This is a genomic window from Aphanothece stagnina RSMan2012 (assembly GCF_046764815.1).
Lineage (GTDB): Bacteria > Cyanobacteriota > Cyanobacteriia > PCC-6307 > Cyanobiaceae > NIES-981.
The window spans coordinates 1-57,671 of record NZ_JBKOUC010000017.1; the positions used below are offsets into that span (position 1 = coordinate 1).

General features: G+C 63.9%; 48 protein-coding genes. 15 read left to right on the forward strand and 33 right to left on the reverse strand.

Going from position 1 to position 57,671, the window contains the following annotated elements; all coding sequences use genetic code 11:
- Window positions 1-104: 104 nt before the first annotated feature.
- The 8 genes from ACLNEE_RS11840 (at window position 105) to ACLNEE_RS11875 (ending at window position 5,798) form a co-directional block, all read left to right on the forward strand.
- On the forward strand, window positions 105-1,268 hold the full coding sequence (locus ACLNEE_RS11840) for a Fic family protein (RefSeq protein ID WP_411424480.1): 1,164 nt from the start codon (window positions 105-107) through the stop codon (window positions 1,266-1,268).
- A 131-nt stretch (window positions 1,269-1,399) separates the two neighbouring features.
- Window positions 1,400-2,308, forward strand: coding sequence for a major capsid protein (locus ACLNEE_RS11845; protein WP_411424481.1), 909 nt, complete (start codon window positions 1,400-1,402; stop codon window positions 2,306-2,308).
- A 33-nt stretch (window positions 2,309-2,341) separates the two neighbouring features.
- On the forward strand, window positions 2,342-2,776 hold the full coding sequence (locus tag ACLNEE_RS11850) for a hypothetical protein (protein ID WP_412007162.1): 435 nt from the start codon (window positions 2,342-2,344) through the stop codon (window positions 2,774-2,776).
- Window positions 2,777-2,786: 10 nt separating this feature from the next.
- Window positions 2,787-3,497 (forward strand): hypothetical protein, encoded by a 711-nt coding sequence (locus tag ACLNEE_RS11855; RefSeq protein ID WP_411423953.1) that lies wholly within the window; start codon window positions 2,787-2,789, stop codon window positions 3,495-3,497.
- A gap of 80 nt (window positions 3,498-3,577) precedes the next feature.
- Window positions 3,578-3,820, forward strand: a complete 243-nt coding sequence (locus ACLNEE_RS11860) for a hypothetical protein (RefSeq protein WP_411423954.1) — start codon at window positions 3,578-3,580, stop codon at window positions 3,818-3,820.
- Between the two features lie 40 nt (window positions 3,821-3,860).
- Window positions 3,861-4,538 (forward strand): hypothetical protein, encoded by a 678-nt coding sequence (locus ACLNEE_RS11865; protein ID WP_411423955.1) that lies wholly within the window; start codon window positions 3,861-3,863, stop codon window positions 4,536-4,538.
- A gap of 12 nt (window positions 4,539-4,550) precedes the next feature.
- Window positions 4,551-5,600 (forward strand): hypothetical protein, encoded by a 1,050-nt coding sequence (locus tag ACLNEE_RS11870; RefSeq protein ID WP_411423956.1) that lies wholly within the window; start codon window positions 4,551-4,553, stop codon window positions 5,598-5,600.
- Window positions 5,601-5,603: 3 nt separating this feature from the next.
- Window positions 5,604-5,798, forward strand: a complete 195-nt coding sequence (locus tag ACLNEE_RS11875) for a hypothetical protein (RefSeq protein ID WP_411423957.1) — start codon at window positions 5,604-5,606, stop codon at window positions 5,796-5,798.
- A gap of 11 nt (window positions 5,799-5,809) precedes the next feature.
- On the opposite strand, the gene ACLNEE_RS11880 is transcribed toward ACLNEE_RS11875, so the two are convergent.
- Window positions 5,810-6,010, reverse strand: coding sequence for a sigma factor-like helix-turn-helix DNA-binding protein (locus ACLNEE_RS11880; RefSeq protein WP_412007163.1), 201 nt, complete (start codon window positions 6,008-6,010; stop codon window positions 5,810-5,812).
- Window positions 6,011-6,023: 13 nt separating this feature from the next.
- Here ACLNEE_RS11880 and ACLNEE_RS11885 point away from each other — a divergent pair, with 13 nt between their 5' ends.
- A complete protein-coding gene (locus ACLNEE_RS11885) occupies window positions 6,024-6,386 on the forward strand; it encodes a zincin-like metallopeptidase domain-containing protein (RefSeq protein ID WP_411423966.1) in 363 nt (120 codons plus the stop codon).
- A 24-nt stretch (window positions 6,387-6,410) separates the two neighbouring features.
- Here the strand turns inward: ACLNEE_RS11885 and ACLNEE_RS11890 are convergent, their stop codons facing one another.
- From ACLNEE_RS11890 to ACLNEE_RS11905, 4 genes are all read right to left on the reverse strand, one after another.
- Window positions 6,411-8,606, reverse strand: a complete 2,196-nt coding sequence (locus ACLNEE_RS11890) for a 3'-5' exonuclease (protein WP_411423959.1) — start codon at window positions 8,604-8,606, stop codon at window positions 6,411-6,413.
- Window positions 8,607-8,610: 4 nt separating this feature from the next.
- On the reverse strand, window positions 8,611-12,336 hold the full coding sequence (locus ACLNEE_RS11895; RefSeq protein WP_412007164.1) for a sacsin N-terminal ATP-binding-like domain-containing protein: 3,726 nt from the start codon (window positions 12,334-12,336) through the stop codon (window positions 8,611-8,613).
- A 256-nt stretch (window positions 12,337-12,592) separates the two neighbouring features.
- Window positions 12,593-13,303, reverse strand: a complete 711-nt coding sequence (locus ACLNEE_RS11900) for a LuxR C-terminal-related transcriptional regulator (RefSeq protein WP_411423961.1) — start codon at window positions 13,301-13,303, stop codon at window positions 12,593-12,595.
- Between the two features lie 227 nt (window positions 13,304-13,530).
- Window positions 13,531-20,067, reverse strand: coding sequence for a DEAD/DEAH box helicase (locus ACLNEE_RS11905; protein ID WP_411423962.1), 6,537 nt, complete (start codon window positions 20,065-20,067; stop codon window positions 13,531-13,533).
- 188 nt (window positions 20,068-20,255) lie between these two features.
- Here ACLNEE_RS11905 and ACLNEE_RS11910 point away from each other — a divergent pair, with 188 nt between their 5' ends.
- The gene (locus ACLNEE_RS11910; RefSeq protein ID WP_412007165.1) at window positions 20,256-20,636 is read left to right on the forward strand and encodes an antitoxin Xre/MbcA/ParS toxin-binding domain-containing protein; all 381 of its coding nucleotides are present in this window, start codon (window positions 20,256-20,258) and stop codon (window positions 20,634-20,636) included.
- On the forward strand, window positions 20,633-21,379 hold the full coding sequence (locus ACLNEE_RS11915; RefSeq protein WP_411423964.1) for an RES family NAD+ phosphorylase: 747 nt from the start codon (window positions 20,633-20,635) through the stop codon (window positions 21,377-21,379). The genes ACLNEE_RS11910 and ACLNEE_RS11915 overlap by 4 nt, the downstream gene beginning before the upstream one ends.
- A 14-nt stretch (window positions 21,380-21,393) precedes the next feature.
- Here ACLNEE_RS11915 and ACLNEE_RS11920 read toward each other — a convergent pair whose 3' ends face one another.
- From ACLNEE_RS11920 to ACLNEE_RS11930, 3 genes are all read right to left on the reverse strand, one after another.
- Window positions 21,394-23,892 (reverse strand): 3'-5' exonuclease, encoded by a 2,499-nt coding sequence (locus tag ACLNEE_RS11920; RefSeq protein WP_412007166.1) that lies wholly within the window; start codon window positions 23,890-23,892, stop codon window positions 21,394-21,396.
- Window positions 23,893-24,154: 262 nt separating this feature from the next.
- Window positions 24,155-24,562, reverse strand: coding sequence for a type II toxin-antitoxin system VapC family toxin (locus tag ACLNEE_RS11925; RefSeq protein ID WP_411422840.1), 408 nt, complete (start codon window positions 24,560-24,562; stop codon window positions 24,155-24,157).
- Window positions 24,563-24,572: 10 nt separating this feature from the next.
- Complete coding sequence (locus ACLNEE_RS11930; protein WP_255104595.1) at window positions 24,573-24,800, reverse strand: type II toxin-antitoxin system Phd/YefM family antitoxin; 228 nt, start codon at window positions 24,798-24,800, stop codon at window positions 24,573-24,575.
- Between the two features lie 116 nt (window positions 24,801-24,916).
- Between ACLNEE_RS11930 and ACLNEE_RS11935 the strand changes: the two genes are divergently transcribed.
- Both ACLNEE_RS11935 and ACLNEE_RS11940 read left to right on the forward strand, forming a co-directional pair.
- Window positions 24,917-25,099 (forward strand): hypothetical protein, encoded by a 183-nt coding sequence (locus ACLNEE_RS11935; protein WP_411422841.1) that lies wholly within the window; start codon window positions 24,917-24,919, stop codon window positions 25,097-25,099.
- Window positions 25,100-25,182: 83 nt separating this feature from the next.
- Window positions 25,183-25,368, forward strand: coding sequence for a hypothetical protein (locus ACLNEE_RS11940; RefSeq protein ID WP_412007167.1), 186 nt, complete (start codon window positions 25,183-25,185; stop codon window positions 25,366-25,368).
- A gap of 249 nt (window positions 25,369-25,617) precedes the next feature.
- On the opposite strand, the gene ACLNEE_RS11945 is transcribed toward ACLNEE_RS11940, so the two are convergent.
- From ACLNEE_RS11945 to ACLNEE_RS12005, 13 genes are all read right to left on the reverse strand, one after another.
- Entirely contained in the window at window positions 25,618-26,631 is a 1,014-nt protein-coding gene (locus ACLNEE_RS11945; RefSeq protein WP_411422843.1) for a hypothetical protein, read from the reverse strand.
- Window positions 26,632-26,741: 110 nt separating this feature from the next.
- Window positions 26,742-27,308, reverse strand: a complete 567-nt coding sequence (locus ACLNEE_RS11950) for a DUF262 domain-containing protein (RefSeq protein ID WP_411422844.1) — start codon at window positions 27,306-27,308, stop codon at window positions 26,742-26,744.
- Complete coding sequence (locus ACLNEE_RS11955; RefSeq protein WP_411422845.1) at window positions 27,305-32,191, reverse strand: Eco57I restriction-modification methylase domain-containing protein; 4,887 nt, start codon at window positions 32,189-32,191, stop codon at window positions 27,305-27,307. Before ACLNEE_RS11955 ends, ACLNEE_RS11950 begins: the two co-directional genes overlap by 4 nt.
- Before the next feature lie 3 nt (window positions 32,192-32,194).
- Window positions 32,195-35,116 (reverse strand): DEAD/DEAH box helicase, encoded by a 2,922-nt coding sequence (locus ACLNEE_RS11960; RefSeq protein WP_411422846.1) that lies wholly within the window; start codon window positions 35,114-35,116, stop codon window positions 32,195-32,197.
- A complete protein-coding gene (locus tag ACLNEE_RS11965) occupies window positions 35,113-36,048 on the reverse strand; it encodes a PDDEXK family nuclease (RefSeq protein WP_411422847.1) in 936 nt (311 codons plus the stop codon). Before ACLNEE_RS11965 ends, ACLNEE_RS11960 begins: the two co-directional genes overlap by 4 nt.
- Before the next feature lie 46 nt (window positions 36,049-36,094).
- Window positions 36,095-36,835 carry a hypothetical protein gene (locus ACLNEE_RS11970; RefSeq protein WP_411422848.1) on the reverse strand — a complete coding sequence of 247 codons (741 nt, stop codon included), beginning with the start codon at window positions 36,833-36,835 and terminating at the stop codon, window positions 36,095-36,097.
- Window positions 36,832-37,494 (reverse strand): hypothetical protein, encoded by a 663-nt coding sequence (locus tag ACLNEE_RS11975; protein ID WP_412007168.1) that lies wholly within the window; start codon window positions 37,492-37,494, stop codon window positions 36,832-36,834. The genes ACLNEE_RS11970 and ACLNEE_RS11975 overlap by 4 nt, the downstream gene beginning before the upstream one ends.
- Before the next feature lie 334 nt (window positions 37,495-37,828).
- Complete coding sequence (locus ACLNEE_RS11980; RefSeq protein WP_411422850.1) at window positions 37,829-38,428, reverse strand: hypothetical protein; 600 nt, start codon at window positions 38,426-38,428, stop codon at window positions 37,829-37,831.
- Window positions 38,429-38,813: 385 nt separating this feature from the next.
- On the reverse strand, window positions 38,814-39,479 hold the full coding sequence (locus tag ACLNEE_RS11985; RefSeq protein ID WP_412007169.1) for a hypothetical protein: 666 nt from the start codon (window positions 39,477-39,479) through the stop codon (window positions 38,814-38,816).
- 121 nt (window positions 39,480-39,600) lie between these two features.
- The gene (locus tag ACLNEE_RS11990; protein ID WP_411422852.1) at window positions 39,601-40,005 is read right to left on the reverse strand and encodes a PIN domain-containing protein; all 405 of its coding nucleotides are present in this window, start codon (window positions 40,003-40,005) and stop codon (window positions 39,601-39,603) included.
- Window positions 40,002-40,199, reverse strand: coding sequence for a hypothetical protein (locus ACLNEE_RS11995; RefSeq protein WP_412007170.1), 198 nt, complete (start codon window positions 40,197-40,199; stop codon window positions 40,002-40,004). The genes ACLNEE_RS11990 and ACLNEE_RS11995 overlap by 4 nt, the downstream gene beginning before the upstream one ends.
- Before the next feature lie 686 nt (window positions 40,200-40,885).
- A complete protein-coding gene (locus ACLNEE_RS12000) occupies window positions 40,886-41,137 on the reverse strand; it encodes a DUF1651 domain-containing protein (protein WP_411422854.1) in 252 nt (83 codons plus the stop codon).
- A gap of 7 nt (window positions 41,138-41,144) precedes the next feature.
- The gene (locus tag ACLNEE_RS12005) at window positions 41,145-41,345 is read right to left on the reverse strand and encodes a hypothetical protein (RefSeq protein WP_412007171.1); all 201 of its coding nucleotides are present in this window, start codon (window positions 41,343-41,345) and stop codon (window positions 41,145-41,147) included.
- A gap of 179 nt (window positions 41,346-41,524) precedes the next feature.
- Between ACLNEE_RS12005 and ACLNEE_RS12010 the strand changes: the two genes are divergently transcribed.
- Window positions 41,525-41,803: a hypothetical protein gene (locus ACLNEE_RS12010; RefSeq protein WP_412007172.1), complete on the forward strand. Its 279-nt coding sequence runs from the start codon at window positions 41,525-41,527 to the stop codon at window positions 41,801-41,803.
- 163 nt (window positions 41,804-41,966) lie between these two features.
- Here ACLNEE_RS12010 and ACLNEE_RS12015 read toward each other — a convergent pair whose 3' ends face one another.
- The 4 genes from ACLNEE_RS12015 to ACLNEE_RS12030 all read right to left on the reverse strand — a co-directional run bounded on the left by ACLNEE_RS12015 (window position 41,967) and on the right by ACLNEE_RS12030 (window position 44,020).
- Window positions 41,967-42,395: a type II toxin-antitoxin system VapC family toxin gene (locus ACLNEE_RS12015; RefSeq protein WP_411422857.1), complete on the reverse strand. Its 429-nt coding sequence runs from the start codon at window positions 42,393-42,395 to the stop codon at window positions 41,967-41,969.
- Window positions 42,392-42,682, reverse strand: coding sequence for a hypothetical protein (locus ACLNEE_RS12020; protein WP_259739100.1), 291 nt, complete (start codon window positions 42,680-42,682; stop codon window positions 42,392-42,394). Before ACLNEE_RS12020 ends, ACLNEE_RS12015 begins: the two co-directional genes overlap by 4 nt.
- Window positions 42,683-43,199: 517 nt before the next feature.
- Window positions 43,200-43,739: an SLOG cluster 4 domain-containing protein gene (locus tag ACLNEE_RS12025; RefSeq protein WP_411422858.1), complete on the reverse strand. Its 540-nt coding sequence runs from the start codon at window positions 43,737-43,739 to the stop codon at window positions 43,200-43,202.
- Complete coding sequence (locus tag ACLNEE_RS12030; protein WP_412007173.1) at window positions 43,736-44,020, reverse strand: hypothetical protein; 285 nt, start codon at window positions 44,018-44,020, stop codon at window positions 43,736-43,738. The genes ACLNEE_RS12025 and ACLNEE_RS12030 overlap by 4 nt, the downstream gene beginning before the upstream one ends.
- A 674-nt stretch (window positions 44,021-44,694) precedes the next feature.
- Here ACLNEE_RS12030 and ACLNEE_RS12035 point away from each other — a divergent pair.
- Complete coding sequence (locus tag ACLNEE_RS12035; protein ID WP_411422860.1) at window positions 44,695-45,057, forward strand: hypothetical protein; 363 nt, start codon at window positions 44,695-44,697, stop codon at window positions 45,055-45,057.
- A 27-nt stretch (window positions 45,058-45,084) separates the two neighbouring features.
- On the opposite strand, the gene ACLNEE_RS12040 is transcribed toward ACLNEE_RS12035, so the two are convergent.
- From ACLNEE_RS12040 to ACLNEE_RS12075, 8 genes are all read right to left on the reverse strand, one after another.
- Window positions 45,085-45,894: an RAD52 family DNA repair protein gene (locus ACLNEE_RS12040; RefSeq protein ID WP_411422861.1), complete on the reverse strand. Its 810-nt coding sequence runs from the start codon at window positions 45,892-45,894 to the stop codon at window positions 45,085-45,087.
- A 35-nt stretch (window positions 45,895-45,929) separates the two neighbouring features.
- Window positions 45,930-46,142, reverse strand: a complete 213-nt coding sequence (locus tag ACLNEE_RS12045) for a hypothetical protein (RefSeq protein ID WP_411422862.1) — start codon at window positions 46,140-46,142, stop codon at window positions 45,930-45,932.
- 86 nt (window positions 46,143-46,228) lie between these two features.
- Window positions 46,229-46,870, reverse strand: coding sequence for a siphovirus Gp157 family protein (locus tag ACLNEE_RS12050; protein ID WP_411422863.1), 642 nt, complete (start codon window positions 46,868-46,870; stop codon window positions 46,229-46,231).
- A 48-nt stretch (window positions 46,871-46,918) separates the two neighbouring features.
- Window positions 46,919-47,365, reverse strand: a complete 447-nt coding sequence (locus ACLNEE_RS12055) for an SLOG family protein (RefSeq protein WP_412007174.1) — start codon at window positions 47,363-47,365, stop codon at window positions 46,919-46,921.
- A 584-nt stretch (window positions 47,366-47,949) separates the two neighbouring features.
- Entirely contained in the window at window positions 47,950-50,997 is a 3,048-nt protein-coding gene (locus ACLNEE_RS12060) for an AAA family ATPase (RefSeq protein WP_411422866.1), read from the reverse strand.
- A complete protein-coding gene (locus tag ACLNEE_RS12065) occupies window positions 50,994-52,181 on the reverse strand; it encodes an exonuclease SbcCD subunit D (protein WP_411422867.1) in 1,188 nt (395 codons plus the stop codon). The genes ACLNEE_RS12060 and ACLNEE_RS12065 overlap by 4 nt, the downstream gene beginning before the upstream one ends.
- Window positions 52,182-52,196: 15 nt before the next feature.
- A complete protein-coding gene (locus ACLNEE_RS12070; RefSeq protein ID WP_411422868.1) occupies window positions 52,197-53,795 on the reverse strand; it encodes an HIRAN domain-containing protein in 1,599 nt (532 codons plus the stop codon).
- A gap of 88 nt (window positions 53,796-53,883) precedes the next feature.
- On the reverse strand, window positions 53,884-57,465 hold the full coding sequence (locus tag ACLNEE_RS12075) for a TM0106 family RecB-like putative nuclease (RefSeq protein WP_411422869.1): 3,582 nt from the start codon (window positions 57,463-57,465) through the stop codon (window positions 53,884-53,886).
- Window positions 57,466-57,671 lie beyond the last annotated feature (206 nt).

Here is a 57,671-nt window from a genome sequence, read left to right on the forward strand (position 1 = left end):
CTGCCGGGCGATTCGAGCGCATGGCCCCAGCCGCCATTGCAACGGCCATGAAGCGATTACCTGCCGCCAACCGCTTCATCGGATGAAGCGATTAGGCTGCGGCGATGGCTTCATCCTGGATCTGGCAACAGCCGGACTGGCCCCAGTTCCGCTGGAAGGGCTCCGCTCTGGAGCCGCTGCTGGAGCAGGCCCGGGCCGCACGTCAGGAGCTGCTGAGCCGGCTGGAGTCGCTGGAGCCCCCGCTCGATCGGGAGGCGATCTCCGCCTTGCTGGGCAGAGAGAGTCTGGGCACCGCCGCCATCGAAGGCGAGCTGCTGGATCCCGGCCAGGTGCGCTCCTCAATCGCACGCCGTCTGCGCCTTCCCTTGGCCGAGGGGCAGCCGGCCGCCAGCGCCGAAGTGGAGGGCCTGCTGGATGTGTTGCTGGAGGCCACCAGCACCTTGGATGAGCCCCTCACCCTGGCCACGCTGAACCACTGGCACCAGCGCCTGTTCGCTGCTGGCCCCGATGGACTGCGCGCCATTCGGATCGGTGAGCTGCGCGATGAGGCCCCGATGCAGGTGCTCTCGGGTGCCATCGGCCGTGAGCGCCTGCACTTTGAAGCGCCGCCCCGAGACCAGCTCGAGGAGCAGCTGGAGGCCTTCCTGGACTGGGTCGCCTCCCCGCCTGCGCAGCTGGACGGGCTGTTGCGCGCGGGCCTGGCCCACCTCTGGTTTCTTACCCTCCACCCCTACGAAGACGGCAACGGCCGCCTCGCCCGGGCGATCACCGATCGGCTGCTCGCCCAGGACTGCAAGGCCCAGAGCCAACAGGTCTTGTCTGGCCGGGCCCTGGGCATCTCCGCCCAGATCCTGCGGGAGCGGGAGGGTTACTACACGGCAGTGGAGCGCTGCCAGCGGGGGGATCAGGATGTCACGAGCTGGCTGAGCTGGTTCCTGGAGCAGCTCACGGCAGCGGCGGCCACCAATGGCGCCGTGATCGATGCGGTGCAACGCAAGGCCGCCTTCTGGTGGAGCCACCGCCACAGCGGCTTCAACAGCCGCCAGCAGAAACTGCTCAATCGCTTGCTGGACGCCGAGCCGGAGGGGTTCACGGGCGGCATGACCCTGCGCAAGGCCATCAGCCTCACCAAGGTGAGCCGCGCCACGGCCTGGCGCGATCTGGCCGATCTTGTGGAACAGCAGGCGATCGAGCCGATCGGCGAAGGCCGCAGCCGCGCCTATCGCATCCATTGGCCAGGCGGGCCCTCACGAGGAGATTGCGCGTAAGCGGGGATCAGTGAGCTGGGGATTGGTCATCGCTCCAGGCTCAGCAGCCTGAACCTCAACAATCACCCTCCCCACAAGGGACCTGGCAACAGCTGCTGTTGTCACTGGGGCCAGGCCCCTGGAGCGTGCCCTTGGGCCTGACCTTGATCGAGGCGCAGAAATACGCCCGCCGCGCTGAACAGCTGGCGGTGCTCAAGACCTTTGCTGAGGGGGAGCTGCTGCGCCGCCTGCCCTTCCGCAACCTTGTGGGCGGCTCGCTGAGCTTCCCGGCGGAGACCAAGCTGCCCCGCGTCGGCTTCCGCGCGGTGAATGAGGGCTACCGCCAGAGCTACGGCGTCATCAACTCCGATTCGGAGTTTGTGCACCTCTTTGGCGGCGACCTGGATGTGGACCGCTCGATCGTGGACCTGCAGGGCCCGGAGGCCCGTGCGGCCCAGACCGAGATGAAGGTGCGCTCGATGCGCCTGACGCTGGAGGCGGCGATCATCAACGGCGACGACACCTTCGATCCGCGGGCCTTCAACGGGCTGAGCAAGCGCCTGGTGCCCGGCGAGGACCAGACCATCGACAACGGCGGCAGCACCCTCAACCTGCTGGCGCTGGAGGCCCTCACCGACAGCGTGATCGGCTACGGCGGCGACAAGGTGCTGATCGCCAGCAAGGCGGCCCGCCGCCAGATCAGCACTGCCTCCCGTCAGGCCGGCGGCGACCTCTATGAGGTGATCGACGGCCGCCACTACTTCGAGGGGATCGAGATCCTGCTGGTGGAGGAGGACGCCGAGGGCAACGCCGTGCTCGGCTACGACGAACCCGCAGGCACCACCTCGATCTATTGCTGCGTGCTCGGTGATGCGGCGGTGTGCGGCCTGCAGGGGCCGTTTGAGGGCCGCTACGGCATCTCGGTGCGGGACTTCGGGGAGGTGCACGACGCTCCGGTGTTCCGAACCCGGGTGGATTGGTACGTGGGCTTTGCCGTGTGCAACCGCAAGGCAGCGGCCCGCCTGTTCAACGTGGCGCCCATGCCGTTGGTGCTGCCCTGACCCCTTCATCCCATCCCTACCGGAGACCCTTCCATGACCTCTCAAGCCACCCGGCTGCTCGATGCCCAGACGGTGCTCGTCGGCTGGATCAACCATTCCGCCACCGACTGCTACGAACACACCCGCAGCAGCGGTGATGTCGTCAACCTCGGCACCGATCTCGATGCCGCCAGCTCCTTTGTGCTGGTGGCCTCCCACCCTGGGCACAGCGAGGCGGTGACGGTGACCCTGGAGTTGGCGCCACTACTGGCTGATGGCAACGCTGGCAGCTGGATCACCGCCGCAGCCGTCGCCATCCCTGCCGCCGGCGGCAAGGTGGAGGCGATCATCAGCGGCGCTGCCCTGTTGATCAATCCGGCCGACAGCGAGCTGATCACTCCGCCCTGCCTGCGGCTGGCGCGGGCGACGGTCTCTCCCGCCACGCCGGTGGGGATGACCGTGGCGCTCACCGCCAACCAGGGGCTGTGAGGTGAGCGCCATGGACACCCCACTCGACACCCTCACCACCGCAGCCGCCGGAGCTGAGGCGCTGCCGCTGGAGCTGCTGCAGCCCTTCGACAGCAGCAACCCCGCCTCCACGCCTGTTCGCCTCTCGGGCCCGGAGCAGCGGCTCACCGTCAGCCCTGATCCGGGTGTGGGCGATGCATCGCTGTTGCCTCCTAGCCAGCTGCTGATCGCCAAGGACGGCGTGACCCGCTCGATCTGGCCGGTGCACCTGGCCGGCTGGCAGGCCCTGGGCTGGCAGTTGCTCAGCCCCGCCAGCGGCGGCGATAACCCGGCCCCGGTTGATGCCGGGGACACCGCGCCGGAGCCGGAGCTGGTGGATGCGCTCGACCTCGAGCCCGAGCAACCAGAAGTGACGGAGCCCGCGGCAGCACCAGATGAGCCCACGCCCTCCGGAGAGCCGCCTGAGTCAACGAAAGCCACCACCAGCGACGGAGAAGCCCTGCTGGCTTCAGAGCCCACCGACTTCCAGGCCATGACCAAGGCCCAGATCGTCGAGTTCTGCTCCACCGTCTACGGCGTGGAGCTCGATGGCAGCCAGACCAAGGCTGAGCTCGTGGAGCAAGCCACGGCGCTGGAGGCCCAGGCCAGCGGCAGCAGCACGCCCACAAGCGACGGCACGGGTGTTGCCAGCAGCGATCCTGCCGATCTCGCGGCCTTGGAGCTGGGGGATGCCCTGCTCTGATCCCAGCCGCCAGCGCTGCCCCGGCCAGCGCATCCCTGGCTGGGGCCTGGCAACAGCTCAGCAGCACTGCCCTGGCGCCGATGCTCACTCCCGATCCGGCCGTGCTGGCCGAGCTGACGGCCCAGTGCCGCAGCAGCAGCCGGCCGCAGGGGGTGATCTTCCTGGGCCTGGCCCAGCTGCAGGACGGCGGCACCCCTGAACCACCGCCATCCGGGGGTGTCAGTGCCGTGCAGGCCCTGGCGCCGCTCATCAGTGCCACCGCCAGCAATGGGGTGGTGGTGATCGCACTGGACCTGCGCCTGCTCAGCCCACTGCCGCCTTGATCCCTCGTCTCAATCGCATTCCGCTTTTCCAATGATCGCCATGGCCACCACCACCGAGAGCCGCACCGCCGGCCGCTCCCTGCCCCAGCCCACCGACCTGCTGCTGGTGCAGCGCGGCAGCACGCCCTACCGGGCAACGGCTGATGAGGTCAAGGCTTTCATGCTCACGCCGGCCACGGCGGCGGCGATCGGGGCGATCAGGCCGGGCACCAACCTCTCGGTGGATGCCGATGGCACTCTCCATGCCGCCATCCCCGGCGCCCTGCACTACCGGGGTGCAATCGATCCCACAAGCGACGAGGCCCCTGCCGATGCCGCTGTTGGAGACGTGTACTTGGCCAGTGCCTCAGGCCCCGCCATGGCCAGCTGGAGCGGTATCGCCGGCCAGGAGATCGCCCAGGGGGATCTGTTGCTGTTTGACGGCAGCAACTGGAGTGCCAACGCCGCGTTGGGCCCCGATGGCGCAGGCGTGATCCGCATCCAGGTGGCCGCACCGCTGGCCGTCGATGAGAGCGATCCAGCCCAACCGCTGCTGAGCGTCGAGCCCGCAACAACCGCCGCTACCGGCGTGGTGCAGCTGGCCGATCCGTTGGCGCTGGCGGACGGCACCCCCGGGCGGGTGGTGGACGCGGCCCAGCTGCAGGCGGCGATGGCCACCGCCCAGCCGGCCGGGGACTACATGCCGCTGGACCTGAGCACCCTGCCGGCCCTGCCCTGAGCGCCGCAGCTGATGACCCTCCAACCAGGTGACCTGCTCGCGATCACCCGTCCCGTCGGGCCCCAGGCCGGCACCTACCAGCTGCCGGCAGCGGCGATGGCAGACCTCCTGAGCCCGCTGCCGGTGCTGGGGATCAGCGGTGTGCTCTGGTCGACCGTGCGCTCGGCGGCGGACAACAGCTGGCAGGCGATCTGCTGGTCGCCGGAACTGCGCCTGTACGCCTGCGTCGCCAGCAGCGGCAGCGGCAACCGGGTGATGACCTCCAGCGATGGCATCCGTTGGAGCGCCCAACCGGCAGCAGCCGATCAGAACTGGGTGGCGCTCTGCTGGGCCGCTGAGCTGGGACTGTTTGTCGCCGTCAGCGACAGCGGCACCGGCCAGCGGGTGATGACCTCAGCGGATGGCCGCAGCTGGGACCTGCGCCAGACGCCAGCCGACAACAGCTGGACCTCGATCTGCTGGGCACCCGAGTTGGGCTTGTTGGTGGCCGTGGCCAGCACCGGCACGGGCAACCGCGTAATGACCAGCTCCGATGGCCTCACCTGGACGGACGGCCCGGCTGCCGCGGATCAGGAGTGGCGTTCCATCTGCTGGGCGCCTCAACTGGGGCTGCTGGTGGCGGTGAGCAGCACTGGCGGGACCCAACGGGTGATGACTTCTCCCGATGGCCGTAACTGGACACTGCGGACGGCTGCCGCCAACACCAACTGGATGGCGCTCTGCTGGGCGGCTGAGCTGGGTCTGCTGGTGGCGCTGAGCAGCAGCGGCAAAGGGAACCGGGTGATGACCTCCCCGGATGGCATCAACTGGACCAGCCGCAGTTCGGCGGCCGACAACGCCTGGACCTCCCTCTGCTGGGCGCCGGAGCGAGAGCTGCTGGTAGCTGTGGCCAGCAGCGGCACCGGCAACCGAATCATGACCAGCCCAGACGGCCTCAGCTGGACGGTGCGCAGCTCCCCGGCCGATCTGGGCTGGCGCTCGCTTTGCTGGTCGGCCCAGCGGCGACAGTTCGCGGCGGTGAGCAACAGCGGCGCTGGCAACCGGGTGATGGTGAGCCCTTGACCCATGCCTGATCCCACGACTGCCCTGCCGGTGATTGGCTCGCGCTGCTGGCGGGATCTGATCAGCCCAGAGACCGGCGCCACGGTGCTCAGCCCTGCGGCCGGGACTCCCGAGGACGATCCGATGGTGGAGCTGGCCTACGACGAGGGCGGCAGCGGCTGGTGGCCGCTTTCCACGCTGGTGTTCGAGCAGGCCTAAGCCAAGGGGCCTCAGCCCGCCCCCACCAGCTGCTGACGCAGGGCGGCGAGCGCTTTCTTCTGGGCCCGCTGCACCGACATGGCGCTGATCTCCAGCCGCTCGGCTGCAGCGCGGAGTGAGAGGCCCTCGAGGACGGTGAGCCGCCAGCTGATCGAGCAGGGAGTGCCGGTCAGCTTTTGAGGGGATCGGGGCTGCTGTCTGCCTGCCGCCATCGATCGGATCCAGCTGCCCGATCGCGCCAGCTTCCACACGCCTGCTTCGTTCTGTGTCACCTGGGCCCACGAGCAGATCCACTCCATCGACCATGAGTCCCGGATGAAGCCAGATCTGAGCGGTGCCTTCGGGAGGGCGCGCTATGCCCGTGAGGAGCTGATCGCCGAATTACGGGCGGTGCTGCTCGGCGATCGGCTGGAGCTCGGCAGCGAGATGGAGAGCCATGCCGCCTATCTCGGTCACTGGATCGAGATGCTCAATGAGTCGCCCAATGTGCTGTTCCAGATGCTCAGCGAGGAGCGGCAGGCGGCGGATCTGATCTGCCCAGAGGCACCTGGGCAGCCAAAGGTAGACGGCGAGGCACATCCCGCCTGAATGCTGTGTGCTCTCCGCCGTAGCTCAGCCTCTCGGCGTCAGAAATGACGATGGCTTGCCGCTGTAGGTCACGACCACCCTTTTCTTAGCTCGGGTGGCCGCCACATGAAGCAGGGATCGCTCCTGCTGCTCGAACTGCTCACGCGAGACCTGATCCGGCCGCCTGCTCACCTCCACGCGGTAGGGCATCTGTTCGGCGGTGAGCTCGGGGATGAAGACCTGGTCAAATTCCAGCCCTTTGACGCGATGCATCGTGGCCACGCGCAGGGCGGGATCGCTGGGATCATCGGCTTCATTGGCCTCAATCAGCCGAACAGGGAACCCCGCCTTTTCCAGTGCCTGGGCGACCCGGTCGCGGGCCGTCTTGGTCCGCAGGGTGACGCAGGTGGAGGCGAGGTTGCCATCGATCCCGCGAAGCTGGGTGAGGGAGTCTTGTAGGAAGCGCTGTTCGTCAGCCGGGTCCTCGAAACCCCGGAGCACGGGCTTCTCGCCGTGGAGCAGCGAGCGGTAATCGCTGCTGGGATCGTTGCCGCCATCAAGGTCGTCGAAGTTGACCCCCTCCAGGACAGCCGTGGCCCAAGCGCGGGTTTCCTCGGTGGTGCGGTAGTTGATGCGCAGCTTGCGAGAACGACCGCGTACGTCGATGCCACAGCGGCTGAGCACGATCGGCTTGCCGTAGATGCGTTGGTGCGGGTCACCCACGATGAACAGGTCGTTGGCGTGGGGCTCGCCCGCGAGCACGCGGATCAGGGAGAAGGAGGCAACATCAAGGTCCTGGGCCTCGTCCACCACCACTGCCAGGTAGCGCCCCCCCTGATCGGCATTGCGCAGCAGATCTGCCGCTGCGGTTTTGGCCTCTTCCGGTTCCCAGAGACCGCGCTGCCGGAACTCAGCGCGAAGGGCATCGAACACCGGCCAGATCTGAGCCCGCTGCTGCTTGCTCAAGCGGGTGCCGCGGCCGATCCTGCGTGCAGCCAGGTAGTCGTCGCGGGAGCGGCAGCCATTGGCGAGCACCACATCTTTCCACTCCTCCATGTAGAAGCGCTCCTCTAGCCCCATGGCAGGGTCGGCCACATCCATGGCGAGGCTCCAGCAGGCCTCGCGGGCTTCGTCGTTGAAGACCCGCACCTGCAAACCCTGGTTCTTGAGGAAGGTCATCACCCACCCGTCGAGGTGGATGACCTCGATACGCCGGAGCTCTTCTGGACTGCAGATCTTGGCGAGGTTGCTGCGGATGTCGGTGGCGAGGTTGCGGGTGAACGTGGTGAACAGCACCTGACCAGGGGTATCCGAGGCCAGCAACCGATTGGCCAGCCAGCGGGCGCGATGCATGGCCACCACCGTCTTGCCTGTGCCGGCGCCCCCCAGAACCCTCACCGGGCCGTTCCAGTCGCGATTCACCAGTCGTCGTTGGCTTGGATGCAGGAACACCCGCCACTGCTCCAGCGGCGCTGAGAGCATGGCTTCCAGCTCGTCGTCATCGGTGATCACGAGAAACTCCGCCTGGCTCTCGGGTGTGGCCAACGCCGTGGCCACATCCTCGGGATCGATGTGGTCCGGCCGCTGGCGCTCCAGCTCCTCGATCACCGCCTGGATCGGCCTTCCCTCAGCCAACAGGATCAGGCCATCGACGCAATCCTGCGGCACCCATTCGATCAGCCTCGCCAGGGCCTCTTCGCTCTGGACAGCACGCACTGCAGGTAGCAAGGCCTCGGGTACGCCGAGCAGCATGAGCTGGTCATCGTCGCAATGGGTGAACAACGAAGCCAGCTCTGTATTGGCCCGGTTCTCCTGGCTGGCAATGGCAATGGGAGCTGCTGGGATGGCTTCAGTGCCGGCCGCTGCGGTTGCAACCCCAACGGCACTTTCGGCCGCCTCGACATCGACGATCTGCAGGGCACCAGAAACCCGGTTCACATGGCAGGTCTTCCGCCGAGCCCAGTCATAGGCGTCGTCGTGCTTGTCGATCCAGAGCAGCACGTAGGTATCTCCCTGCTCCGGCGCCCGCAGGATGCAGCGGATGTCCTGATCGACGCGGATTGAGCGGATCAGAGGGTCCTTACCGCCTTCGATGCGCTCGTAGTTGAGGCCAGGACTGCGGGGGTTATCGCGAAACTTGGAAATGAATGCCGCCACCTTGCCGCGGGCCTTCTCCGGCAGCTGGTTGAGAGCCTTAAGAAAGCCGGTGGAGAGGGCAACGGTTAGTTTATCTGGGATCATGTAGCTACTTAAGAAGAAGTGGTTTCAGAGCCTCGACAGTGGCTAGACGAAGTCCAGAATGGAGGCCGAAGTCTAAGCCTTCTTCTGATGCCCAACATTGCCAACCATAGGCCTCGAACACGGACAGGTCCTCTTCAGTGTCGACAATAGCCATTTTCTGCGTTGGCCAAGCAAGTTCCGCATAAGCAACAATTGCACCCTTCTCGTCGGTCAATTCAAATCCAACATCAGGATCTATGAATTCACGCGAATCAGATGTATTTCTCAGATTCTCCAGAAGAGCTTTATATGCAGGGGCGATGAGGCTTTCAATCTTATCCAAGGGCGCAGAGGCCTGAGTGTCCTTTATAGCGATAGACCTCCAGCCTCTATCAATTGAATAGCTTGTTGTTTTTCCGACAGGATCGGGGATGCGAAGTATCCCGGCATCATTGGTGCCTGCTCTTTCGACAACATAGAGCCAGAAACGACTTCCAAGACGCTGAGCGCATTCGAACTGCGCTCTGGACATGGCAACAGGTCTATCCGCTAGAGTTGAGCTCATAGACTTGACTTCGCACACCTCATTTGGGGCGTCTAAAGTTCCTCCACGATAGAGATCAAATCCAATATTATTGAGTGGAGTGCGACTCCAGCCAGGCTCCTTAGCCATTATCAGCAAGATGGCCTCTTCTTCAAGTCGTAGTCTTTCTTCTTGGGCAAGTCCGTTGAGATCATTGCCGAAACTGTCCGCACTCAAGGAAATGAACGAGACAAACTCCTTATAGCCTTGGGTGGTTTGATTCCCTGTCCCGTCAGCCTTCTTCTGGGGATCGGCTGGATTCTTAGAGTCCCTGGTGGAGGCCAACTCGCTCTGGGTTTTGCGCCCGTTTGCCGAGGCTGGCCTTAAAGGAGTCGTCTTAGCCTGAGCTGTCTGACTGTGAAGAGGTTGCGTATCAGAACTAGTATTTGCCGTAGATTGTCTAATAGGGCTTGAACTCTGAGCTGTCCCTGCCTGAGCGTTAGGCGAAATAGCATCAGACTTCATGCTATCGTTATTGCCTGGCTCTATTGCAGATGGAAGCCCCTCTTTATCTAATTTTGAATTTTCAGAATGAATAGAATCGCCTGCCTCATTATTCATGCTTGCCATAGAGGTCGGCTCTTGATCGGAAACCTGTTGCGGTGACAACGACTTGTGTTTCACCAGTCCTTCAATGAAACTCTCTAGCTTTTCATAATCTTCCGGAGTATCCCTAAATAATTTAGCTATTATACCGAGCATCTTTGAGTCAAGGTTTAGTTCGTTGGCCAGAATATCGATGCTTTCAGATTTGAATTTAATGCTGCTGTTTAATGCGTTGTTTGGTTTCCACCCAAGAGCTGAAAAGCAGATTTCAGAAGGCGAGACTAGCCCCCCGCTACCATCGGGAATCCATGAGCAGGCATTGAGTTGGCCGATAAATTTAGGCTCAAACTTTACTGAGTACTTGCCGTGATAAGTCCATGAGTATGTGCATTTAAAAAATTCTGGACCTCTTCTATTCGCGATTGTACTCAGTTCCTCCCAAAGTAGGGATGCGCGCTTCACTTGCTCTTGATCTGGCAATGAAGGCAATAAGATAAGAAGCTCTTCTAAGCCTAGAAGTATCTTGTTGTCGTGATCATCTTTTCGATTCGATGTCTCTGGCTGTTCAGACTGCTTTCGTAAGTCCGCCATCTCAGTCCATGACAGGCCGGCATACTCGTGCCTGAGTTCACGAGATGCACCACAGGCCTCTAACATTGTGCGTGAGTCCTCGGCAAGGAGAATCTTTGCTGAACGATTTGTCAACAAAATTCCGTCGATGCCATTAAGAAGTTCATAAAGTCGTTTTGTCCACAAGCAGACTTCAGTCGGTCGTGCCATGCATGCTTTTCCATCAGCCATATCAACGCAAAGTACAAATGGAATATTCTTTAGCTTACCGACTAGCTGTTTGACCCTGATTCCAGAGGTTTCACGATAAGCCTTGCAGATCTGACGAATATCTTCTTCGTAAACCTTATCGGCAGGCAGTTCTCTGTCCTGATTCGAAGTAGGCTTGTAGCGAGGAATGATGTTATGAATAACATTATCTACTAGATCTGGTTCAGCAAGCCCAAGACCCCGTAGGAACCGCAGTGAATCAGGGCTATTACATACCGTCTTCTTGATAGTCGGAAACTCGGTCTTATAGGATGCAGGTAGATATGCCTGCGCTACGTCGTCTAAGAACGCTGAAACATGAGAGCCATTCTCAAGTCTAAGGAGCGTGGCGCCTTTAAGATACCAAGTGTGAAATGCCTCGGTATTCAATAATTCATAGAGCGAACGCATCCACTCGTCTGACTGCTCAGTTAGAAACCCAGGTGTTAATCTGGGAACTATTTCAGATAGACTCAGCGATTCAATACTACATTCGTCAGCAAGAAAAGTCTCTACCTCAGAATCAAGTGAAAGACTGTTGGCATCTGCAAGCCAAAACAGTGGTATCTCACTATTGAAGAGCTGCGTCAACTGCTCACTGCTTATCAGCTCCTTCAAAGCCTCTGAACTCGATATCTTGACCTGCTGTGCTGGCTTATAACCGCTTGGGTGCACTGGAACAAGCTCTTGCTCACAGAATGCTTTGACTGTGGAATGGTAGAGAGGTTCAAACATCCCCCCTGAAAAACGTGTCCTGGAGATTGGCAAGCAGCTCAGTGCATTCAGGTCAAGCAGCCTATAATTCCTTAGCCAGATCAATGCATCTACCAACAGTTCCGATGTGGACTCTATGCAAAGTCGGTTCCATTCTTCACGCCAAGGAACATTATCTCGATTTGATGTAGTCCTATAAGGTCCTTGTACTAAGAAACCAAGGTGCGTGTCAATTACTGTGGGGAAATACACATAGAGATATGAGCGGTCTAGCTCTAAAAGGGTTTCTTGCTCGCCCTCTTTGCCGCCATCAGTCAGCCAAGCTAGTTCAACAAATCCTACTACCTCGCCTGCATTGTAGACTTCTTTAGAGAACACTAGCCATTTTTCATCGAGCTGCAATTTTCGAGATTTTTCTTCTTCGGTTCGGATGTCAGAATCTGCGTGCAATGACACCCGTCTTGCTGTCTTGTCAATTACTTCGACATGCCTTGAATACGCTCCTTTGTTCCCTTCATAATCTGACCATTTAATCTGCTCAAGTTCGCGAAGAAAGAGCAGTATTTCGGGCCCAAGACTTTTCAGTTTTGAGCGCAGCTCGTGAAGCAGAAACTCATCTGAACTACGAAATGGAATTGAAATCACTGTTTCATTTTCTTCCTTATTAATTGCTGCAATACCATGAGGCATAACGTAATCTTGAATCATGAAGTCTTCTGCCCCGGAATGTATTTCTGGTCGTTCTGAATACGTAAATACGGACTTAAAGCCAAGGCCAAATCTGCCAATTGAAGTAAGGTCTTTCGTACTCCTGGCAATTGAGCAAACCGCACGAACATCCTCTTCGTCGAATGGTTTTCCATAGTGACGAAGACTAAGCCGGTCAGTGTCAAGAGTAAAAGTTGCTATTTTACTACCCGACTGATCGTGCCTGCGCTTTAGGGCGTCTTCGGTATTTTGCAAGAGTTCATAGATGAAATGAGACTTTTCATCGTATCTATCTGCGAGCACGTCAGCGCCCCAGTCTCCAATTCGAGTGCCGTACCATTCCTCATGCTGATTTCTAATAAGCTCGTAGTTACTTGTCATCATGGTTTAGCGGATAGGAAAGATAGTTGATGTATAAATCTGATCAAGTATGCATTTCAACTGCCATGCTCTTCTGAAGAGATAGGCTTGCTGCTTGAGAAGATTGTAGCTTCGAGGTTAGGCGCATGATTCGGAATGCTGTGACCGAAGCAACTCTTATACCCCTTTACCATCACTTGGGATCCCACCTCATCACATCCCCTAAATGGGGGATTTCCGCTTTCATGTCCTCATAGACGCTACATCGCCGCACAGGTCAGCCAGAAACCATGGTGCTCCCCTCAAGCGCCGATTCTAGGTTGATCAGCCCTGCAGCAATAGACCTCACTACAGCCTTCCTTCGGTTGTCTACACGAAGTTTCTGGAAAATATGCTTCACAAGAGTTTTGCCGGTTTCTGGGCTCACCACCAGTTGCTTGCTGATTTGCTGGTCACTCAGTCCAAGCATCAGACGGTTGAGGACCTCTCGTTCCCGTGCCGTCAAAGGTTCCACTAATTGTGGAGGAGCCTGCTGTCGCAAGACTGCTGCAACAGGCTGTGGGTAGTAGACCCCTCCTCCTGCGACCACTCGAAGGGCCGGTATGAAGCGCTCTGATTGGAAGCAGATTCCTTCACAACCTCGTGCTAGTGCCTCCCGCACTAAGGTCTCGTTTGAATCATCGGCGACGAGCAGTGTCTTAGTCGCGCGGTCGATTGCCTCCGCCCTCGCCACCAATGACAATCCAGTTCCTTGCTGGAGACTCTGGCTGACCACTATGAGACTGGGCCTGTGCTTCCGAACGAGTTCTAAGGCTTCATCCTCAGTGGTGGCTGCACCTACCAGGCTTTTTTGAATCGGCGGAATACACATGAAGGCCCCTAGCCACTTCAAGTGCTCGAGGCAAGCAACAGTGGTGTGCCCTCTAAGAAGTTCGTCCAGCTCCTCCAGTAAGGCGGGGATCTCCGGTATGAGGTCCGTCAGGTCCAAGACTCACTCAACGAACTGCAGGAAGAATCACTGGATGCGAGGCTGTTGCCACTTCGAATGGCTCCCTGATAGGGTGATCATAGCTACATTTCCGGGCCAGCCACAGTCCTTCTGAAAGTTGGGCCATCGATGAGGGAATGGATGGCTGGAAAGCGAAAGCCGTCAAGCAGCTGAAGCAAGTCACTTAAAGCGTGGAGATCGTTGAATATGTTGGCACAAATAAATACTTAGGCGTAGTTATTCCCTAGCGAGAGTCTAATTTTAATGGCTACTTCTGCTCCTCCCCTGATCTCCAGGCACCTCCATCCAGCTCGTGAAAAGACGGCGAGGTCCTCCTTGTTAGAGAGCACTGTGAGTTTTCTATTGGGCCAGGCAAGCTCCGCTTGGGCCACCACGTCTCCCTTCGGCCCGACCAGCTCGTAACCAAGATCGGGGAAGGGGATCTGTCCCTGTAAAAGAGGGTCACGCAATGCCAGGAGCACCGGACTTGATTCTGGGTCCGCCAGATCGAGAGCCTGATTCCACTGCCGCTGCAGCTCCGGGTTGGAGGGCGTGTCCGCTTCCCCGCTGCTGCCTGCCGCCTCCCCAGTGACCCACACCGCTGGGGGGTCCACGGCTGCGGCTTGGTCCGCTCCGCTCCAGCCGGGGGTGGTGAGCAGCATGTGGGGCAGGAACTGGAACAGATTGCCCAGACGCAACCATTCCTGCCAGGCACTCTGCCGCTGCTGGTCCGAACTGGCGGGTTCCGGGTCGTAGTGGATGGAGCGACAGCTGGCGGCAGGGTGCCGGCAGCCATGGCGGGCCTGGTCCAGCAGATTCACTGCCGTGAGACCTGGCGCGATAGCCAGCACCTGGCCGACCCGCTTCCCAGGCTCGTTGCCCTCCCACTCAGCCACGTGATCGGCCAACGCCAGATGGTTGATGGACGCGTTGATCTCGGGGGCATCGAGTGCTTTGGAGCTGCCCTGAGCCAGGCAGAACAGCTGGCCCAGCCCTTGCCAGAGGCGCTCTGAGGGGTTGGTCAGGTAGGCCATCAGCAGTTGCAGGCTGTTGGCTGCCTGCACGTCGCGGGGCATCAGCAGCGGCGGCTGAGGAAGGGTCTGGAGCACCGCCTCGGGCCACCAGCGATCGGTGAACGTCTCTGGCTTGGTGGCGAAGGTCGGCAACACGCCCACTGCCAAGCCATTGGGTTCGAGCGGGGACTGGGCGCTGGGCAGTTTTTCCACCACATCGTTCCAGCTGAGCGACCAGATCAAGTAACGGCCGCTGCGCTGCAGGGCCATGCGCTGGCGGGCGTCATCGGCGAGGCGGCATCGGTGGAACTCCCAGCCGTCGGTGTAGATGGCGATCGGTTTGCCGCCGGCGGTGGGGGTGAGCAGGAAGTCGGCGCGGGAGAACTCCGCCACGCCTTCGCCCTCACCCAGCGGCACCTGCTGCTCCACCTTCCAGGTGGTGGCCGCTGGCCCGCTGCCGATCTTGAGCAGGTAGCCGATGCGGCCATGGATCACGTCCTGCTTGAGCACCACCGGCACGCCATCAGGGGCACCCTTGCCGGTGCGGAGGGCCTCGAGGAAGCGCAGCTCCAGTTCGCTTTCGGCCCGGCTGTTGATCGTGATCTCCGAAAGGCTGCGGTCGGTGGCCTGGAGGTCGTCCCAGCGACGCAGAATCGCCTGCAGCTGCTCGATGGCGCGGCGTTTGCTTGTGCGCTCGCGATCAAAGCGCTGGCGGTACATGAAGATGCAGCGGTAGCAGCCGTCGCTGCAAGGGCAGGCCTGCAGAGCCTCGAGCGAGCCCTGGAACACCGCGCGCAGATCCTTGCCGCCCTGCTCCATCAATTGGCGCACATAGCCTGTGCCGCCGGGGACGGAATCAAAGAGATAGAGAAAGGTTTTGCGCTGCTGGCTGCCGGGCTGGGGTTCTTCTCCGAGGGCAGAGCTCAGATGGTCCACCTTGCCGCCGAAGCGATGGCGCAGGCCCAGATGGAGCGCACCCACGAAAGAGGGCTGGCCCTCCTCATCCCAGAAGCTGGCACCGGGCAGGAGGAAGCGCAGGGCCTCGGAGCTGAACTCCCGGTACATGAACAGGAGGTTGCGGAGCTGGGCGTTGTCGGGCTTGTCGCGGAAGGTGCAGGCCCAGGTGTGGTTGGATGCCCTGGCGGGGCCGCGTTGCACCTTGCCGCAACTGCGGCAGAGCTCGAAGCCCCTCACCCGCAGGGGTTTGCCGGCGATGGTGTGGGTGGTTCCGATGGGTGTGAGCTCCCCGAAGTTGATCTCGCGGAAGGTGGTGCTGGCCAGGTATTCGGCGCCAAAGGGGAACTCCTCGTCGTCGACAGCCAGTGAGATCTCGCGGCGGGCCAGATCGGGAAGGATCAGCAGTTCGCGGTGAAAGAAGAGTGGATTGCGCTCGTCGGTGTCATCACCGAAGCGGCTGCGGGCGTCTTCCGTGGTGGCCTGCACCTGACGCAGGCGGGCCATCTCCTTGACCTGACCATGGTCGGCGTAGCTGCTGTGGCCGCAACGGGGGCACTCCTTGCGGTTGTAGTCATCGTCGGTTTCGCGGCAGGCGTAGGAGCAGGAGGGGCAGAATCGCCAGCGCTCCGGTTTGTTGAGGTTGGGATCGATTTGATCCACCTTCACCCGCCGGCCCTGGGCATAGAACTGGCCGTCAGGAACGAGTTCACGGATGGCCACGTTGGCAGGCCTCTCGTAGCTGAGGGTCGGAAGCTCCTCGGTGCGGCGGGCACCGCCGCCGCGGGCGGGCAGCCGGCGCCAGAGCACCGACTTGAGCGTCACGCCGGCTTCCGGGAAGGCGTAGTTGGGCAGGAAGCCCTCATCGGTGAGCATGGCCAGTAGGGGGCGGCCATCGAGGTCCTTGCGCAGCTGGTTGTAGGCGATCTGCTCGCGCCGGATCGAGTCTTTGTCGTCCCGCTGCTGCTCCAGCAGAGAGGTCTCCGGGATGGCGGCGAGCTTGTTGAAGCGCTCGCGCAGTTTGGTGGCCTCGTTGCGCAGGCGCTTGCGCTCCGCGATCAGCTCCTCGAGCCGCACGATCAGGCCTCTGGCAAAAGGCGCCGTGAAGGCAGCCGACTCGCCGGCATCGGGGGAGCTGAGGAAGTAGGCCCGCAGCTCCTGACGGCTGGGCTCCTGCAGCTGTTCATCGAAGAGCCCCAGGAAGCGATCGAGCAGGGCCGACTGTTCGGCATGGCACCAGCGCAGCCAGTTGTAGGGGAAGCGATCGGGGATGGTGGCTTCCTTGCCGGCCTGCTCCACGGCATCGAGCACGGGCTTGAGCTTGCGCGGAAGCGCCTTCGCGGTGATGCCGCTCTGCACCCAGCGATCGATCGTGTAGGCCAGCAGCTGGCGTTTGAGGATCGCGGCGGCGTCGAGGTAGCAGCCGGGGGGGCTCACCTGCCCCTGCAGCATCTCGCGGGGATCGGAGAAGAAATAGAGGTCGTGGGCGGTGCCGGTGACGATGGTGCCGACCACGGCATTGCCATCGCGGCGGCCGGCACGACCGATCCGCTGGAGGTAATTGGCGGGCTCCGGTGGCACCGAGGCCAGCAGCACGGTGGAGAGATCACCGATGTTGATGCCCATCTCCAGGGTGGAGGTGGCCGAGAGCAGGTTGGGATCGCTGCGGTACTTACCGCGGATGAACTGGGTTTCCAGCCGCTCGCGATCAGGACGCGCCAGCAGACCGGTGTGCTCGCGGGCCACGATGCGGTGCACCGCACCGCGCTCGTAGAGGCGGCGGTAAAGCGGCAGGCCGGCGCGGGGATCAAGTCCGTAGTGACCTGGGCAGTGGCGCACCAGGCAGGCCATGCCCTCCCACACCGGCAGCTGCTCGGTGAGCGCGCTCTGCCCATCGCCGCAGCAGGCGCAGCGCAGCAGCTGGGGCTGGGCGGCAACCAGCAGCACCTGGGGCGGTATCGCCCAGATGTGTTCCCCCCGCGCGCCGGAGAAGCCCTGCAGCAGGCCAGCCTCCGTGAGAGCCGCCACCACGGCCTGGAGCGCATCCTTCTGCTGCTCGGCCTCGAGTGGGGCGCTGGCCTCCAGCGTGCGCGCCAACCAGTGCTGGCTCCAGGTTGGGCGGCCCTTCTCACGCACCAGCTGCTGGAAGCTTCCCTTGCCCCTGTAGCTGGTGAGAAAGATCGGCCGGGTGGAGGAACGGCCGAACTTGGGGGTGTGCAGGATCTGGTTGAACTTGAAGGTGTTCTCCGCTCCGCTGCTGAGGTACTCCGTCCCTTTGCCATCAGGCCCCACCAGCTCGGGAACGGCGATAGCACCGCGCTGGCGCAGCTGATGCAGCAGCCCAACCACCAGCTGCTGCACCTGACCGATCCGGGCATGGCGGAGGGGCTCCACTTCGTTCTGCAGGCGGCTGAGCAGGGCCGGCAGCAGGGCCTCGATGCGGGCTGGATCCACAGCGGCGGCCGCCGATCCGGCCTGCTCCACCGAGGAGCCGAGGCGTGAGCGATAGCCGAATTCAGCGGCTACCTCCCAGCGCAGGCGTTCGCAGACGGTGCGCACCAGGAAGCCGTCGGCGCCCAGGACCGGGTTGTCCTGATGTGTCAGAGCGTCCCACTCCCGCAGCCATTCCAGATCAGCCGGCAAGAAGGTGGCGGCGAAGTCCACCGGATTCGGCAGTTCCTGCTGCCAGCGGCTGATCAGTTGGTCCTGCAACTGATCGAGCGGTAGAGGCCCGGTTTGCTGCAGGGTGTGGGTGAGGGCGGTGCGGAAGGAGGTGCGGTAGGCGCGGGCGGCGATGAAGCCGGAGCGATGGGCGGCATCCTGCACCGAATCGGAGAAGGCCAGCAGCTTCTTGTCGCCGTTGAAGGCGGAGGCGAACAGCGAGGAACTCCAGGTGCTGGTGAGATTGGCGGCTGATGTACCCAGCAGCAACAGGCCCTGCTGGGCGTTGCAGTAGGGGCAGTCGCGGCTGATGCGGGGATGGTTGTTCTCATCGAGGTAGCCGCAATCGGGCATATCGACCAGCAGCAGCTCACGGCTCTGGCAGTTGGTGCACACGTCCTTGAGGTCTTTGGAGGAGTGGACCGTGAGGCAGTCGGCACAGAGCACCTTGAGGCTGGCCGCTTCCGGGGTGGCTTCGGGCTGAGGGACGCCAGGCTGGAAGGGCTGCTGGGGGAAGAGATAACGAACTTCCGGCTGGCCGGAGAAGTAGGCTTTGTAGAACGCCCGCAGGTTGCCGCCGCGATCGAGGTGATGGCTGCCCTGATTCAGCAGGGTGGAGCTCCAGGCGGTGGCACCGCAATCCCGGCAATGCACCACCGGTAGATGGGCGCCGCTGTCCTTGCCGGCCAGGTCGTCGGAGTGAATCAGCTTTGGCTCGGCCTCCACCGAGGCCACCATGCGCTTGAGCTCCCGCAGCCAGAGCTGCAGGCGCAGGTTGAGCCAGGGCACCACCACGGGCGTGCCGTCGAGTTTGTTGGTGATGCGGCGGGCATGGGCGAGCAGGGCCAGCAGGCTTTCGAGCAGCAGCACCCGGTAGCGCAGTGGATAGCGATCGCCGAGGCCGAGCTGCCGGGAGAAGCGCACCAGCAGCTCCTCGATGGAACAGGTGGTGGCGGCCTGGCGCACCAGGTTGTGCACCGCCGGCAGGGTGCCGAGCCGCAGACCCAGCTCCAGGCGCCAACCCTCATCGGCGACGGCATCGCCTGGCGGAGCCGGCAGGGTTTCCCCCAACCAAAGTTCTGCCTGTTTCTGGATGTAGGCGTCGGCGCTGCTGGCGTGTTCCGGATCCAGGGCCTCAAGCACCTCGAGCCCCGGCAGCGGCAGGGCGAAGAGTCCCTCCTCGCCGAAGGCGGTGTGGGCCGTGAAGAACTCCTCTGGGCTGAGCCGTTCCTCCTCGATCAACGAATCCGATTCGAAGCGGCTGGAGAAGATCTGCCCGGCGTAGTCGCGCATCGCGCCCCGCGATTCGGGGCCGCCGAGGGTGGCGGAGGTACCCACGCACACCAGCTCCTCCCCGGGGCAGTGGAGGCGATCGCGCAGACGGCGGATCAGACAGGCCAGGTCGGTGCCCTGGGCGCCATCGAAGGTGTGGAACTCATCCACCACCAGGTAGCGCAACACGCTGGTGCCATCCGGCTGGCGCCCGTTGTGGAGCCAGAGGGCCTGCACGTGGGGCTGGATCAGCAGGTAGTCGAGCTGCTTGTAGTTGGTGAGCAGGATGTCGGGCGGAGCCTTGTGCAGCGCTTCTTTGTCGGTGATGACGCTGGTGGCGGTCATTGCCGCGGTGGGGTCATCGTCGGAGGCACCGATGTAGAGGCCGGCGCGCAGGCCCGCCAGGGCGGGGATGGTGTGGACCAGATCGGCGATGCGGCGGGCCTGATCGGTGGCCAGGGCGTTCATCGGGTAGATGAGGATCGCCTTGATGCCCCGCTGGCCCTGGGCGTGCTGCAGGCGGCAGTGCTCGAGGAGCGGCAGCAGAAAGCACTCGGTTTTGCCGGAGCCCGTACCGGTGGCCACCAGGGTGTTGCGGGGCGTTCCAGGCAACAGCCGGTCGAAGGCCTTCTCCTGGTGCCGGTAGGGGGGGAACGGAAGCGGGATCTGGGGAAACCAGTCGCGGCCGGAGCCCTGGTGGAACGGCAGCGCCACTGACACGTAGGGGCCCTTGAGCAGCCGCTCGCGATCGGCCAGGAAGCGATCGATCAGCCCTTTGAAGCCCGGGGTGGTGGGGTGGAAGGCAGTGCGGATCCCGTCTTGCGCTACTTGCTCCAGCTCGCTGGCGACAACGGAGGGGAGCAAGTCGGTGAGACGTTTTGCTTGACCAGGCTAGACGCGATCACTGTTCCGCCAAGCGATCTGATCGATACACCCCCTGGAAAGATGCCGGAGAAGCACAGGCCTCCGGCCGCCTTGAACTGACTCAGTCGAGGCAAGTGGTTCCGATTTGCCGCGATTGAGGCATAGTGGGACGACGACGGAGGAGGCAAGTGGCCGTTCAGAGCAGGCCCAGCGAGGCCACCAGCGGCGTCAATGAGAACGTCCTGCTGCGCAAGGCGTTGCAGCGAGCGGGTGAGGAGCTGGGCCTGACGGCCCAGGAAACAGCGCAGGCCATCGGCAAGAGCCGCACGTTCTTCGAACAAGGCCGGGCTCAGGGACGCATCGATCCCCACACCCGGCAGATGATGGCCTTGGTGCTGCGTCTGCATCGCAGCCTTTCTGCCCTGGTGGGCGATGACCCGGCCTTGATGCGGCACTGGCTGGAGACCGCCAACCGTCACACCGGCGGGATCCCCCGGCAGCAGCTGCAACAGCCGGTGCAGCTGGTGGAACTGGTGCAGTATCTCGACGCGATGCGCGGGCGGCCGTGAGCCCGGCGCCAAAGGTTGATCTCACGGCTATCGCCCGGCTGGATGGGGTGGTGATGCGGCTGGTGGAGCAGCAGGGTGCCCAGGCCACGCGGCGCATCGCCGACAGCCTGGAGGAGCAGGCCTGGCTGGAGGACTTTCTGGAGACCAGCAAACCCGATCTGCCGGATGCGGAAGAATGCCCGGTGCGGCATCGGCTGCTTCTCACCCCGTTCCGCTATCCGAAACGCTATGGGTCGCGCTTTTCCAGGCCCTGGGAACGGGGCCTGTTCTATGGCTCACGATCACGCCTGGGTTGCCTCCTGGAGGGGGCCTTCTACGAGCTGGTGTTTCAAGCCGGACCTGAACGGCCCTTTCCGCGCAGCGCGGCGATGCGCAAAACCCTGTTCCACGTGAACGTGCGCACGGAGCGTGGACTGCAGCTGCAACAGCAACACTCCAAAGCCCTGCAGCGCTGCCTGCGTGATCCTGTCGATACGCGTTTTGCCCAGGCCACGGGCCAGCGGATGCGTGAGGCCGGACTTGAAGCCTTTGAGTATCACTCGGCCCGCAGCATTGACGATGTGGTGCAGTTCGGTGCGATCAGCTGCTGCGTGTTTCAGAGCACCCCCTTTGATCAGGAGGATGTGCAGGTGGAAAGCCATACCAGCGACGTGGCCTTGCGATGCCTGGATGACAACAGCGTGTGGCACTTCCAGCGGAGACAGTTTGAGGTGAATGGCGTCTTTCCTGAGCCTTCGGCCTGAATCCCTGGCCGTGGTCAGGCAGGGTGGAGCAGCTTCACCACCCAGTTGTCGGAGTCGTGGCGGGCCAGGAGCTCCAGGCCCGCCGGCAGGGGCAGGTCCAGTTCCCGGTTGACGATGTCGCTCACGAGCTGATGCACGTATTCCAAGGCCACCCGGTTGTCGTGGTCGAGTGGGCGCCAGAAGGTGCGCTTGCGACCGTCGCCGCTGCCGTTGCGGAAGGCCTCCATCGCCGCCATGCCGCCCGGTGAGCGGATCACAGGGGCAAAGCCATCGCGCATCAGCACGAACTGGGCCTGGCGATACTTCATCACCAGCTGGTTGAGGTTGCCCAGACGGGCCGTGATCGCGTTGGCATTGGCCACGTGCATAAAGGCGATGCAGCGCGACGGGCCGGTGCTTTCGATCAGCACGTTGTCCGGCACCCGCTTGTTGCCGAGGCGCAGCGCCCCGATTCTCAGGGAACGGATCTGCTGGTAGCCGGTGCAGATCTGCTTCAGCTTGCCGGCGTCATCGGATTCATCAACGATCTGCGAGCGCTGCCATCGCTCGGTGATCACCTCGAGGGTGGCCGTGCGGTAGCGCAGGAAAAGGGCCTCATAGGCACTGAGTTCGTCGGAGGCGATGGACGGCTCGGTGCCGGCAACCTCCGAAACATCCGCAGGAAGGATCCCCTCGGCGTCGGGAGGGTGACCCGTCTCCATGGCCTGGGGCATGGCCGGGGTGATGGTGGATGCGGAAACGGGCGCCCTGCCTTCCAAGCGATCGAGGCGCTGCAAGATCTGTCCCAGTTGCTGCTCCAGCAGCAGCAGGCGCCGGTTCAGACCCAGGCCATCGGCGGCATGGGAAGCCACTGCAGCCGCTGCCGGCGGCGGGGGCAGCGGCACCCCCCGCACGCGATGTTCGAAAACGGCGCCTGCCCGGTTGATGCAGCTGCGGATGGAGGGCTGGCGGGCGATGGCGGTGATCTCCTCACTGGAGAAGAGTTCCCGGGCGCTGGCTCCGAGCGGCTGAAGACGCAGATCGAGAATCTCCTCGATCTGATCGGGCCTGGGTTGCTCCAGCTGGATCACGTGCTGGGCCACCCGGCCGGTGATGCTGCCGTCAAAGTCGTTCTGGAACTGCTGCCACCGGTCGGGAAACAGGGTGACCAGCACCAGGGCGTGGGGGACATGGGTGAACAACTCCTTGATCACCTCGCCGAAGCGGAGCAGCACGGCTCGGTTGCCCTCCAGCCAAAGACCCTCCAGCTGGTCGAAGACGAGAATCAGGGGCTGATCAAGGCAGCAGAGCAGGCCGATCACACGCAGGGCCTGCAGGGAGAACTCCTCCCGCAGCTGCTCCTCGTTCCAGGGGCTGAGGCCTTCCAGTTCTCGATCCACCGGCTCGTGCTCACCGGTGGCCAGCCAGCGGCGGCAGCTCTCGCGGCGGCGGGGTTCGCTGTAGCGGCAGAAGCGCAGCAGACCCTGGAGGATCTGACGTCCGTAGCCCGCGGCGCCGTGGTGATCGGCCCACCAGCGCAGCAGGACCACTTCGATCCGTTCCCAGCGCTGGCGGCGGGCGTCACTCCCTTCCTGCCCAAGCCGGCCAAGGTCTTCAGCTTCCAGGGCCGCGAGGATCTCGCGGTCGCGCTCGGTGCTGGTGCCAGCCTCGGCGAAGATGCCCCTGATCGATCGGATCAGCAGCAGGTCCAATTGGCTGTGGGGGCCATCGCCCACCAGCTCCACCAGCGATTCAAGGGTGCGGGAATAGATGTGAAAGAGAACGCTGGTGGCCTGGGTGGGCTGGCGAATGAACAGCAGGCGGTTGCTCTGCAATACCTCCTGGGCCAGGCGCATCACCAGGTGGGTTTTGCCGGCGCCAGGTTCACCGATCAACACCGCACCCTGCGACTGGCGGTTGGCGTCAGCGGCCACGCTCTGGAGCACGGCGGCGAGCCGCTGAAACGGGGCTTGATTAACGAGCCGGTCGTCGGAGAAGGACTGGAAAGGGGTATCGACCCGCGAGCTGCTGAAGGGGTTGGCTTGTGCCGCCAGACGGCGGGACAGCTGATCGCGCTGCAGGTGGCGATAGAGGAGGTAGGTGAAGCGGGCGTCGTAGGCGGCCTGGTGGGCGGCGTCCGGGCTGAAGGGCTCGCTGCTCACGCCGAGTTGATCGCAGAGGGCGCCGAGGGCGTAGCTGTCGAGGCCTGGGTGCAGTTCCTGGGCCATGGAGACGGTGCAGTGCCAGTCGAGCACCGGTGGTGTGAGCCCGCAGACCTCGAAACTGGCGCTAAGCACGGCGCTGTCGTGGCTGGCGTTGTGGGCCACCAACCGGCGGCCTCGCAAAGACGACCGAAGCTCCCTGAGCAGATCCGGCAACGGCCGGGTCAGATCGCTGCTGTGGTAGCTATCGCCGTGGCCGGAGGTCTGCGCCTCCAGCAGCAGTTCGCCATGGCCGTCAACCACGGCCACCTCCCGCAGGATGGGAGCGCCTTCGGTGTCGATAACGAGGATGTCAGAACTCTTGTTTGGCATGCAGACGAGTGGTGAAGACTCCCCGGCAACAGCAACCTGGGAAATGGGCGGCTTGCGGAAAGCTGCTGCGCCGAGGATCCTCAGATATCAGCAGCCCCCCTTGCTCCAACTCGTTTCCTACAACAAAGGGGAGCATCAGGCCGCCACCTCGGCGGCGTTCATGGCGTGGCCACCAGATCCGGCCGCTCGTCTGTGCGGCCGACGGCCACACAGCTCCACCTTGATCCGGTTCAGGTGCCCCAGCAGGGCGAAGGTCTGAGGATCAGCCCACGGCCTCAACATGGACTCCGTAGGGCACCAGGGTGCGATCGGAGCTGAGCAAGCGAAGGCCTTCCACCTGGGCCTGCACCACCAGCAGGCGGTCGAACGGGTCGCGGTGGATCCAGGGGAGGTGCTGCACGGCCAGCGCGTGTTCGGCGCGCACAGGCAGCTCGCGGAATCCCTGACCAAGCAAACCCAGGCGCAAGGCGGAAGCCTCCACCTGGAAATCGGCTCGCCCGAGCGACGACTTGATGGCCACCTCCCACAGGCTCACCACGCTGAGCACCACCGGCTGGGCCGGATCTGCCAAAAGGCTGGCCACAGCAGCAGGCAGCCGCTTCGGTTCGATGGCCCACCAGAGCAGCAGCTGGGTGTCGAAGAGCAGGGGCTGGGGTTCGGTCGGGGTCAAGTCTGCCGGATCAGCCAAACAGTGCGTCGATCTCGCTGGCGAAGTCGGCCTTGAGATCGGCACTGGCCACGGCAGCACCCTGGAGGAACCCGCCGCGGCGAACCTCTGAGGGGTCTTGCACTGGCACCAGCCGCACCAGCGGCCGGCCGGCCTTGGCGATCACCACCTCCTCCCCCTCAAGGGCCTGGGCCACGTAGCGAGAGAGGTGGGTCTTGGCGTCGTGGAGGTTCACTTGCATGGCCAGGACCCGCAATGGGATCAGCTTAGTCCATGTGCGGCTAAGTCAAGTCAATCAGGAAAGCAGCCAAGTGAGCTGGAAAGGAAGAAGATGATCGCGGAACTTACCCCGCCGCCGTGGCCAACGCGAACCCAACTGCAGATGGTGGCGGCTACGACCCGGAAGCGATCAAGGCTGGGATCCTGGCGGAAGTTTCCGACCTGAAAGAGACGGCCAAGTCGTTCGGTTTCCAGGCCATCCAGGACGGCACCTGGTTCGCCAAGTTCATGAAAAGCTGCTTGAGCAGCTACTCGCTCTAGCCAAGCGCTTCCGTAGAGAGGATGGCAAGCTCGATCAGGCATTGTTCGCCGTTGACGATGTGGCCACTCGGGCCGGGGCCAAGGTGGGGGAGGCCGTTGGTTGGGCCGGCAAACTGTTCAACAAGGAGAAGCCAGCGGAAGCAGCGGATCCCCAGGCAGTGGAGCTCGAAGCTTCGGTGGAGGACAAGACCAATGCGATGATCCTGGACGGGATGGAGCGGTTGACCCAGCGGTTTGCGGCTGGGGAGCTGAGCCAGGAGGAGTACTAAGGGCAGTTCGCGGTGCTGGTAGAGCAGCTGAAGCACTGAAGTACGAATCGATCACAAAGCTCTCGCTCAAGAGCCATCCGGAGCTCACCGAGCGTTGGGTGCTGGACCGCATTGCTGAGCCCTGGTGGAACGGCAGAGCTATCGACACATAGGGCCCCTTGAGCTGTCCTTAGCTATCGGCGAGAAAGCGATCCATCTGGCCAGCAAAGCACGACGTGGTGTGGCGAAACGCGGTACTGATGGCATCATTTAGATGGCGAGCTCAGCAACAACGCCAGTTGTGGCTTTGGAGATAGCGCTGGCAATCAGCTCTTGCCGCTGAGCCAGAAAAGAGTCGAAGTCGTCCGTCCACAAACCTGATTCAGGCTCGCAGGGGATCAGGTGACTACTGAGCACGGCCTGCATGGGGAAGCCGGGTTCGTCACGCAGTTCGGCCATGTAGGCGGAGGGGGCGCTGCAGCTGATGCGCTGGTTGGTGGCGCTGTCGATCAGGCAGCGGTTGAGCACGCAGTCGCGCTGGCGGCTGTCGTAGCCGCGGTCTTCCAGGAACTTGGCGGGGAAGATGTGGTGGTCATCGATGCCGCTGGTGGTGAGCAGCTGATCGTTGAGCACGGCGCGGCTGTGGAAGTCGAGCGGTCGATCACCGCTGGCAAGGGCCAGGCAGATCGTGGCCCGGTAGAGGGAGCGCTGGCGGGGGGTGACATCGCGCAGCAGCTCGGGGTTGAAGCGGAACTGGCGCACGTTCTCGGGTGCGGGTGCCGCTGGATCGCTGAGCCAGGGGATGAGTTCGCCGACATCCCGACCGCTTTGGGTGTTGGGCGACTTTTCGTAGGCCTGACTGAAGGCCGAGCACCAGAACCAGCGTTTGATCTGTTCGCGCTGGGCTCCCATGGCCACACCCTTGCTGGCACCGGCGCGGGCGAGAGCAGCAGCCATCGGCGAGAGCATGGTGTTGAAGGGAAGCCACTTGGGCTGCAGCACCCAGCAGTCGTCGTGGAGGATCGTGAGCGAGAGGGCCAGGCCATCAATCACGGGCTGCCACCAGGTGGTGACCTGCTCGGCGGTGAGGTTGAGCACATCGCCGCGTTTGCAGCTGGGGGTTTTGCCGCTGGCCAGGGCGATGGCCATCAGCACGTAGTAGGGATCGACATCAAACAGCGCGATCAGCGGATGATCGCTGCGGGCCTGCTCCCAGAGTTCGCGGAGTTTGAGGTCGTGACTCCAGAAGCGGGCGGTGAGCAGCTCAAACACGCTGAGCTTCACGCCGCGGTGCGGTTCAGCGTTTCAAAGATGGTGCAGAGCGCAGCGGGTTCGGTGTCTGCCGAGAGGGTGACAACAGGGAAGACGTATTGATCAATGCGGTTGATCCACTGCTATTCTAATTCATGGAGTTGATCTTCCAGTTGATCGCGCTCTGCCCCCTGGCGCGTGCGGGCCACCTGGGAGGCCCACTTGGAGAAGCCTGTGCTGCCCTTGTGGAGCACCGAGAGCGGAAGTAGCAATTGCTCTGCCTGCCGCTCGAAGGCCGCTCGCCGTGTCACGGCACTTTTGCTGTGGCGCAGGTAGTCGATGGCGTCCTCGAAGTCGGCACCATCAATCAGCATGCGGATATCGAGGTAGTAGCGGTGGTCGCCGACCCCGTAAAAGGCTTGGTAGAGGGAGGTGAGTCGCTGCTGACCATCGAGCACCAGAAAGGTGTGTTCGTTGATGGGAGCAGGAGCACCCTCAAATTCACGACTGGAAAAGGCCCGCTGGCGGTCGCGTACGCGCAGAATGCTGCCGGCGGGGTAGTTGTTGGCGATCGAAACGATCAAGGCCTGGGTGGCACTGGGCTCCCAGACGAAATCGCGCTGGAAGTCGGGCAACACCATGTCGCCGGTGTGGATGCGATCCAGCAGATCGAGCAGGGGCTTGGAGTTGGTGTCTTCGTAGATGGTCATGCTGGCTCGCCCTCCTTTTCAAAGAAGGCCCAGGCGGTTTTGTAGTCCTCCACCCGATCACAGCGATCAAAGGGGGCTTCGTACGTGATCGTGCGCTCGATCGGCCCGCCAGGCAGCGTGTCATCAACGATCGTGCGGCTGACCGTGCCAGATGTCATGTCCTGGATGTCCTCCCATCCGGTGGTCTTGTTGGCGCCACGTCCTGTCCCCTTGCGCGGGAAGCCAACGCCGGTGAGCCCCTTGCTGGCGGTAAACACGATGCGCCCGGTGCGGTCGTACCAGGTGTCGCGTTCGTATTGCTGCATCACCGGGAACTGGACGCGGTAGATAGTGATCAGTTCATCGAGCGTGAGGCCGAGGGCCTGGGCCACCAGCACATCGATCTCCACCAGGGCCTGGCGGCGGGAATAGTCGGTACGTAGGGCGCAATCGCGCTGCCAGGCGGGGGTTAGTTTGCTGAAGAAGCTGTTGGGGAGGCGGGGATCGTCTTTGGCCCAGCGTTGCTGTTGGAAGGAGTCGCCCCAGCACTCGCTCCAGAGATCGGCGTAGTGAGTGGTGAGGCAATTCAGCGCAATTATTCGCGCAACCGCAGATGGGGGCAAATGAGTAAAAGGAAGCTGATCGGCTGTGTCATCCCGAAAATTCGCTTTGCCAGTCGTCTTAACAAAAAAGTCGAGCACAATCGACGAGAAAAGAGAAGCAACCGATGCTGCCGTTTTAGAGTTCCTGAATGCGTGAGAATAGCAACCGTTAATATGGGATAGATCTGGTGGATAGATCGCCGAGATCAGAGTTCTTTCTCCAGATTGACTCAGCATCTTGCGGCTTACGACTCGGTAGAAGTCTGTCGCAGGAGGCTTTGCACTCCACGACACCTTCGGGATTCGCGCGGAATATTGTGCTTTGTCAATTGCAGGCCTGTAGTTTGTCCTAGGGGAATAGTCGTCAGGGGCATGGAGAGCGTCAATGCGGTCGTAATGTCCCTTTTCTGTGCAGACTCTGCGTGGGGTCTTGTATAACGGGTTCGCCACATAAAAGTGCGGTCCTGACAGGATTAATTCGTCGATGCTGGGAGGAAAGCTGGTGTCGCGTCGAATTATCCCGTCGACCTTCACCGAATTCGTCTCGTCCCACATCTGCGTAGCAAATACCTCATTCCTGATGTCTAGAATTCTATTCGGGGCCGACGAGAGCTTTTCGAGCACACTATAGAGTTGTTGAGAATGAAGAGCCGGCAACCGAGCTTGCAAGGAGGGCGTTCCGGGTTCGTCATAAAGCTGGGCGAAAAGAGCGAGGCTTTGCTCGCCGACAGGGATCAGGCGCTGGCGATGTCCACTCATATCCCATTTATTGTCTTCGGTTTTAATGCCGCCGATCGCTCCATTGCCGTCGTGGACAAAGCAGGCATCGACGCTTTTCACGTGAAAGAGATTAGCTAAATGAATAAAGCTAGCCTGTCGGCATGGTCCGTAAATGTTGAGACTGTATTTCACCCGGTGACCAATCGGGAAAAGCATCAGCTGATTCTGAAACTGGAAGTGATTGCGAAGACGCCCGTAGAGCACTTCGCGCAATGCTCCGCCCTTCGGGTCGTCATACACGCCCTCAGGATGCAGAAATCCCTGCACCCCCTGACCTGAAGCCACCCGCCACGCTTGAGGCAAGAAGCACTTAAACAGATTCGTCTGACTCCCCTTCAGCAGTGGATAGATCGCCACCGCGTTCAGAAATGCCTGGCTGCCGTTCTGCCCCTCAAACTCCTCCAAATAGGCCGCCCGCAGCTCTGGATGCTGGTCAAACGCATCCACCCGGCGCTTCGCCAGCTCACTCGCGCTCACCTTGCGGATCAGCACCATCGGGTCGGCGTCGCCGATCACGCCCTTTTCCTCCCACTCCACCTTCAGCCATGGCGGATTGCCCACGATCAGATCGAACCCGCCACCTTTCAGCAGATCGGCGAACTCCAGATCCCAGTGCAGCGGCCGGATGCGGTGAGCTACCGCTTCTACCTGGCGCAGCCGCGCAAACTCAGCCTTGAGCCTCTCGACATCCACGAAGCCGTGGCGATCGGAAAAGTCCACCGCCAGTTGCTTGGGTTGGGTGTCGGCAAACAGGCTCCCCTGGCCGAGTTCGGGAGCCACCCCCTGCTCAAGATCGCCCAGGATCATGCTCAGCTCGAGCAGCCAGGTATCACGGCTGGGTAATGAGCCGGCCTGGCGGATCGGCCAGAACCACAGGGCACACCAGTAATCCATCGCCCACTTCAGGCGCAATCGGGCATTGGTGTTGGCCACATCCCTGCCCAGCACTTCCTGCTCCTGGATGCGGTCTTTGAGCTTCAGCGGCGTCCAATCGCCTTCCGTGATTCCCGTGGGGTCTTCCCACACCGGAAGTGGATCAGTGGTGCGCTGGCGCAGTTGCGTTTGCTGCTCGGCCCAGTCTTTCCAGAGCGCGTCCACCAGTTGGCTCAGCCGGAGCAGGTGGGCGATCTGGGCTTCCGTGAAGGGTTCCCCCACAAACGCCTTGTTCCAGCGCGTGCAGCGCTGGATCGCCTCAGGCTCCAGCTCCTTGATCACCTTGTCGCTGTAGGCCGCCATGCCCGGATCCGGCAGCAGGAAGTGGAAGATGGCGTCTTTCGGCAGCTCCGTATCCCAGGCCAGCTCTTCTGGGGCGTGTTCGTGCCAGAGCTTGCGGGGTTTGGCGCTCCGGGCTGTGCTGGTGGGCAGCTGACTCAGCCTGTAGATCTGGCGCCGGGCGCCGATCAGGGAGTTGCCGCACACCAGCTGCTGGCTGAACCAGGGCACAAACGCCCGGCCCTTCTCTGGCGTGAAGATGCTGTTGAGCCAGAGGCTCACCTCGGCCAGCTCCACCGCCACCGGGTTGAGGTCAACGCCGAACACGTTCTGATCGGCCAGGCGCATCTTCACCTTCTGCAGCTCGGTGGCGAACTGCTCGTGGGGGATGCTCTTGCCGGTTTCCTGTTGGCGTCGCTCCAGGTAGGCCTGGGCCAGCTGGTTCACCACCTCGTTCAGGAACGCTGCCGAGCCCATGGCGGGCTCGCACACCTTCAGCTGCAGGATGTCGGCCGCCGTTTTGCCCGGCAGCAGCTCCTTGAGGGCGTACTTCACCAGGCACTGGGTGAGCGATTCGGGCGTGTAGTAGCTGGCGCTCTTCTCCCGGTCGCGCCCGGCCAGGCGGTAGATGAAGCTGCCCTTGGGGTAGCACCTCGGTTTGCCGGTGCTCGGATCGGGCACGATCTCTTCGGCCTTGTAGGCCTTGAGCTGCTCGGCTGTCACGAAGTGGCCAACCTCCAGCTCGTCGTGCGCCTGGCCGCTGGCCTTGGTGGTGTCGTCGTCCCCCTCGTCGTCATCACCGAACTCGCCTTCGTCCTCGCTGGCGGCGGCTTTGCCCTTTTTCGGGGCGGGCTGAACCTCGTAGAGGTCTTCTTCCGCGAAGAACCCCCGGAAGCTGAGCAGGGCCTCATACACCGCACCTAGCTGGTTGATGCCCAGCTGCGAGTAGCTCACCCGGCCGCGCCGCTTGCCCTTGCCCTCCCTGGTAAGCGACATCAGCTCGATCACCTCCCGCAGCACCACGTTGCGGAAGCGCACCCGGCTCAAGGTGGGCACGCGCACTGGGTCGAACAGATGGGCCTTCAGCGGCGTCAGCCGGAAGCTGTCGTGGAAGGGATCGTCGGCATCCGCCAGCGGCAGTTGGGCCGTTTCGTCGTCGCGTTTGGGGTAGCCCTCCCAGATCATCTGGAACAGCCGATTCAGCGAATCGCTGATGTAGGTGCTCTCCTTGTCTTCCTCACTGCCCAGCTCGGCAGAGTCCATGTCCCGCAGGCTCTCGAGGCTGTAGCCGAGGCGATACACGTCGCTGCCCATCGGCGCATAGCCCAGATCGGGCCGGCTCTCGATGTAGAAGAGGAACAGCAGCCGGTACATGTACCGCAGGCATTCGAGCGTGAGCTGGTCGGCCTCGGTCTTGCCCTTGAACACGCCCTCATTGCGGCTGCGACGCCAGTGGATCGCCTCGTTGCCGAGCAGCTCGATCGATCTGCGCAGGGCGTACTTCAGATCGCCGCTCACCTCATAGGCGTGCTTGTGGCTGTTCTCATCCAGTTCATCGAGCAGTGGTGTGCCGCCCCCGCTTGGGCAGGTGTGCTCCCGGTGCAGCAGCGTGGCCGCGGCCAGCAGAGCATCGGGGTTGTTGTCTCCCAACAACGTGCCCAGCTCGAAGCGCAACAGCCGTGAGGCCGCCCACTTCTGCCGATCGATCAGCAGCAGCTGGTCGCGGCTCACCGCCAGCACCCAGCGGGGCGGGATTTCCTGGCCGAATACCCGCTCGCTGATCAGCTCCTCCCAGGTTTCGCCCTCTAGAACCTTGCCCAGAGAGGGATCGGCGATCTGGCATGCCCATGTGGCCGCGATCGTGAGCTCCAGTGGATCGGAGGGCTCATCACTGGGGTTGAAGCACTCCACCACCCACAGCCAGGGTTCGCCCTTGGCGTTGCTCACTTCCGCCAGCAACGGCACCTGGTAAGCCTCGCCGCCGACCAACACCGGCTCGGCTTTGGGGGCCCAGGGATAGCCGAGGACCTCCAGCAGCGGCTGGAAGAACAGCTCCCGCTGCAGCCGCAGCCGCTCGGCGGGGTCACGCGTGATCCCCTCTTCCGCTTCCCGCAGCTTCTGCCAGGGCTTACGCAAGGCCTTGAAGCGCTGCTCGGGGGTGCTGATCTCCGCCGTGGGGTCAGCCTCCCGCTCGGCTTTGGCCTCCTCCGCCCAGCGCTCTCGCACCTTCTTGATGTCGCCCGTGAGCACGCTCTCCAGATAGTGAGCCGAATAGAACTCGTTGGCGTTGCAGATGCCGGGTAGCGCCATGGCTCAGGCCTCCCGGTGCAGCACGGCCACCAGCTTCAGGTAAGGCGCCGGCTCGATCGTCATCACTTCCTCCACGAAGCGCTCGTGATCCTTGAAGCGCTCCTCGATGGCCTTCTGATCAGCGGTGCGCTTCTTGTCCTTGATCTGCCGGGGGCGCTGGTCGGCGGCGTAGGCCAGCTCCAGCTGCTCGATCTGCCGGCCCCGCAAGCGCCGCAGGCGCTCCCGTTGACTCTCCAGCTCCGGCTGCATGCGCTCTTTCCAGCGCTCGCGGCACTCCAGCAGGTACTGGTGAGCCGCATCCACGGCCACCTTGCGTTGCTGCTTGAGGGAGTCGGCGATGGGTGCTCCTGGGTTGGCGTAGCTGTGGCGACCCAGCTGCAGACGCTCGGCCACCGCTGCAAATGGCTCCACCGCCGCCACCCGTAGGCCGCTGCCTGTAAAGCGCACCGCCACCCACTCCTGCACCACCGGCACACCGCGCTGGTTGGGGATCGTGCCCTGCAGCACCATCACCACCTCCCCCGGATCGAGCTCTTCGCTTAGTTGCAGCACCGGCGCCTGGTGGCGGGCAAAGGCGATCAGGCCGCGGTCGCCCAGCCAGTCGACCAGTGGGTGCAGATCCCAGAGGTATTCCAGTTCCGGCCGGGCGCTGTCCTGCCGGCGTGCCTGCTCCAGGGCGCGCTGCAGCGCCTCCGGATCGGTGCTGAGCGCCAGGCGCTGGCCGCGGGGAGGCTGCAGCTCGCGGGGGTAGCGGTCGTAGCGGCGCTGCAGATCCTTCGGGGGGCTGAGCTCAAGGCGCTCTTCTGCCGGGTAGGGCTTGAGGTCGAGCTTCTCGCCCCGACGCTCCATCTGCTCGCTCACCGCCTCCAGCGAGCGCTCCACATAGCTCCAGAGGTTTGGAAACAGGCTGAAGGCCTGACTCCGCTGGACCCCAGGGGCCGGCTCATCGGCCATGACATCACCAGCGGAGGTGTCCCCCCCCTCACTGCCGCCAAACAGCTCATCGAACAGGCCATCACCGGCGGAAGCCTCCAGATAGGGAGCCGCATTGGCCTCCATCCGCGCCTCCAGCCCGGAGGCGTCGCCGGCTTCCACCGCCTTCTCGATCTCGGTTTCTTCCGCTGCCGGATCGAACACCCGCAGGAACACCGAGGGATCGCCGATGTTCTGCTGGGCCTGCGCGTCTTTCCTGATCAGCACCCGCAGGATTTTCTCGGTGTCGCCCATGCCCTCGCTGCGGGAGGCCGTGAGCAGGTAGCGGATCTGGGGTTGCTGCGGCTGGCCATAGCGATCGATGCGGCCATTGCGCTGCTGCAGCGTCATCAGCGACCAGGGAATGTCGAAGTGCACGAGCCGATGACTCAGGTAGTGCAGGTTCAGGCCTTCCGAGGCCACTTCGGTAGCCACCAGGATGCGCAACGCCTCCTTCTCCTGGGCGAACTGCTCCACCACCTTCGTCTGCTCCACGTCGGGCATGGCGCCATCCAGCGGCACCACGGCGCCTTTCGGCAGGTTCAGATCCAGGGCCAGGTGTTCCACCAGGAAGCGCTGGCTTTCGCGTCGACCGGTGAAGATCACGAGCCGGTCCTTCGGGTCCTTGCCCGTCCAGTTCCAGTCAGAACGGATCAGCTGTAGCAGGCGCTGGTACTTGGAGAAGTCTTCGGCGCCGATTGCTTCCAACAGGGGTTCCAGGCGCTCCAGGGCGGCGATGTCGGCCGGGGCTGGTGTTGCTCCAGCCCGCAGCCTTTTGAGGCGGTTGCGCACGGTTTCCAGCGCCGCCATCGGGCTGGAGAGCATGCTCTTGGCCAGGGTGGTGCGGAAGAGCTGGCCCGCCTTGGCTTTGGCATCGGTGTCGGGGAGCTTGAGATCAGCCAGCAGGGCAAACACCCGCTCTTCTCTCTCACTGGCCTGGCACTCCACATCCCTGCTCTCCCGCTCCTTGACGGTCTTGCGCAGGTCGGCGATCACATCCTTGCGGAAGCGCCGTACGTAGAGATCCTTGATGTCCTCCTTGGTGTAGTGGCTCGGGTTGGCGATCGCCGTCGCATCGAGCATGTTCATCAAGCTGGCGAAGCTTTCAGCCTTGCCGTCGTGGGGGGTGGCCGAGAGCAGGATCAGCGTGTCGGATCGGGTGGCCAGGCGGTTAGCGAGGCGTGCCCGCTGGCTCTTCTGGGCACCCTTCGCCCGTTCGGCCACGTTCTGGCACTCATCGATCACGATGATGTCCCAGCTTGCATTTTCCAGATAGCAGCGATACTCCCGATCGTTCTTGAGGGTGTCGATCGAAACGATGGTTTTGTCGTAGTAGTGAAAGACGTTCTGGCTGCTGGAAACCTTGGCGCGCACCTTCTGAATGGCCTCGGAATCCAACCGCACCAGCGGGATCGAGAAGCGGGTCCAGAACTCCTTCTGGAACTGCACCAGCATGCTCTTGGTGGTGACCACCAGGATCCGCTTGCCCCGCCCCCGGCGGATCAACTCGCTGCAGAGGATGCCGCACTCCAGGGTCTTGCCCAGGCCCACCGCATCGGCGATCAGCAGCCGCTGGCGCGGCATCGCCAGAGCTTTGGCGGCCGGCTGCAGCTGAAAGTCCATCACGTCCATCGCCGCCAGATGGCCCACCACCAGGGAGCCATCCGTGGGCACCGTGCGGCGCAGATGGGCCTCGAGGAACAGGAGGCTGTCGCGGTACTGGGGCGAGGGATCCGCCACCAGCTCAGTGGCTTCCGGCTGCAGCACCTTGAAGCTGCCGGCCGCCTGCTCCACCTCCACGATGAAGCGGGCCTCCTTCTCCCCCAGGAAGGCCGACACCCCCACCACATCCACCACCTGCTGGCCATCGGAGCTGCGGCCCAAGCTGCGCACCAGCCATTCGGCGCTGCGGCATTCGATCCGGGCCCCTGGGGCGAGAACGGCGGCGCTCATCGCTGTCTCCTTTCGGTATCGACCACGGTGGCTTCCAGCGCCTCGAGATAGGCCTGCAGGTGCTCGACAAGCCAGGCCGCCAGCTTGGGCCAGGTGGAGGGGTCACGGGCATCGGCCTCCAGGGATTGCGAAAGTCCGTAGCCCTCGCCGTCGCTGATCGGTACGGCCAAGCGCTGCTCGAGCTCCTGCTGATGCTCCAACAGCAAGTCCCTGGACTCCTCCAGGGATTGCCCACGCCTGCCGCGCACGAAGATGCCGCAGCAGTCCACCGAGATGTAGGTCACCACCACCAGGCTGCTGTTCTTGAGCGGATGCCAACGGGAGCTGGCCGCATTCGCGGAACCCCACTGGGCCTGTTCGGGGTGGAGCTCCAGCAGCTTGCTCCAGAAGGCCAGGCGGAACTGGCCGAGGCTTGAGAGCTCCCCCGTCTTGGAGGCCACCTGCTGCTGGAGCTGCCGGTCCCAGCCGTTGGGCTTGGCCACCACTTCGAACAGGGGAGCAACCGGTGAATCACCGATCCGCACCGCCTTGACCTGCACCGCGAAGAACGCGAACGGATCGATGGTGTGATCGTTCAGCCAATGGATGGCTGAGAGGTGGGGATCGCGGAAGTCGCTGGCGATCCAGACAATGACCTGGGCCTCCAGGCCCGCCAGGTAGGTGAGGATCTGGCCCAGGTGGTTGTGGTCAGTCTGCTCTAGCTGGTTCTCGATCAGCACCAATGAGCCGTCCAGGGGGTTGCGGGCCAGCAGGTCCGCGGAGAAGGAGCCCACGCTCACCTCCTGGCCCTCCAGCTCCAGCGGGATCCCCAGGGCGGCCGATAGGCGGCTCAAGTTCTCCGCCAGCCAGGGGGTGAAGCTCAGGGCCTCATGGGCCCATGCCTGCCTGAGATCCACGGCCTCCAGCAGACCCAGGCTTGGGATCTGCGTCATTGCGATCCAGCTGGCAGACGCATGAAAGGAGGCTAGGTGTGATTTCTCACCACGTACGCCAGCTGGGCAAATCCGCAAGCATCCGCAGCTCTGCTTCGTGTCCCAAGAGCCCCTGGTAAGACCTCCGCCGGATGTTGACCGGGCGGAGGCTTGGGTGCGTAAGAACCACCAAGTTGGTACCGAACGCAGCCAGCCCATCGAATGTGACACCACGCCGAACTGGCCCCCCTATCGAACTGGCGATGGATTGAAAGGTGGTGCAATCAAGCAGGTCGCGCAGCTCTGGTGATAGCCGTGCCAAGTGGGGCAACGTCTCCTTACCGAGAACCAACACCACGCGTGGCCGCTGAGCGTCCAACTGCTTCAGGAAGAAGCCGGCGCACCAGTCGACGTAATCGATGTCGCGGCGGCCAGGGCAGGGTCCGGTAGCGCGGTCGCGATGGCGGAGCCCCATGTAGAAGTTGGTGCAAAAGGCCCAGCTGGGGTCGATGCCGGCTTGGTCGAAAAGCGCCAGCAGCACGCGCCAGGTTGGCATGTTCACAGGCTCAGCGCCGCGTTGCAGGCAGTCCGCATAGAAGTCCGCAGTGTGAAAGTCCTGGCCTAGGACCATGATTCCGCCGAAGGGGAAAGGCGGCAGCGGCGACCCGGCTTGCGCCCCAACCAGCCCGAAGCCACCAGGGAAAAATGCCAGGCCAGGGATTGGCTCCGGCACTGGCAGCATCCCGACTGGATAGTCGTGGCGGCGGTGCTGCGTGGCCCAGAGCTGCTCAGAAGGATGCCCGTTCATGCCACCACCCCTGCAATCGCGCCCAGGTAGCGCTCCAACACGGGAGTGACATGCGGATCGTTCAAGGGATCAATCCATTGGCTTGGAGGCGGCACGGACACCACGCTCAGTCTCTTCCTCTCGTAGCGGTCGATGCGAAAGGAGCAGTGTGCTCCCTTGATGCCTTGGACGTCCTCGCCGCCGCTCATATCGGGGCTGCCCAGCAACTCCCTCATTCCTTCGCGGGGGATGGCGCCGACGCAGAGGATCAAGCGCGGCTTCAGCTGAGGGAGTAGCTCGCGCCATAGTTCTCGGCACCACTTCTGTAGATCGCTCCAGCGGTGCTGACGAAGCTCCTTCTCGCCACTGGCGCGGAACGGCGCCCAGTTGGCATAGGTCACACCGTTGAGGCTCAGCCTCGCGATGCGCAAGTACTCGGGTATGGGACCTTGAACCTTTGAGTGCGCTCCCCAGTCTTCGACCAGAAAGGCACTGCCGCGTTCCTGGCTGTAGCGGCCATGAAAACGCCAGTTGCCACCAGCAGCAGGGTGAATCCCCAGGACCAAGGGGCGACGTTCTTCGGCCCATGCGCGTGGGTGGTACCAGAGGCGCCAGCTTTTGTCGAAGCCATAGTTACGGCATGCCTCTTCGATGCGTTGTTCGATTTCGGTGTGGTTCATCATTCAGAGTGAGTTGGTCACGTAGTTCTTGTGCTGGCGGCACGATGAAGGTTTCTGATTTGGTTTTGAAGCCCCCTTCCACTACCGGTGTTCTCCTTGCGCATCAGGCAAGCGACTACTCCCGCTTTTCGATGCCTCCAGAGCCAGCCGTGCCGGGCTCGGCGCCAAGGGTGGAAGCCCAACTCCAAGGCGATGCGAATGATGCGAGGGTCAGTTTTCATGTCTAAGAACCTAATACTTTTGAATACACCCTGGGGTGCTGTCTCTGACTGGCTGAGATGCGGAATCTCAAGCAGCTGAAATAGATCAGTTCGTGCACAGCCCCTACGCAGAGCTAGGCCAGTATCCATTTAGGAACGTCGTACTTATCAAGCTTCTTCTCAATAGCTTCATCAACGAAGGGCCACATCTCTGGGTGATTCTCACTAAGCCATTCGAAGCACGCGTCAAAATCAGGTGCCTGTCCGTCCTCGCAAAACTGAGCCAAACGCTCAGGGGAAACGATGGGCTTGTCCTCAGAGAGCGACTTAAAGATCATTTTCTGAAAATCGCAAAGAATGTCGGCCGCGACTTCGCCATATTGATCGCCAGCCGCTTCTTTAACCTCCTTGGGAAGATCTTTCCTTTCCATTCGCTTGCTATAGGCATATAACTTAAACAGCCGATAGTCATGATCCTGGACTGCTGCCTGCAGGAAGTTGTCCACCAAGACTTCGGCCGCATAAGCCAAATGGGCCCTTTCCTCTTTCCAGAAGTTCCTTGTTGCTTCTTGAAGTGATTTTGCAAAGATCATATCCTCGCTGGACTGGGTGAAGCGAAAGAATTCAATTTCCAAGGCTTTCTGCATGACTGCTGACAGTGAGATTTTGGAGAGCATCGGCTCAATTCGCGCTGCGAACTCATCTGGGAGAGAGATCGTGAATCGCTTGGCCACGGATGAGGCTTCGGTACGACGTTCATAACCATACACCCTGCGTTCATAAGCCGTATGAAAGCCCTGGGGGCTTCACAAACTGTTATGCATGCCGTATGAAAGCCGCTGGGCCCGTTGGCTTGGGGCAGTGAGTGCCGGTAGGCCCCTCATTCGTGCATCAGTCCCAGTGCCCTACAGAGCACCTGTCAACTCGATAGGTAGCGGGGTTAGGCGCGGACAACCTCCCCGCAAAACGGGATCTGGCCAACCTTCCCGGCCGTGGCCCAGAGCTCAGCCACATTGCGGCCGTATGTGTCGGTGGCCTTGGCGGTGCGCATTTGCCCCATAGCCGGCCACGCCAGCAAGGCCCCAAGACTCACCAGACAGGGGAGGACGGCCCTGCGCATCAAGGGCGGATGGACTCCGCAGGAGCGGTGCGCTGCAGCAGCAGTTCCAGCTTGCGATCCTGGCGCTCCAGCACGGCAAGGAAGCCGGCAACGGTGATTCCCAGCACGATCAGCCAGGCCAGTGAAGTCCAGCCCACAAGCTGCCAGGGGTTGGGGCCAACTGCGGCCCTTGGAGGCATTCCCGGTGGTGCCGGTGCCGGCCGCCACGAGCTGCTGGGGACCCCGTGCTGCTGGGGCTCCAGATCCAGCATGAGGCGCAGCAGGACTTCCGGGGTGGCCGGCACGAGTGCGGAACTGGCCTCGGCGTCACTGAACCGGCCAGCAAGGAGCTCACGGCAGCGCTGCAGTCCGCCGCCGGCCCAGAACAGGCCCCAGGCGCGCTTGTCCATCTGCAGGGCCACCCAGCGGTGGGGGCGAGCGTCGTTGCGGATCAGCTGAGCGGCCTTGGCCAGCGTCCAGCTGCGGCCTGCGGCCACTGAGGTCTGCGCCTCCAGCAGCAGGCGGCCCTGCGGATCGCGGCTGTAACCCGTGGCCACCTGCAGGGAGAACACATCGATGATCTGCACCCGGCTGCTGTGCCGCCGAGGCTCCTGACCTGGCGCCCAGAACACCAAGGCCTCGCCCTCTGTGCTGATGCAGGCGTCGGTCTGGTTGTTGGGGGGCATCGTGCTCACAGGCGGGGCGGCCGCAGCTGAGAACTGGGGGGTCTGCAGCCATTCAAGGCCAGGCTTTGGCTGGCCGTTCCGGATGTTTTCTTCTACGCCCTACGGGGTGGAAGGCATGGGATCAGCCGGGGCGATTCAAGCGCTGCAGTCGCAGGGCGCTCACTGAGGCGATGGCTTCGAAGTCGGCGCCGAAGCTCACCAGAATGGCGTCGTGATGCATCGCCACGGCAGCCACCAGGAGATCAAGGCTGAGCACGGTGCGGCCAGCCTGGCGGCAGGCCTGGCCCAGGGCGATCGCGCGCTGCCATAGATCCTGTGGTGTGGGCAGGCAGGGCAGGGTGGCGAACTGGGCCTCCAGCAGGCGAGCCTCCTCCGGCCGGGCAGAGCGGAGCACCTCAAAGAGCACCGGTTCGGCCAGATGGGCTGCGGGATCCAGCACGTAGGGGGCGATGAACTGCTTGAGCGGGGCCGGGCTGCGGGCGCGGGTGAAGTCGATCCAGAGGCTGGTGTCGAGCAGCAGCGTCACGAGGCGGTCTCCTGATCACGCTGGCGCTCACGCTCCTGGTCGGCCTCGAAGTTCTCCAGCTCCACGCCCCACTCACCGCTGAGGAAGCGCTGGGCGATCTGGGCACGCCGCCGCCGCTGCAACGCCTCCTCCATCAGGCGGCGGATCGCGGGCCCCTTCTTGCGCTCGCCCGTGAGATCCAGGATTTCAGCCATCTCTGTTTCAGAAAGCTCAACGGTGACTTTCATGGTTTTCACCTCAGAGAATCTGACTCTAAGAACAGCAGGGCGTGTCTGGTCGATCCTGCCGAGGTGCTCCAGCTCCACCACTGCAGCGCCGCCTCCTCCCGCTCAGGCATAAAGCCCTATTGCCCTCGCCGCCTGGTCGTCCGATCGTGACGACATCAACAACCGGGAGGCTCCAGAGCATGGACGACACCCCACCTGAGCAGCCGCCAGGAGTGCGCTGACGATCCGGCCCCTGCTCCAACACTCTCAACGGATCACTGGCTTCCCTGGCGTGTGACACCTTTTCGTGAAGCGTCGCCGTCCATCGCACCGCCCTAGGTGCCCCGGACCCAACGGGAAGCCCCACTGGAACCCTGGCCCCAGGTGCCAGCGTCAGCAGCTCCGCCCAACAAACCATGATCAAAGCCCGGTGGCCTCGTCGCCGGGCTTTGTTGTGTCTTCGCGTGCTGGAGATGGCCCCAATAGAAAGGGCGCCCCGAGTCGAGCGCCCTACTGCTTCGCAGAAGCCAAGGGCTAGGGCCGGTTGCCGGGTTGTGGATCTACACCGTCCGGGTCGAAGCCTCTGATTCACAAATAGATCCGCTGGCCCGCCTTGTCAGTACGGCAAGCCGATCACGGCTCCAAGGCAGCAAGCTCGACCAGGAAGGCCTTGCTCACCACTGGGGGCCGCAGGCTGCCCAGCCGGCCTTGCGTTTCTCACCCCAGAGCCTGATGGCCTCCTCTCGGCTGTACTCCCGGCGGTGCTTGAGCAGCGGGATGAGCTCTCCGGGTAACAGCTCACCACTCACGACCTCGAGCCTCTGACTCCAGCGGTCGTAGCGGACCGGCCGGAAGTGCAGCACCTGGCGGCCGTCGCTGAGCCAGCCCTCCTGGGGCGAAAGCGGAGGTCGTTTGCTGGTGGCCATGCCCTGCTCATCCCACCTCCGGCGCCCAGCCCCGTTGGCGCGTCATGTCATCGGTCCAACCCTGGCAGCGGTGAGTGAGGTGCTCTCCCTGAGCCAGCAGGCCCTGGTGCAGTTGGCAGGTGAGCACCGGGATGCAGTTCACCCCAGCGTGGTGCCTGAACCAGTGGCAGGTCATGCAGACCTTGCGGCTGCGGGTGGTGACCAGCACCTGTTCATCGAGACAGGGCCACTCCTCGACAGTCGCTTCTTCCCCGGTGGGGTCCGTGTCTCGACGGGAACCGCGAAAGCGAGCAGGGGGAGCAGACACGAGACCAACAGGCGAGAAGTACGCCCGTACTAGCAGGAGTGCTTTCGAGTTGGCCAGCGCGGGCGCGACGTCCTGCGCCCGTGGCGGCTGGAGGGCGGCTCGACACCACGGCCAGGATGCCCCTGGCGGGGCGCGGCGCGGGTGTCCGTCGCGCGCCCTCCATGACCGCCATCGCCTGCATCGGCGTCGAGTTCCTCGAGCCGGCCGATCACCCCGGCGCCCTGGCCCGCATCTGGTTCCTCGATGCCACCGGCCAGGCGGTGCGCCCCTGCCGCCTGGTGCCCGCACCGATCGCCAAGCTGCGCGGCCGGCAGCTGCAGCACTTCTTTGGCGGCGAGTGCTCGCTCTGGTTTCGCTGAGGCCCACGGGGCTCGACGCCAGGGCTTTGAGCCTCGTGCTGGCGGGGTTCTTGGCCCAGCACGCACGACACTCAGCCGCCTACATGGCGCGATCGCCACTGCCCCTGTTCGGTTGCAGCCGTTGACGAACGCGGCTGGCGGAAGCAAGGAGGAACAACCCTTTTCACGTCTCCAGCAGGTTTTCGAGCCCATCACCGCCGGGCAGTCGATAGACGCCGAAATCGCGTCGATCCAGCGTCGCAATGCGACGCAGCCCATGCTCATGGGCCAACCAGAGCAGCGAGGCATCGGCCAGATCCATCGGCAGATCGCCGTACTGCCGCATCCAGCTGGCCATCAACTCCAGGGCGGATCCACTCAGCTCCGCCACGCTCAGGCCACCAAGTGAGACCCACCCGAGAAAGCGCGGTGCCACATCCGCCGGAATCAGATGACAGACCTCGGTGAGAACCGGCCAGGTGGACACGAAAGCACCGCTGTGCTCCAGGAAAAAAGCAGCACAGGCCTCGTGGTCCTGGTCACTGCGATCGAACCAGGCGACAAGAGGGCCGGTATCGAGGAGGGTGGCACCACGAAAGCCGGGGCTGTTCACCCTTTCGGCTCGCTCAGTCGTTGCTGCACGTGTTGCCGGCCCAGCTTCTGGCGGAGTTGGGCCGAATGGTCCCGTCCCCGGCTGGTGCTGGCGCTGCCTGGGGGGCCGCTGGAGAAGCTGCCGATCAGACCAAGGCGCTCAGCCAGGGCCGCAGGGCTGGTGGATTGCCGCTGCAGCAGCTCAAGACCGGCCTTCACGACCTCGGTCTGGCTGAGACCAAGGGTCTGGCACAGGCACTCAAGCCTGGCTTCGCTGCCGTCATCCAGGCGTACGGAGATCGTCCGCATCGCTGTGCCTCACTGTAATACGTTGATAATACAAGGGATTGGCTGGATTCGCCGGACAGCCTCTCGATCCAGAACCAGGCGTCACCCAGCACCGCTGGGGGTTGGTTCCCAGCTGGCTGAAGGACACCCGCGGCAAGAGCCGGCTGGGAAGCGGCGATTCCGCTCGACTGGTTGTGGTCTCCCCGAGTGGTCAACGCTGCTGTGACCAGGGGTCTGCATGGCTTCAGGCGTGGATCCGAAGCGTTGTGAGGCATCGGCTCGTCGGCCTGGAACTCAAACCCTCCCAGCGCCATTTCCAGCACCAGCCAGCCGCCGACCCTGATGAGACAGGCCTGGCTGCGGCGCCGGTTGTGATCAGCGCTGCGGCGTGACGCTGGTGGCGTGTCAGCCATGAAGAAGGGCGCCCCGTGTCGGGCGCCCTTGGGCCGGTTGCAGGGTCTCGGCTCGCGCTGCCCTGGTCGTGGCCTCTGATTCATTGATAGAGCCGTTTGGCGATGGTGTCAGTACGGCAACCCGATCACGAGGGTGGGGCCTTGGCTCGGCTCAGAACAGTCCCCAGCCGTGCCTCGATCAACCGGCAGCACTCCTGCACGTCGCTCGCGCTCTCCACCCCCTCGCCGAGCGAGCAGAAGAAGTCCCACCACAGAGCCGGCACCGCCAGCAAGATCAGTGGCCTGCCGCCGTTGAGCGCATGGGCGGCTTCCGAGGCTGTGCCGGGGCCACCGCCCCCGCAGACCACCACCACATCGGCGCTGAGCACGTTGATCACGTTGCGGGCCTTGCCCATGCCGGTGAACAGGGCCAGATCCAGGTCCGCCGTGTTTTGCCTGTCGTCAGCCTTCCCTTCATCGGGCAACACCCCCACCACCAGGTGCCCCTCCACCCGAGCCGCGCCGCGGCTGGCCGCTGCCATCACTCCAGCCGGGCGGCCACCGGTGAGCAGCACCCACCCCCTGGCGCTGATGCACTGCCCCAGCTCCTCGGCCAAATGCATGGCCTCCGCTGAGGCCCCCTCCCCCGCACCCATCACGCCCACCACCGTTCGCCGGTTGCTCATGCCACCTCCGGACACCAGCCCCGCTGGCGCGTCAGGTCGTCGGTCCAGCCCTGGCAGCGGTGGGTGAGGTGCGCGCCGTGGGCGATCAGGCCCTGGTGCAGCTGGCAAGTCAGCAGCGGGATGCAGTTCGCCCCGGAGTGGTGGCGGAAGAAGTGGCAGGTCATGCAGACCTTGCGGCTGCGGGTGGTGACCAGCACCTGCTCATCGAGATAGGGCCACTCCTCGATCGGACTCTCGAGCCGGGAGGCCAGTGCTGCTGGAGAGGGACGGGGAGCCGCCATGGACCATTCGATGCGTACGCCTGTACTAGCACGGTTTCCGGCTGTCGCGACCATCGGCCGCTCGATGGCCGCAACCCACTGGCCGAACGAGACGCCTGCCGTGACGAGCGGGCCCCGGGCCCTGGCCGGACCAAAGGCAGCCCGAGCCACTAACACTTCTGCGGCTGTCACATGACCCCTTATTGAGAACAGTGAGAGTCGTTGCGGTGCAATGCCTTTGCTTGATCCCTCTGGAATGAGGCTGCGGCGGTTCTCGGGATGCCCAACCGCGGGACTCCCGGAGCCGGATCACCAGGGGGCGATCCTACGGCTGACCACCAAATCTGGCGGTCGATCAGGCGCAAGGCTCCACCGGTAGTGGCAAGACCCCGTGAAACGGTCAGAAGCCGGTGCTAGACCTTGGAGTCCGCACGGCACGGCCCTTCCACGCAAGAAGGGCCCAGGGACTCTGACCTCCCTGAGCCTCCCCTTGCGGGTTACTCCACTGGTCTTGGAGCACCTTCATGCTGAATCATCCCGGGCAGCCTCCGGAGCCCGATCCGCACGACTCCACAACCTCCCATCCATGGGGTGGGACTGGGTCTGCGCCGCTCAACCGCTCCCACCAGGTGACATCGATGGGGATGTCCCGGCCAGGGACGGCAGTCGATCACGCCTGAGGGGAGAGCGGAACGATGGCGACGGATCAACCGACGCGAGCCCTGCTCCACAAGGTGGTGACGACAGCGAAAGGGCCCTCCGGCACCTTCTACACGGTTGCCTACTTCGAAGACCCCGAAGGCGACAAGCTGCTGGCGTTCGCCAGCTCTGAGCACTTCGGGGACCTGAATCTTCTCCCGCTGATGACAGGCCACGAGCTCGCTTTGGCCTCTGGAAGCGGCTGCCTGGAAGTGTTGCCGCTGCACCTCCAGAGCGAAGAGGTGCAGCAGCACATCGCCGAGCAATGTTCACCCCTGTCTGGCATCCGTCCCATGCCCACCTTCGGTTGCTGGGCTGATGCCGGCGCGGCGCGATTCAACCCCGAGGAGACCTCCTGAGCGGCTGCGCCCCAGCGGATCCCTCCATCAGGCAGCGACCTGCTGGTGCTGCACCAGGTAGGCCTCGATCCAGTCGTGGTGACGCTTCTGCAGGATCCGATCGGCGATGGAGGTGGCCTCCTGGGGCACCTGGAACCGCTTGCGGAATGCCTTGGTGAAGACCTCCAGCACTGGCCGAGGCAGACCGCGCAGGGTGGAGAGGACCTGGCGGATGACGGCGGGGTCGAGGGGCGTCAGGCCGGGGTCGTCGCTGGCTTCCGCTACGGCGGTCGGGGCCACGGGGGACGGGCTGCGCTGGATCGATCGTGTGCCGTTGCTGGCACTGACAGGCAGAAGAGCGCTGCTCTCCCCTGTCGCCTGGGTCACCTCCCGCTGCTGCTTGTCGTAGAGCGCCAGGCCGAAGGGATTCCCGAAGGTCATCAGTGCCCGCTTCATGGCGTCGGTTTCGGCCTCCTTGAGGGCGGACTCATGGGCCTGGCCCAGATCGGCGTCGATGCCGTGGCCAGCACCGCTGCCCTCACGGATCACCGCGGCTGCACTGGTGGTGCCGCCGACGGTGACGCGGACCCGGGCGGTGTAGGTGACCCCCCAGCCGGGCCGGGCCTCCCGGCCTGGGCCCCTGGCACCGATGGGGCGCTCGGCCTGGTTCACGCAGCGGACCTCGATGGTTTCGCGCTGCCAGCCATCGAACCCGAAGATCCGATTGGCTTCCGCGATCACCTGCCAGCCCTCCAGGTAGCTGACCTTGGTGCGGCCCTGCTCGCGCTGGCGCACCTTGGCGCGATCGAGGGGGGCACAGAGGGAGGCGATCTGCTCGGCGGAGAAGGTGCAGGTCATGGCTTCGAAGGGGTGAGTGGGAAAAGGGACCGGGATCAGTGGACGGACGTTTCAGGCGGCAGCGGCTCGATCAACACCCAGCAGGGCGGCTCGCTGCAGTGGATGTGATCCGGCGAGGGCCGCCGGCCCGGCTTGCGGGTGATCGGCACCACCCAGCTGCTCAGCCGTGTGGACCAGATGTGGCCCCTGGGCCGCGGGCTGGTGGGTGTGGTGGTGGAGCCGGCACTGCCGTAGGTGGAGAGATCCATGGGTTCTGACGTGGTGGAGATGTCGACTGGAGGCGTGTCTGGGCCCGCCCCTGCAGCAGGCCCCTGTGAAAGGGGGCACTGCCCCCTCAGTGGATGCGCCAGGAGCGGCGGGAGAGGAGCTGGACGCCAGGGATCTGCTGGCCGGCCTTGAGGGCTTCCTTGATGGCGGCCTTATCGGGCTGGCTGGTGGTTTTCACCGTCAACCACTCGGGTTCGAGGGCCTGCTCGTCGTCGATCACCACGGCCTGGGATCTGCGGCTGCTGAGCTCGTGGTTGGGGAAGGAAAAGCGAGTGGCCGCCGGCTGCAGGCGGGTGAGGACCAGCACCAGCGATTCCTCCAGGGCATCGGCCCGGCCGGCATCGGAGCGGGCAAGCTCCGTGAGCCGTTTGGCCTGCTGCTGGCGGTAAGCGGCCTGGCCGCGCAGGTGCTCGATCACCCAGCAGGTGGCATCGGCCTTGGCCGCCAGGGCCTGCCTGTTGCCTTCCTCGGCCAGCAGGGCGGCCTCCAGCTCAGCGAGGGCTGACTGGCGCTGCTCGGGGTCATCGGACTCCAGCTGCTCGGCCAGTTGGCTGATGGCAGTGGTGAGCTCCTGGGCCTCGATGCCCAGCTGCCAGAGGGAACCGGCGCGCTGCAGGGAGCAGGCCGGGCCAGCGGCCTTTTGGGGAGCCGCTGCTGGGGCAGTGGCGAGAGCGGCGGGAACGGTGGGGATGGGGGTGAGAACAGGCATGACGGTGAGAGGGGGATGGGACAGAGGCGCCAAGTGGCGGGGAAGGCTTCAAAGGCAAGAGGCCGCAGCCGGATCGGCCCAGCGGCCGGCTGATGGGCTGACTTCCACCACGGTGATGGGCACCGGCGCACGGGAAGCCATGCGGCGGGCCTGCTGCACCAGCGAGGCCGTGCCGGCGCCACCGGGGAAGGCCACCACCAGCACGGAGACCAGAGAACCAGCAGTGCTGCAGGCCTCTGCCTGGGTGATCGCCAGCTCGAGCAGCTGCCGGTTGCGGATCGGCCCGGCGGCCCGGCCATGGCGCCGCCATTCGGCAGGAAGGGCATGAGCCGGCCAGCCCAGCTGATGGGCAGCACGGGAGATGGCGGCATCGGCGCCGCGGGCCCCGCCATGGAGCAGCAGATGGACAAGCCGACCACCGCTGCGGGCGAGAAGCTCCGCCGCCACGCGCTGATGGGGCCAGGCCAGATCACGACCGCCACCGGCAGCGATCACAATGGAACGAGACGGGCCCATTGCGGGCCCGGAAGAATGACAGACAGCCATGGAATCAGTTGCCGTAGATGACAACTGATCGGGGCATCATGCCGCTCGTGCAAGCGCGGCAATGATGGCGAGATCAGGGGATTATGTTGCCGCAGGCGATGGGCTCGGGGCCTTTGGCGCAGCTCTTATTCTACCAGAACACGTGTACTTCTGATTCTGCAGACCCGCTGCGGTAACTGGCTTCTCCGGGGCTCTGTCTGAGGCGGATGGGCCTGGATGAAGTGTCAGCCAGCTGGCCATCTTGACCACCGGCCTGAGGCTCCAGGCCTGACGGACAGCCGCGCAGCCGCGCGAGGCAACTCCTCGCAACCAGCGCCCCTGATCCACCACCTGCGGCCCGAATACGCACCGCCACCGCAGCCGCGGGAGAGGCGCCGGGCAGAGGTGACCTCAGCCACCCATCCCGGCGGCGGCGAGGAGCAAGGAGATCACGCGAGCGCAAGGGTCGGTGACCGCGCAGCGGCCTCACCGACTCGCGCAGCCCTTGTGCCGTGTGACACCATCACGCCCCGCTGCCGGGGTGGCTCCAAGGCTCAGAGCATGGCCGGGGTGCCGACGCACACCCTTGAGCCCTGATCGCTGGCGAGGACTTCGATGCCGCAGCGGATCCTCTCCCGCAGGGCTCCCACATGGCTGATGATCCCGATCATTCGCCCCCCTTCCCGAAGGCGGTCAAGTTCATCCATCGCCAGCTGCAGGTTGTCGGGATCCAGCGTGCCGAAGCCCTCGTCGATGAACAGGGCATCGAGATGCACCCCGCCGGTATGCGCCTGCACCGTGTCGGCCACACCGAGCGCCAAGGCGAGCGAGGCCTGGAACGTTTCGCCGCCCGAGAGGCTGCTCACCTCCCGCTCCTCGCCCGTGTAGGCATCCAGCACCCGCAGGCCCAGGCCGGCATTGCGGCCACCGCGGCCGCCCTCATCAGTGAGCCGTAGCTGATAGCGACCCGACGTCATCAGCTCCAGCCGCTGGTTGGCATAGCGGCAGATCTCCGCCAGGTAAGCCGAAAGCACCCAGCGCTGCAGGGAGATGAAGGGAGCTGCTTTGCCCAGGCAGCGATCGGCCACAGCACTCAGCAGCTGGGCGCGTTCACGCTTCTGCACCAGGGAAACTTCACCCTCACGATGCTCGCCGGCCAGCCGTTGAATCTCGCCCTGGCCACGGCGGGCTTGGGTGTGGCGCTCCACGGCCGCCGTCCGCGCCGCATCAGCTGAAACCACCATCTCTGCAGCAGCAGCGGTGTCCGGTCGCTCCTGGGGCAGGTCGGCCAGGTCCGGCGAGGCCAGGATGCCGGTCTGCCCGGTCACCTCCTTCTCAAAGGCCTCGATCCGCTGCTCCCACTTCTGACGGACAGGTTCATCCTTGAGGGCCGCTTCCACAGCCCTGACATCGGCAAACTCCGATCCGCTCAGTTCCTTCTCCAGACGGGCTGACGCCTGCTCCAGCCGCGTTGTGGCACTGGTGCTGGCCTGGCAGCTTCCCGCCAGTGCCTTCAGGGCCGCTTCAAGGGGCACGAAGGTCTGGAGCACAGCCTGCGGATCGACACCCTCCCCAAGCTCCTTGACGATTTCCGCTGACAGGGTTTCGGCCCGCTTGGCTTCATCGGCGGCGGTCTGGCCCTGCAGGGCAATCTGCGTCGTCGCCGTCTGGATCGCTACCTCGAGGTCCCTCAGGTCCTGGTCGTGCTGGCTGATCGCCGCCTCCAAGGTGTCGACCGTCTTGGCCAGGGCTTGTGCCGCAGCCAGTGCTTCGGCGGATTGACTGGCTGCCTTGCGGGCAGCCTCAGGATCGTTGGCGGCATCGCCGGCCTTCTCGAGCACCGCCTTGCGTGCGGCCAGGGCTTCGGCGACCGCCACCGCAGCATTCTCGGCAGCGTTGGTCGCCGTGGCCAGAACGGTCTCCGCCGCGGTGATCGCGTCGTCGCTGACGGCATCCTCCGAGGGCTGGGCTGGCGCGGGATGCTCCAAGGAACCGCAGACCGGGCAGGGGGCACCGTCCTCCAGGCCCCCAGCAAGGCGGGCGGCCATGCCGGCGATCTGACGCTGCCGCAGTGCCACAAAGGCCGCGTTCGCCTTGCTCACCTGCGCATCGGCGCTCGTCTTTGCGGCGACGGCATCGCCCTCTCTTTTCTGGGCTTTAGGCAAGGCGTCTACAGCCCCGGCACGCTCGCGGGCCTCCTGGGCCGCCCGCTGCAAACCGTCGAGTTGGTCACGGGCCGAGCAGGCCTTGGTGAATGCTTTGGCGGCCGCTTCCCGCTCCTGCTGCCTCGTTTCCTTGGCGGTGGTGCTGGTGGTTCGCTCCGCTTCCGCCTTGCTGGCCAGCCCAACAGCATCTTCAGCCTTCTTCTTCGCTTGGGCCGCCTCAAGAGCCTTCTTCGCCAGTCCACTCACTTCCGCCCGACGCGCCGCCAGGTCGCTGGTCGCCTCGTTCAGGTCTTCCAGGCTGGGTAGGGCCAGCAGGTCGAGCACGACCACCGAGACCGGCAGGGCCTGCGCGTCGTCCCTGGCACGGATGGCGGCCTGCAACTGCACCTTGATGCTGCCCTGCAGCGTGTTCAGGGCAGCTCGCGCCGATCGTTCTGCATCCACGCTGGTGCGCAGGGCCTCGGCTCTGACAGCAGTGGCCAGCTGCAGCTTCAGCATCTCGACCGTGTCCCGCTGGGCTTCCAGTGCCTCGAGCTTTGCCTTGGCTACATTCCGCCGATCCCAGCGGTCCGCCACCTTGTCGATCTCGGCCTTCGCAGTCTGGGCCGACTTCCAGGTTGCGGTGGCCTGCTTCAGAGCACTGTCCGTTCCCACCACCACCGCAGCAATCTGCTCGATTAGTCGATCCAGGCCCGCCTGATCCGTTGGCACTGCTTCACCGGCTTGCGCCTCCTCCTCTTCCGCCTCACCCTCCGCTGGGGTTGGGGCAAAGGGGCCCCACTCATGGGCAGCCTGGTTGCGCAGCACCTCCTGGGCCCTGTTCTGCTCGGCCACCTCGCCGCGGGCAGCCTTGGCCTTGTCCTCCAGCCAGTAGCCCGCCTGCTCGAACACCACCGTGTCGAACAGGGTCTTGAGCAGGGCCTCTCGCTCGTCGGCCTTGGCCCGCAGCACCTCGGCGAACTTGCCCTGGGGCAGCAGGATCACCTGCCGGAACTGCCCGGCGTTCAGACCCACCAGACCCTCCACTTCCCGGGTGACTTCGGTGGTCCGACTGACGATCACTTCCCGCTCGGTGCCGACCAGCCGGTAGAGCGCTGCCTGCGGCGCCTTCTCGGTGGTTCCCTCCCCCCGGGTCTTGAGGGCTATGTAGGCAGGGGAACGCTCCACCAGGTAGCGGGCCCCGCCGGAGGAGAACTCCAGGCTCACCCGTGGCACCGCCGCGGGTTCGGCGTGGTCCGATTTCAACGCCTTGACGCTGCGATCACCCGACACCTCCCCGTAGAGCGCGAAGCAGAGGGCATCAAGCAGGAAGGTCTTGCCGGCACCGGTGGTGCCGTGGATCAGGAACAGGCCTTCCTGGCTGAGCTCATCGAAGCCGATCTCCACCGGCTCGGCGTAGGGCCCGAAGGCCTCGATCCTGAGGTGATGGGGTTTCACCGCTCCCCTCCCTTGCTGACCGCTTCGAGGGCCTCCTGCAGGAGTTCAGCCTCCGCTTCGCTGGCTTCTCGCCCCTGCTGATCCGCGAAGAACGACGTCGCCAACGCCAAGGGCGAGGTGGACTGCCGCACCTGTTGATTCCGCTCACTGGCGGTGGAGCGGACCACATCCGGCGGCCGGTGTCGCAATTCGGCCACGTGGGGGAACCGCCCGCGCAGGCGAGCCATGGCCTGCAGGGGCAGCGCCTCGTCGGTGAGGATCACCCGCACCCGAGCCTCCTCGGCCGAGGCGAACTGCGGATCCGTAAGCAGTTGCTCGATCCCACCCTTGATGGTGCACAGCGATCGCCCCACCCCCAGGGGCACGATCTCCACGGCTGCGTTGCCAGCGGCATCCAGCTCCACGATCCGAACCGACTTGGTGTGGTGCTGCTCCGAGAAGGAATAGGGCAGGGGGGTGCCGGAGTAGGCCACCCGTGGTCCATCCAGTTGCTGGGAGCCATGCAGATGGCCCAGGGCCACGTAGTCGAAGCCGGCGAAGGCTTCCACACTCACCCGATCGACGTTGCCGATGGTGAGCTCCCGTTCCGATTCGGAGCTCTCCCCGCCCGCCACGAAGGTGTGGGCCACCAGCACCGAACGGTGATCCGGGCGCCCCTGCAGATCCCGGCGGATCCGATCCAGTGCCAGGCGGGTCACGTCCTCATGGCGCAGGCGGGCCGGCACTGGTGCAGCCTCCTCATCTGCGGAGCTGGCCAGACCTGGCCCATCCACCGCTGGCTCCAGATAAGGGAGGGGGTAGACCGCCACAGGTGAACCTCCAAGCCGTGGGCTCACCAGCACAGGTTCGTGGGCCCGACGCACGTCACCCCGGATCGTCACCCCGAACGAGCTCAGCAGGGGGTCATAGATCGACACCCGCACATGGGAATCGTGGTTGCCGGCGATCGCCACCACCGCGGCTCCGGTCTCTCGCAGTTGGGCCAGGGCGTCGTTGAACAGCTGCACCGCTTCGGCCGGGGGAATCGCCCGGTCGTAGATGTCGCCCGCGATGAGCACCGCATCGACGGATCCCTCCTTGGCCAGCTCCACGATCCGGGCCAGGGCAGCCGCCTGGTCTTCGAGCAGGGAGCCCCCGTGGAAATTCCGGCCCAGGTGCCAGTCAGAGGTGTGAAGCAGCCGCATCAGAGAGTCTTGCTGTCAGTGTCCCGGCACGGGCAGATGCTTGCCGCAGTGGCCGATCACGACCCTTCCCGCCTCAGGATCCCAGAGGAAGTGAACCCGCAGGGTGCGATTCACCGAATCCTTGACGCCGATCTTCAGGTGCTGCCACATCACCACCTCCTCTCCCCGGTAGCTGAAGGTACGTGCGCGCCTGGCCGTGGGGCTCTTCTCGATGCCATCGGATTCGCGGGCCGCAAAGGCATTGGCTCCGAACACCTGGATACCCACCACATCGGGCTGGCCGGCCAGACGGGCTTCTCGATAGCCGGTGGCCAGTCGCCAGAGCCGTTGAAACAGCCGGTCCCCCTGCTCGAAGCCGGCCGCTTCATCAGCTGATTTCCAGGCCGAGTCGAGCACCACGAAGCTCTCCGGGCAGAGCTCCTCCACCAACTCCAGGATGCGGCGGGGCTTGAGACCGGCAGCGGTCTTCTGCAGCACGTCCAGCAATCGATCCGTGAGTGCTTCTTCCGTCTCCTGCGCTGCTGCTGAGGTCAGGACGGATGGGGCCTCCAGGCCTCCACCAACCCCATCACTGAGTTCATAGAAGAAGTCGAGTTCTTCCTGCTTCAGTGCCAGGGAATTCTCCAGCTCCTCGCGCTCCAGCGTCAGACCATCGTTCTCCTTGATGGCCAGGTCGAGCTCCTGCTTGGCAATGGAGAGAGCCTGGGCAAGTTTCTCGGCCTCTGCTTTGGCAAGGTCCTTCTGGTCCTCGGCCTGCTCAGTACGTTTCTGCTGCTGCTGCCGGCTGTTCTCGAGTTCGCGCCGAAGGCGCGCCTCATCGGCGCGGGTGGCGGCCAGGCGCTGGCTGATCTCCTCCTGCTTGCGCTCCAGCTCCTCGAGTCGTTCCTTGCGCTCGCGCTGGCGGGAGGTCTCACTCGGCAGACCGAACTGGGAGCGGATCAGTTGCTCCACGGCTGCCTCATCGGCAGGGGCACGCCCCGTGGAGTCCGTGAGACTCAGGTACCAGGGATAGTGGCGGCCATCCTGGGTGGGGTAATAGCTGTAGCCGCACTTGCTCACGTCGTAGGCCTGGCTGAGCAGCTGCTGCAGTTCACGAAAGGCGGTCTCCGTGCCGCTGATCACCAGCCGCATCTTGTCCGCGCCTGAGGTGCGATCGAAGTCCCAGGCGAAAGCACTGTTGACGCCCAGTTCCTTCAGCCGGCGGCTGGCCTTCTCGATCGGAATGGAGATCTGCAAGCGGAAGGCGTCCCGCCTGGAGGTGGTGGACAGACCCGTGACCACCGCCGCCAGGCCGGTGGCGACATCGGGAACCTCGGCAGCAATCAGCTCCGCCATGTCCTTGGGGATGTAACCGATCCACTGCTCCTGCCAGAACACCTTCACGGCATTCGGGTCCCACGGGTTGTCCGGTTCGTGGCGCAGCAGAAGGGGATCGCCGATGGCGATGCCCAGCGCCATCTTCTCGGGGGCATCCGCGAGGCGATAGGCCAGGAAGGTCTGGAGGATTTCGCCAGTGTTCTGTTGCTGCCGCAGTCGCCGCGCCGCCTGCCTCTCGGCCGAGCCGGCAGCCTCCAGATCCCGTAGCCCTCGAAACAGGTTGCCCTTGGGAGCCATCGGCGGAAGGCTGCATGGCCGTGCTGAAAAGAACCCTAGGTAGCCGCCAAAAGAAAGAGCCCGCTGTTGCAGTGGCCTGTCTGGGGTCTTAGCACTCAGCCATCAACCGGCAGAGGCGGTTGAGCTGGATCACCTCTTCGACCTGGGCGGCGATGCCGCTGGAGAGGGTGGGGCTGCCCACCACGATCGTCAGGCACTGCCCCCGGCTGATCGCCACGTTCAGTCGATGGGGATCAAGCAGGAAGCCCAGCCCTCGCGGTGCCTGCTCGGCATCGGAGGAGGTGAGCGAATGGATCGCCACGGCCGCCTCCTGGCCCTGGAACTTATCCACCGTGCCGATGCGGGCCTCGGGGCCCAGGCGCCGCTTCAGGCGGGAAACCTGCACGTTGTAGGGGGCCGTGATCAGGATCTCGCGCCAATCGAGCACCCCTGGTTCGACGCCATCGCGGCCGGCGCGACGGAAGGGTTGACCCTGCAGGGCCGCCACCAGAGCAGCGACCTGCTCCACCTCCTCATCGGAACCGGTGCTGTTGCCCGTGTGAGGCACCGGCAGGAACAGCAGTCCCTGGGCCGGACCCCTCCACTCCACCCGGTTGGCTGCGTTGGCTGCAGCTGCCGTGAGCTCTCCCTCGTAGAAGAGCTCGGACACCACCTGCGCCAGTGGCGGCGCCATGCGCCAGCTGGTGGCCAGGAACACGCCCCGGTCCGGTGGGACCACGGCGTGATGCTCCATCACGTAGTCCAGGCAGGAGAGACCACTGTCCCCCGGGTGAGCAGCGCGGGTGGGCTGGCTGAGCTGCTGCTGATCCCCCACCACCAGGATGTTGCGGGCACAGGACGCCATCGCCAGCAGGTTGGCGAGGGATACCTGGCCGGCCTCGTCGATCACCAGCAGATCAAAGGGTTCCTCCTCATGCTTGGCGAACACGTAGACCGTGCCGCCCACCACCGCCATCTCCGGTCTTAGGTCCTTCTGCAGCACGCAGGAGATACCTGTGCCCTCGAAGGCCTGCTCGTCATCGGGCCGAGGGGAGCTGCCGGTGCACTTCACCACCCTGGCCTTGCTGCCGTTGTTCTCCATGGCTTTCTGGCAGCGACGGAGGAGGTGATTGATCGCCGGATGGCTGTTGGAGCTCACGGCAATCCTCTGGTCCCGGGCCGCCAGGAGTGCAATCACCTCCGCGGTGACTGTGGTTTTGCCGGTGCCGGGCGGGCCCTGCAACGCCAACGCCACACCATCGGCCGTGGCCAGGAACGCCGCCAGATCGGAGGCCGTGCTGTCTGCGGCCTGGCGGGTGCGTGCGTTGATCGGCTCCAGCTCCGGCATCGTCCGGCGCTCAAGCAGATGCAGCATCGCCGCCGACAGGTGCTCGCGATCATCCACCCAGGACCTGGCCTGACGGGCCAGATGGGGCCTGAGATGCTGGCTGATGTCGGGCGGAAACAGGACCAGATCCGTTCGCGCCGGAACGGAGATCGGCCGGCCGGCTTCGGCACGCTCGCGTTCCACTTTGCCGGTGAGCTTCAGCAGAACCGCTCCCTCCTCCTCGTCCACCTCGGCAGCCAGCGAAAGCTCCTCATCGGGCATGTAGAGCCGCAGCAGGTTGCCGGTTGTATTTCTGAGCTTGAGCGGCTGCTCGGTGTCGAAGCGGTAAGTGAGCTCCTTGTGGGTCGCGCGGGCAGTCTGTTTCTCCTCGATGGACTCAAGGGTGGCAGCGGCAATCACCTCGGCATCGGCAAAGCGTTCGTCGGGGTTCTGCTCCAGCCGATCAAAGAACGCCCACCATTCCACCTTGCGCTCGCGCAAATGGAACGGCAGCAACTGAGCCAGAAGGCGATGCAGGCGAATGCTCAGCTCCCTTGGCCCCTGCGCCGCCTCGGCCGCCTCGGTGGCGGCTGCCGCCGGATCATCCACACCTGGAGGCGGTGGCTGGGGCGTGTCCCGCCGTTCTGCTGGTAATTCCTCCAGCAGGACCTCGGAGGTGCGCATCAGGGTTTCGATCGCTTCCCGGTTGCGCTGGGCCTGCGCGCTCTCTGCAGCACCGGCCGAACCGAACTCGGCCTCTTCCTCGAGCCGGCCTGGCAGCACGAGCGGCCTCTCCGGCAATCCCAGCAGGCGCCGCTTCTCCAGCAGGAAGTCATGCAGCCGGGCGGTGGAGAGGCAATCCTCCCGGTTGTAATCCTCGATCGCCTGCAGTCGTGGACTACCGGCGGGGGCTTCTCCGGCTCTTCGTGGTTCACCTGAACGCAGCCACTCGGCGTACTGAACAACGGAATCCGCAGCCGTTTCCACCGCTCCCTCCCGGGCCGGCTGATACAGAAGCTCCACCTTCTTGATGGAGTAGCTCGGTGCGCCCAGCAGCAGGCCATGGCGCACGATCGGATAGAGGTCCACCAGTACCCCCTCGGTGAGCCACTGATCGATCAGTCGTTCGCGGGTCTGATGACGGGCGGCGAGGGTACCGAGCGCGGTTTTCTCATAACTGGCGTAGTGGTAGACGTGCAGGCCTGGATGACGCTCTCTGCGCGCGGCGATCCAGTCGATCAGGCCTTCGAAGGCTGCCTTCTCTTCCGGCAGGTCATGGGCCCACCAGGCCTTGAAGGCAATGTCAGTGCTTCCCGGTTCGCGGAAGCACACCCCGAACAGGTATTCGAGCTTGGTTCCGGTGATCGGATCGGGGTAGCCCTCCATGTCGAACCACACATCCCCCTCATCCGCCAGGGGCAGGGCGCCAAGGCCCCGCTCCTGCTGATCGGCAGGACGAACCCGGTAGGGCGGGCGGCCGTCGGGCTGGGCTGGCGCGGTCTGGATCTCGGCCTGGGTACGTAGCCGCTCGAGAATCTCCGGATCCAGACCGCTGACCGTGACGCCAGGCTCCAAAGCCGCCAGGTCATCGATTCTGTGTATGCCGGCGCCACGGAGCTTGGCGCGCTGCGTGCGGCGCATCCCGGCGACCAGGATCAGGTCCTTCTTGTCCTCCAGCCTCTGGTCGATGAACGAGGTCCACAGTCCGTGATCCCCAGGCTCGTCCTCCGGCTCTACCGAAGGATCGAAGCTGCTTCGGAAGTCGCGGTATCGCTGCCTGAGCTGCTCGTACCAGGCCCAGAAGGCGGAGGTGGCGTAGCTGCGGAACCGCTTGCCCCCCAGATACAGACGGAACTGTTCAGGGCGGTGGCCCAGCAGCGGCTCCAGCAGTTCGCAGTAGGCACAGGCCTGCACCAGATAGATCGGCTTGGGATGGCTGGAGAGCTTGCATTCGATCGGGCGGTAGCTCCAGCTCCCCAGCACTGAGGGGGTGTCCTCCACCCGCTCGAGCAGGTCTGCCCAGCCGCGGATCTCGCCATTGCGGAGCGCCGCCTGATGGATGAACTGGCGGCCTTCCCGCATGGCCGCCAGGGTGTTGGCATAGTCCTGCTCCTGGGGTGGGCCAGCGGGATCCACTGGCTGCTGCCGATGGACATCCGCCCCAGCGGCTTCCAGATCAGCCAGCAGCACCTCCTCGTGCTCATGTCCAGAAGCGAAGAGCAGCTCATCGAGGCTGGTCACATCCGGGCGATGTTCGGTGAAGAGCTTCTGGGCAGCCAGCTCCTCCCACCAGGCCCCGATCACAGGGCTGCGGCTGAAAAGGGCCAGCTGCGACGGAGTAACCAGGCGGTCAGTGGTGCTCAAGCTCATGACGTCAGAAGCAACTCATGCGGTGTCCCTCCGTGGCATCCGCAAAGGCTAGAGAGCCGTTGAAGTCTCTCCAGCAGCTCGTCGCACAGCTTGCTCTTGCCGGACTGACCATCTTCCTGAGCGTCGGAGGAGCTAGGTCTTGCACAACAGCGCTCGCATGTCGCCCTCGAGCTGCCGCTCGCACTTGAGCATGCTCTCGA

What these genes read in the sequence shown, in the direction of transcription:
- ACLNEE_RS11840 (WP_411424480.1), top strand. Translation starts at nt 105, where the DNA reads ATGGCTTCATCCTGGATCTGGCAACAGCCGGACTGGCCCCAGTTCCGC.
- ACLNEE_RS11850 (WP_412007162.1), top strand. Translation starts at nt 2,342, where the DNA reads ATGACCTCTCAAGCCACCCGGCTGCTCGATGCCCAGACGGTGCTCGTC.
- ACLNEE_RS11855 (WP_411423953.1), top strand. Translation starts at nt 2,787, where the DNA reads ATGGACACCCCACTCGACACCCTCACCACCGCAGCCGCCGGAGCTGAG.
- ACLNEE_RS11860 (WP_411423954.1), top strand. Translation starts at nt 3,578, where the DNA reads ATGCTCACTCCCGATCCGGCCGTGCTGGCCGAGCTGACGGCCCAGTGC.
- ACLNEE_RS11865 (WP_411423955.1), top strand. Translation starts at nt 3,861, where the DNA reads ATGGCCACCACCACCGAGAGCCGCACCGCCGGCCGCTCCCTGCCCCAG.
- ACLNEE_RS11870 (WP_411423956.1), top strand. Translation starts at nt 4,551, where the DNA reads ATGACCCTCCAACCAGGTGACCTGCTCGCGATCACCCGTCCCGTCGGG.
- ACLNEE_RS11875 (WP_411423957.1), top strand. Translation starts at nt 5,604, where the DNA reads ATGCCTGATCCCACGACTGCCCTGCCGGTGATTGGCTCGCGCTGCTGG.
- ACLNEE_RS11880 (WP_412007163.1), bottom strand. Translation starts at nt 6,010, where the DNA reads ATGGCGGCAGGCAGACAGCAGCCCCGATCCCCTCAAAAGCTGACCGGC.
- ACLNEE_RS11890 (WP_411423959.1), bottom strand. Translation starts at nt 8,606, where the DNA reads ATGATCCCAGATAAACTAACCGTTGCCCTCTCCACCGGCTTTCTTAAG.
- ACLNEE_RS11895 (WP_412007164.1), bottom strand. Translation starts at nt 12,336, where the DNA reads ATGACAAGTAACTACGAGCTTATTAGAAATCAGCATGAGGAATGGTAC.
- ACLNEE_RS11920 (WP_412007166.1), bottom strand. Translation starts at nt 23,892, where the DNA reads ATGCCAAACAAGAGTTCTGACATCCTCGTTATCGACACCGAAGGCGCT.
- ACLNEE_RS11930 (WP_255104595.1), bottom strand. Translation starts at nt 24,800, where the DNA reads ATGCAAGTGAACCTCCACGACGCCAAGACCCACCTCTCTCGCTACGTG.
- ACLNEE_RS11950 (WP_411422844.1), bottom strand. Translation starts at nt 27,308, where the DNA reads ATGACCATCTACGAAGACACCAACTCCAAGCCCCTGCTCGATCTGCTG.
- ACLNEE_RS11955 (WP_411422845.1), bottom strand. Translation starts at nt 32,191, where the DNA reads ATGGCGCTACCCGGCATCTGCAACGCCAACGAGTTCTATTCGGCTCAC.
- ACLNEE_RS11960 (WP_411422846.1), bottom strand. Translation starts at nt 35,116, where the DNA reads ATGAGCGCCGCCGTTCTCGCCCCAGGGGCCCGGATCGAATGCCGCAGC.
- ACLNEE_RS11965 (WP_411422847.1), bottom strand. Translation starts at nt 36,048, where the DNA reads ATGACGCAGATCCCAAGCCTGGGTCTGCTGGAGGCCGTGGATCTCAGG.
- ACLNEE_RS11970 (WP_411422848.1), bottom strand. Translation starts at nt 36,835, where the DNA reads ATGAACGGGCATCCTTCTGAGCAGCTCTGGGCCACGCAGCACCGCCGC.
- ACLNEE_RS11975 (WP_412007168.1), bottom strand. Translation starts at nt 37,494, where the DNA reads ATGAACCACACCGAAATCGAACAACGCATCGAAGAGGCATGCCGTAAC.
- ACLNEE_RS11985 (WP_412007169.1), bottom strand. Translation starts at nt 39,479, where the DNA reads ATGCCCCCCAACAACCAGACCGACGCCTGCATCAGCACAGAGGGCGAG.
- ACLNEE_RS11995 (WP_412007170.1), bottom strand. Translation starts at nt 40,199, where the DNA reads ATGGCTGAAATCCTGGATCTCACGGGCGAGCGCAAGAAGGGGCCCGCG.
- ACLNEE_RS12000 (WP_411422854.1), bottom strand. Translation starts at nt 41,137, where the DNA reads ATGGCCACCAGCAAACGACCTCCGCTTTCGCCCCAGGAGGGCTGGCTC.
- ACLNEE_RS12020 (WP_259739100.1), bottom strand. Translation starts at nt 42,682, where the DNA reads ATGCGGACGATCTCCGTACGCCTGGATGACGGCAGCGAAGCCAGGCTT.
- ACLNEE_RS12025 (WP_411422858.1), bottom strand. Translation starts at nt 43,739, where the DNA reads ATGAGCAACCGGCGAACGGTGGTGGGCGTGATGGGTGCGGGGGAGGGG.
- ACLNEE_RS12030 (WP_412007173.1), bottom strand. Translation starts at nt 44,020, where the DNA reads ATGGCGGCTCCCCGTCCCTCTCCAGCAGCACTGGCCTCCCGGCTCGAG.
- ACLNEE_RS12035 (WP_411422860.1), top strand. Translation starts at nt 44,695, where the DNA reads ATGGCGACGGATCAACCGACGCGAGCCCTGCTCCACAAGGTGGTGACG.
- ACLNEE_RS12040 (WP_411422861.1), bottom strand. Translation starts at nt 45,894, where the DNA reads ATGACCTGCACCTTCTCCGCCGAGCAGATCGCCTCCCTCTGTGCCCCC.
- ACLNEE_RS12045 (WP_411422862.1), bottom strand. Translation starts at nt 46,142, where the DNA reads ATGGATCTCTCCACCTACGGCAGTGCCGGCTCCACCACCACACCCACC.
- ACLNEE_RS12050 (WP_411422863.1), bottom strand. Translation starts at nt 46,870, where the DNA reads ATGCCTGTTCTCACCCCCATCCCCACCGTTCCCGCCGCTCTCGCCACT.
- ACLNEE_RS12065 (WP_411422867.1), bottom strand. Translation starts at nt 52,181, where the DNA reads ATGCGGCTGCTTCACACCTCTGACTGGCACCTGGGCCGGAATTTCCAC.
- ACLNEE_RS12070 (WP_411422868.1), bottom strand. Translation starts at nt 53,795, where the DNA reads ATGGCTCCCAAGGGCAACCTGTTTCGAGGGCTACGGGATCTGGAGGCT.